The organism is Arthrobacter senegalensis, assembly GCF_059091765.1.
Genome location: NZ_JBNHGZ010000005.1, coordinates 1 through 56,798 on the forward strand (window position 1 = coordinate 1; position 56,798 = coordinate 56,798).

Annotated in this window: 53 protein-coding genes and 1 tRNA gene (1 of these 54 running past the window's edge); 17 read left to right on the forward strand and 37 right to left on the reverse strand. The window is 67.8% G+C overall.

Annotated features, from left to right (window positions below):
• Positions 1-144: 144 nt before the first annotated feature.
• The 20 genes from AC5RVG_RS14580 to AC5RVG_RS14675 all read right to left on the reverse strand — a co-directional run bounded on the left by AC5RVG_RS14580 (position 145) and on the right by AC5RVG_RS14675 (position 22,207).
• A complete protein-coding gene (locus AC5RVG_RS14580; protein WP_494001476.1) occupies positions 145-1,539 on the reverse strand; it encodes an ABC transporter substrate-binding protein in 1,395 nt (464 codons plus the stop codon).
• Between the two features lie 144 nt (positions 1,540-1,683).
• Positions 1,684-1,756 (reverse strand) — tRNA-Leu (locus AC5RVG_RS14585).
• Between the two features lie 18 nt (positions 1,757-1,774).
• Positions 1,775-2,077, reverse strand: a complete 303-nt coding sequence (locus tag AC5RVG_RS14590; protein ID WP_494014395.1) for a hypothetical protein — start codon at positions 2,075-2,077, stop codon at positions 1,775-1,777.
• A gap of 97 nt (positions 2,078-2,174) precedes the next feature.
• Positions 2,175-3,623 (reverse strand): NAD(P)/FAD-dependent oxidoreductase, encoded by a 1,449-nt coding sequence (locus tag AC5RVG_RS14595; RefSeq protein WP_494014396.1) that lies wholly within the window; start codon positions 3,621-3,623, stop codon positions 2,175-2,177.
• 77 nt (positions 3,624-3,700) lie between these two features.
• Complete coding sequence (locus AC5RVG_RS14600; protein ID WP_494014397.1) at positions 3,701-5,137, reverse strand: S8 family serine peptidase; 1,437 nt, start codon at positions 5,135-5,137, stop codon at positions 3,701-3,703.
• Between the two features lie 49 nt (positions 5,138-5,186).
• Complete coding sequence (locus AC5RVG_RS14605; RefSeq protein WP_494014398.1) at positions 5,187-6,137, reverse strand: Ppx/GppA phosphatase family protein; 951 nt, start codon at positions 6,135-6,137, stop codon at positions 5,187-5,189.
• On the reverse strand, positions 6,137-6,844 hold the full coding sequence (locus AC5RVG_RS14610; RefSeq protein ID WP_494014399.1) for a DUF501 domain-containing protein: 708 nt from the start codon (positions 6,842-6,844) through the stop codon (positions 6,137-6,139). The genes AC5RVG_RS14605 and AC5RVG_RS14610 overlap by 1 nt, the downstream gene beginning before the upstream one ends.
• Before the next feature lie 70 nt (positions 6,845-6,914).
• Positions 6,915-7,670: an FtsB family cell division protein gene (locus AC5RVG_RS14615; protein ID WP_494014400.1), complete on the reverse strand. Its 756-nt coding sequence runs from the start codon at positions 7,668-7,670 to the stop codon at positions 6,915-6,917.
• Between the two features lie 86 nt (positions 7,671-7,756).
• Positions 7,757-9,037: a phosphopyruvate hydratase gene (gene eno, locus AC5RVG_RS14620; RefSeq protein ID WP_494001483.1), complete on the reverse strand. Its 1,281-nt coding sequence runs from the start codon at positions 9,035-9,037 to the stop codon at positions 7,757-7,759.
• Between the two features lie 90 nt (positions 9,038-9,127).
• Entirely contained in the window at positions 9,128-9,817 is a 690-nt protein-coding gene (locus AC5RVG_RS14625) for a MazG nucleotide pyrophosphohydrolase domain-containing protein (RefSeq protein WP_494014401.1), read from the reverse strand.
• A gap of 139 nt (positions 9,818-9,956) precedes the next feature.
• Positions 9,957-11,102: an adenosine deaminase gene (locus tag AC5RVG_RS14630; protein WP_494014402.1), complete on the reverse strand. Its 1,146-nt coding sequence runs from the start codon at positions 11,100-11,102 to the stop codon at positions 9,957-9,959.
• A 60-nt stretch (positions 11,103-11,162) separates the two neighbouring features.
• Entirely contained in the window at positions 11,163-12,068 is a 906-nt protein-coding gene (locus tag AC5RVG_RS14635; RefSeq protein ID WP_494014403.1) for a DedA family protein, read from the reverse strand.
• A 245-nt stretch (positions 12,069-12,313) separates the two neighbouring features.
• Positions 12,314-13,600 carry a thymidine phosphorylase gene (locus AC5RVG_RS14640; protein ID WP_494014404.1) on the reverse strand — a complete coding sequence of 429 codons (1,287 nt, stop codon included), beginning with the start codon at positions 13,598-13,600 and terminating at the stop codon, positions 12,314-12,316.
• 31 nt (positions 13,601-13,631) lie between these two features.
• A complete protein-coding gene (locus AC5RVG_RS14645; RefSeq protein ID WP_494014405.1) occupies positions 13,632-14,036 on the reverse strand; it encodes a cytidine deaminase in 405 nt (134 codons plus the stop codon).
• Between the two features lie 2 nt (positions 14,037-14,038).
• Complete coding sequence (locus AC5RVG_RS14650) at positions 14,039-15,328, reverse strand: ABC transporter permease (RefSeq protein ID WP_494014406.1); 1,290 nt, start codon at positions 15,326-15,328, stop codon at positions 14,039-14,041.
• Positions 15,325-16,686: an ABC transporter permease gene (locus AC5RVG_RS14655; RefSeq protein WP_494014407.1), complete on the reverse strand. Its 1,362-nt coding sequence runs from the start codon at positions 16,684-16,686 to the stop codon at positions 15,325-15,327. Before AC5RVG_RS14655 ends, AC5RVG_RS14650 begins: the two co-directional genes overlap by 4 nt.
• Complete coding sequence (locus AC5RVG_RS14660) at positions 16,683-18,248, reverse strand: ABC transporter ATP-binding protein (protein ID WP_494014569.1); 1,566 nt, start codon at positions 18,246-18,248, stop codon at positions 16,683-16,685. The genes AC5RVG_RS14655 and AC5RVG_RS14660 overlap by 4 nt, the downstream gene beginning before the upstream one ends.
• Before the next feature lie 177 nt (positions 18,249-18,425).
• Positions 18,426-19,544 carry a BMP family lipoprotein gene (locus tag AC5RVG_RS14665; RefSeq protein ID WP_494014408.1) on the reverse strand — a complete coding sequence of 373 codons (1,119 nt, stop codon included), beginning with the start codon at positions 19,542-19,544 and terminating at the stop codon, positions 18,426-18,428.
• A gap of 192 nt (positions 19,545-19,736) precedes the next feature.
• On the reverse strand, positions 19,737-20,966 hold the full coding sequence (locus AC5RVG_RS14670; RefSeq protein ID WP_494014409.1) for an amidohydrolase: 1,230 nt from the start codon (positions 20,964-20,966) through the stop codon (positions 19,737-19,739).
• Between the two features lie 95 nt (positions 20,967-21,061).
• The gene (locus AC5RVG_RS14675) at positions 21,062-22,207 is read right to left on the reverse strand and encodes a mannose-1-phosphate guanylyltransferase (RefSeq protein ID WP_494014410.1); all 1,146 of its coding nucleotides are present in this window, start codon (positions 22,205-22,207) and stop codon (positions 21,062-21,064) included.
• Positions 22,208-22,545: 338 nt separating this feature from the next.
• On the opposite strand from AC5RVG_RS14675, the gene sdhC reads away from it, so the two are divergent.
• From sdhC to AC5RVG_RS14695, 4 genes are all read left to right on the forward strand, one after another.
• Positions 22,546-22,929, forward strand: a complete 384-nt coding sequence (sdhC, locus tag AC5RVG_RS14680) for a succinate dehydrogenase, cytochrome b556 subunit (protein ID WP_493987889.1) — start codon at positions 22,546-22,548, stop codon at positions 22,927-22,929.
• A gap of 3 nt (positions 22,930-22,932) precedes the next feature.
• Positions 22,933-23,403 carry a succinate dehydrogenase hydrophobic membrane anchor subunit gene (locus tag AC5RVG_RS14685; RefSeq protein ID WP_494001494.1) on the forward strand — a complete coding sequence of 157 codons (471 nt, stop codon included), beginning with the start codon at positions 22,933-22,935 and terminating at the stop codon, positions 23,401-23,403.
• A gap of 88 nt (positions 23,404-23,491) precedes the next feature.
• A complete protein-coding gene (gene sdhA, locus AC5RVG_RS14690) occupies positions 23,492-25,279 on the forward strand; it encodes a succinate dehydrogenase flavoprotein subunit (protein WP_493978599.1) in 1,788 nt (595 codons plus the stop codon).
• Positions 25,279-26,067, forward strand: a complete 789-nt coding sequence (locus AC5RVG_RS14695; protein ID WP_494014411.1) for a succinate dehydrogenase iron-sulfur subunit — start codon at positions 25,279-25,281, stop codon at positions 26,065-26,067. Before sdhA ends, AC5RVG_RS14695 begins: the two co-directional genes overlap by 1 nt.
• 77 nt (positions 26,068-26,144) lie before the next feature.
• Here AC5RVG_RS14695 and AC5RVG_RS14700 read toward each other — a convergent pair whose 3' ends face one another.
• From AC5RVG_RS14700 to AC5RVG_RS14745, 10 genes are all read right to left on the reverse strand, one after another.
• Positions 26,145-27,227 carry a YihY/virulence factor BrkB family protein gene (locus AC5RVG_RS14700; RefSeq protein WP_494001496.1) on the reverse strand — a complete coding sequence of 361 codons (1,083 nt, stop codon included), beginning with the start codon at positions 27,225-27,227 and terminating at the stop codon, positions 26,145-26,147.
• Complete coding sequence (locus tag AC5RVG_RS14705) at positions 27,199-27,798, reverse strand: 2'-5' RNA ligase family protein (RefSeq protein WP_494001497.1); 600 nt, start codon at positions 27,796-27,798, stop codon at positions 27,199-27,201. The genes AC5RVG_RS14700 and AC5RVG_RS14705 overlap by 29 nt, the downstream gene beginning before the upstream one ends.
• A gap of 2 nt (positions 27,799-27,800) precedes the next feature.
• Positions 27,801-28,883, reverse strand: coding sequence for a tryptophan--tRNA ligase (gene trpS / locus AC5RVG_RS14710; RefSeq protein WP_494014412.1), 1,083 nt, complete (start codon positions 28,881-28,883; stop codon positions 27,801-27,803).
• Between the two features lie 11 nt (positions 28,884-28,894).
• Positions 28,895-29,719: an exodeoxyribonuclease III gene (locus AC5RVG_RS14715; protein WP_494014570.1), complete on the reverse strand. Its 825-nt coding sequence runs from the start codon at positions 29,717-29,719 to the stop codon at positions 28,895-28,897.
• A gap of 83 nt (positions 29,720-29,802) precedes the next feature.
• Positions 29,803-30,330: a hypothetical protein gene (locus AC5RVG_RS14720; RefSeq protein ID WP_493978594.1), complete on the reverse strand. Its 528-nt coding sequence runs from the start codon at positions 30,328-30,330 to the stop codon at positions 29,803-29,805.
• Between the two features lie 60 nt (positions 30,331-30,390).
• Positions 30,391-30,750, reverse strand: coding sequence for a VOC family protein (locus tag AC5RVG_RS14725; RefSeq protein WP_494014413.1), 360 nt, complete (start codon positions 30,748-30,750; stop codon positions 30,391-30,393).
• A gap of 184 nt (positions 30,751-30,934) precedes the next feature.
• On the reverse strand, positions 30,935-31,768 hold the full coding sequence (locus tag AC5RVG_RS14730; RefSeq protein ID WP_494001500.1) for an ABC transporter permease: 834 nt from the start codon (positions 31,766-31,768) through the stop codon (positions 30,935-30,937).
• Entirely contained in the window at positions 31,765-32,898 is a 1,134-nt protein-coding gene (locus AC5RVG_RS14735; RefSeq protein WP_494014414.1) for an ABC transporter permease, read from the reverse strand. Before AC5RVG_RS14735 ends, AC5RVG_RS14730 begins: the two co-directional genes overlap by 4 nt.
• Complete coding sequence (locus AC5RVG_RS14740) at positions 32,891-33,829, reverse strand: ABC transporter ATP-binding protein (RefSeq protein ID WP_494014571.1); 939 nt, start codon at positions 33,827-33,829, stop codon at positions 32,891-32,893. Before AC5RVG_RS14740 ends, AC5RVG_RS14735 begins: the two co-directional genes overlap by 8 nt.
• Before the next feature lie 218 nt (positions 33,830-34,047).
• A complete protein-coding gene (locus AC5RVG_RS14745; RefSeq protein WP_494014415.1) occupies positions 34,048-34,971 on the reverse strand; it encodes a LysR substrate-binding domain-containing protein in 924 nt (307 codons plus the stop codon).
• A 189-nt stretch (positions 34,972-35,160) separates the two neighbouring features.
• Here AC5RVG_RS14745 and AC5RVG_RS14750 point away from each other — a divergent pair, with 189 nt between their 5' ends.
• Genes AC5RVG_RS14750 through AC5RVG_RS14760 form a run of 3 tightly spaced genes read left to right on the forward strand, consistent with a single transcriptional unit; the run spans position 35,161 to position 38,001 of the window.
• Positions 35,161-36,351 carry a cytochrome P450 gene (locus tag AC5RVG_RS14750; protein WP_494014416.1) on the forward strand — a complete coding sequence of 397 codons (1,191 nt, stop codon included), beginning with the start codon at positions 35,161-35,163 and terminating at the stop codon, positions 36,349-36,351.
• A 60-nt stretch (positions 36,352-36,411) separates the two neighbouring features.
• A complete protein-coding gene (locus AC5RVG_RS14755; protein WP_494014417.1) occupies positions 36,412-36,738 on the forward strand; it encodes a 2Fe-2S iron-sulfur cluster-binding protein in 327 nt (108 codons plus the stop codon).
• A 9-nt stretch (positions 36,739-36,747) separates the two neighbouring features.
• Complete coding sequence (locus AC5RVG_RS14760; RefSeq protein WP_494014418.1) at positions 36,748-38,001, forward strand: NAD(P)/FAD-dependent oxidoreductase; 1,254 nt, start codon at positions 36,748-36,750, stop codon at positions 37,999-38,001.
• Between the two features lie 232 nt (positions 38,002-38,233).
• Here the strand turns inward: AC5RVG_RS14760 and AC5RVG_RS14765 are convergent, their stop codons facing one another.
• A complete protein-coding gene (locus tag AC5RVG_RS14765; protein ID WP_494014419.1) occupies positions 38,234-39,154 on the reverse strand; it encodes a LysR family transcriptional regulator in 921 nt (306 codons plus the stop codon).
• Positions 39,155-39,420: 266 nt separating this feature from the next.
• Here AC5RVG_RS14765 and AC5RVG_RS14770 point away from each other — a divergent pair, with 266 nt between their 5' ends.
• A complete protein-coding gene (locus AC5RVG_RS14770; protein WP_494001507.1) occupies positions 39,421-40,815 on the forward strand; it encodes an MFS transporter in 1,395 nt (464 codons plus the stop codon).
• Here AC5RVG_RS14770 and AC5RVG_RS14775 read toward each other — a convergent pair.
• The 4 genes from AC5RVG_RS14775 to AC5RVG_RS14790 all read right to left on the reverse strand — a co-directional run bounded on the left by AC5RVG_RS14775 (position 40,812) and on the right by AC5RVG_RS14790 (position 45,987).
• Positions 40,812-42,026: a hypothetical protein gene (locus tag AC5RVG_RS14775; protein ID WP_494014420.1), complete on the reverse strand. Its 1,215-nt coding sequence runs from the start codon at positions 42,024-42,026 to the stop codon at positions 40,812-40,814. The two genes, AC5RVG_RS14770 and AC5RVG_RS14775, sit on opposite strands and share 4 nt — an antisense overlap.
• A gap of 458 nt (positions 42,027-42,484) precedes the next feature.
• On the reverse strand, positions 42,485-43,384 hold the full coding sequence (locus tag AC5RVG_RS14780) for a bifunctional methylenetetrahydrofolate dehydrogenase/methenyltetrahydrofolate cyclohydrolase (protein ID WP_494001509.1): 900 nt from the start codon (positions 43,382-43,384) through the stop codon (positions 42,485-42,487).
• 1 nt (position 43,385) lies between these two features.
• The gene (gene glyA / locus AC5RVG_RS14785; protein WP_494001510.1) at positions 43,386-44,666 is read right to left on the reverse strand and encodes a serine hydroxymethyltransferase; all 1,281 of its coding nucleotides are present in this window, start codon (positions 44,664-44,666) and stop codon (positions 43,386-43,388) included.
• A gap of 247 nt (positions 44,667-44,913) precedes the next feature.
• On the reverse strand, positions 44,914-45,987 hold the full coding sequence (locus tag AC5RVG_RS14790; RefSeq protein WP_494014421.1) for a S1C family serine protease: 1,074 nt from the start codon (positions 45,985-45,987) through the stop codon (positions 44,914-44,916).
• Between the two features lie 330 nt (positions 45,988-46,317).
• Between AC5RVG_RS14790 and AC5RVG_RS14795 the strand changes: the two genes are divergently transcribed.
• From AC5RVG_RS14795 to AC5RVG_RS14810, 4 genes are all read left to right on the forward strand, one after another.
• Positions 46,318-47,427 carry an FAD-dependent oxidoreductase gene (locus tag AC5RVG_RS14795; RefSeq protein WP_494001512.1) on the forward strand — a complete coding sequence of 370 codons (1,110 nt, stop codon included), beginning with the start codon at positions 46,318-46,320 and terminating at the stop codon, positions 47,425-47,427.
• 5 nt (positions 47,428-47,432) lie between these two features.
• Positions 47,433-48,293, forward strand: coding sequence for a formyltetrahydrofolate deformylase (gene purU, locus AC5RVG_RS14800; RefSeq protein WP_494001513.1), 861 nt, complete (start codon positions 47,433-47,435; stop codon positions 48,291-48,293).
• Positions 48,294-48,408: 115 nt separating this feature from the next.
• Entirely contained in the window at positions 48,409-49,020 is a 612-nt protein-coding gene (locus AC5RVG_RS14805; RefSeq protein WP_494001514.1) for a class I SAM-dependent methyltransferase, read from the forward strand.
• Positions 49,021-49,093: 73 nt separating this feature from the next.
• The gene (locus AC5RVG_RS14810; protein WP_494014422.1) at positions 49,094-49,627 is read left to right on the forward strand and encodes a gamma carbonic anhydrase family protein; all 534 of its coding nucleotides are present in this window, start codon (positions 49,094-49,096) and stop codon (positions 49,625-49,627) included.
• 15 nt (positions 49,628-49,642) lie between these two features.
• Here the strand turns inward: AC5RVG_RS14810 and AC5RVG_RS14815 are convergent, their stop codons facing one another.
• On the reverse strand, positions 49,643-50,368 hold the full coding sequence (locus AC5RVG_RS14815) for a hypothetical protein (RefSeq protein WP_494014423.1): 726 nt from the start codon (positions 50,366-50,368) through the stop codon (positions 49,643-49,645).
• A gap of 147 nt (positions 50,369-50,515) precedes the next feature.
• On the opposite strand from AC5RVG_RS14815, the gene AC5RVG_RS14820 reads away from it, so the two are divergent.
• The 4 genes from AC5RVG_RS14820 (at position 50,516) to AC5RVG_RS14835 (ending at position 55,045) form a co-directional block, all read left to right on the forward strand.
• Positions 50,516-51,736 (forward strand): ROK family transcriptional regulator, encoded by a 1,221-nt coding sequence (locus tag AC5RVG_RS14820; RefSeq protein ID WP_494014424.1) that lies wholly within the window; start codon positions 50,516-50,518, stop codon positions 51,734-51,736.
• Positions 51,737-51,883: 147 nt separating this feature from the next.
• The gene (locus tag AC5RVG_RS14825) at positions 51,884-53,164 is read left to right on the forward strand and encodes an ABC transporter substrate-binding protein (protein WP_494014425.1); all 1,281 of its coding nucleotides are present in this window, start codon (positions 51,884-51,886) and stop codon (positions 53,162-53,164) included.
• Between the two features lie 91 nt (positions 53,165-53,255).
• Positions 53,256-54,161: a carbohydrate ABC transporter permease gene (locus AC5RVG_RS14830; protein ID WP_494014426.1), complete on the forward strand. Its 906-nt coding sequence runs from the start codon at positions 53,256-53,258 to the stop codon at positions 54,159-54,161.
• Positions 54,161-55,045: a carbohydrate ABC transporter permease gene (locus AC5RVG_RS14835; RefSeq protein WP_494014427.1), complete on the forward strand. Its 885-nt coding sequence runs from the start codon at positions 54,161-54,163 to the stop codon at positions 55,043-55,045. The genes AC5RVG_RS14830 and AC5RVG_RS14835 overlap by 1 nt, the downstream gene beginning before the upstream one ends.
• A gap of 72 nt (positions 55,046-55,117) precedes the next feature.
• On the opposite strand, the gene AC5RVG_RS14840 is transcribed toward AC5RVG_RS14835, so the two are convergent.
• Positions 55,118-55,687, reverse strand: coding sequence for a hypothetical protein (locus AC5RVG_RS14840; RefSeq protein WP_494014428.1), 570 nt, complete (start codon positions 55,685-55,687; stop codon positions 55,118-55,120).
• 154 nt (positions 55,688-55,841) lie between these two features.
• On the opposite strand from AC5RVG_RS14840, the gene AC5RVG_RS14845 reads away from it, so the two are divergent.
• Positions 55,842-56,798, forward strand: the 5' portion of a protein-coding gene (locus tag AC5RVG_RS14845) for a Gfo/Idh/MocA family protein (RefSeq protein WP_494014429.1). 135 nt of this gene lie beyond the right edge of the window; only the first 957 of its 1,092 coding nucleotides appear in the window; it begins with the start codon at positions 55,842-55,844; its stop codon lies off the right edge, out of view.

The window sequence follows — 56,798 nt, forward strand, 5'->3', positions numbered from 1 at the left end:
ACAAAGCTCGAGGGCCTAAGCCCGGTGCAGTACCGTGCTCAGGCCCTCGCGGCCTAGTCTCTTATTTAGCCAGTCCAACTTTCGGGGCCCAGTTCACCGGCGGCCGGGACCCTCTGCAGTGCTACCCGTGGTGCTGGATCAGCCTTACAGCTGGCCGAACTCCTCACGCTTCGGCTGCGGTACGTTGGTGTCGTCGTACTCGTAGATGCCGATGTAGGCCTCGGTCGGATCACCGTTCTCGTCGAACGAGATCGGGCCGGAGATGCCGTCGTAATCGATGTCCTTGCCGTCGCGCAGCAGCGTGACACAGCCGGCGAAGTCGAAGCACTTTTCGCCGTCCGCGGACACGCCCTGCATTTCCTTGGCGATGTCCTCGCCCTTGGTGCTTCCGGCAGCCTCGGCTGCCAGGGCCACCAGGTTCACCGCATCGTAGGACTCACCTGCGTAGGAGTAGGAATTGAGCTTATCGTCCATTTTCGCCAGCGCCGCCTGGAAATCTTCCTTGGCGAACGTTCCGGGGATCGTGCCCTGGGCTCCGGCCATGGCACCCGGATCGAGGTCCGCGCTCAGGTCCGAGGTGTTGCCGTCCACCAGGAACATCTGGTCGGGGGTGACTCCCTTGGACAGCAGCAGCGGTGCGATCGACTTGATCTGGTCAAAGGTGATCAGCGCGATCGCGTCGGGCTTGGCGTTGACCACGGCGTCCACCTGCGAGCTGAACTGGGAGTCGCCCTCGTTGAACATCTCGGTGGCCACTACCTGGCCGCCGGCGCCCTCAAACGCCTGCTTGACGTTCTCCGCGAGGCCGGTGCCGTAGGCGTCGTTCAGCACGATCATGCCCAGCGTCTGGGCGCCGCAGGACACCATGTAGCTGCCCAGCGTGCGGCCCTGCAGCACATCGGACGGGGCGGTGCGCCAGTACAGGTTGTTGTCGTCCCAGGTGGTGAAGTCCGGCGACGTGTTCGCAGGGGAAATCTGCACCACGCCCGCGCCGGTAATTTGGTTGATCACCGTCTTGGAGACGCCCGAGGACGCTGCGCCTACGACGGCGCTGACGTCCTCGCTCAGCAGTTCGGTCACGGACTGGGTTGCAATGTCGGTGGTGGTATCGCCGGAGTCTCGCTGGATGGTTTCCACGTCCTTGCCCAGGACGCCGCCGGCCTCGTTGATCCGTTCGACGGCCAGCTCGACGCCCGCGACTTCCGGCGGGCCCAGGAAGGCCAGCGAGCCGGTGGCAGGCAGCAGCGTGCCGATCTTCAGCGGGGTATCGGTGGAGCCCTTCGTCTCCGGAACGGCGGAGGGATCACCCGTCGCGCCTGAGGTGGGGCCAGCGCCCTCTCCCCCCTCGGGACAGACCAAACCGGATGCGCCCGCCGGTGCCGATGTGCCGGCTCCCCCGCCGGTCTCCGAGGGCGTTGACGTGCCCCCGCCGCAAGCCGAGGCAAACAAAGCGATCCCCAATCCGAGCGCGGCCACCCTTCCCGCGCGTGCGGAGTTGGCGCCGGTGCCGAAAAGCACTGCGTTGCGTGTTGCAGTCATGTATGTTTTCTCCTCGATCGAAAGGTCCGCGAACCTTTGATGCGATCACCAGGTATTCCTGATTACAGAGAAAACTAGTCCAATTCGTTGTTGAAAATAAGCGTTTTGGGTTACATCCTTGTAACGCTCGTCACACTTAATCCGTACCCCCGGTGGGACTCGAACCCACACTGGACCGATTTTAAGTCGGTTGTCTCTGCCATTGGACTACGGGGGCCAGCACTCCGGCACCTACCTAGGGTACTTGATGGGCCCGCGCCGGTTCACAATCGCCCGAAGGGTTCGGCGTAGCGGAAAACACCCGCCGGCACCGGCCGGCCGGCCAGCGGGAGGGCCATGAAGTTGGCGTCCCACGACGGATCCGGGGCACCGATGCCCAGTTCGCTGGCTGGCCGATACGCAGGAAGCCGTCGCAGCCGTACAACTCGGCCAGCAGCCGGGCTTCCACCGGTTCATCGCCGTCGTCGGTGGCGAAGGCGCGTGCCACCAGCCGGAGCACGGCCGACCGGTCGTCCCGCTGTTCCGTCCTGATCCTCACCGCAGCATTCTATGCGGCCCCGCCCCGCCGGGAGCTCCTTGAATGCAGTGAGGCCCGGGCACCGCCACAGCGGTACCCGGGCCTGATGCTGGTGCGCCTAGCGGCCGGTGGAGGCGAGTTCCTTGTCCGCCCCGGTGCCCTTGGCAGCCCCTGCCGGCTTGGGGGCGTCGGCGGCCTGCGGGCGCGGCTTGGGGGAAGCCGCCTCGCGGAACTGGCGGTACGGAGTCTGCAGGTCGGCAAGGCGAGTGGTGTCGCGGCCCAGGAAGATCGTCCAGAACCAGTTCGAGATCACGCGGATCTTGCGCTCCACCGTCGGCATGGCCATCCCGTGGTAGCCGCGGTGGGCCATCCATGCCGGCCAGCCCTTGAGCTTGATGCCCATAATCTTGGCGACGCCCTTGTTCAGGCCGAAGCCGGCGACGGCGCCCAGATTCTTGTGCTTGTACTCGGTGACGGTGCCCACGCCCCAGCGGGCGGCGTAGATGTTCTTGGCGAGACGCTTCGCCTGGCGGATGGCGTGCTGGGCGTTGGGAACGCAGAACCCTCCCACGCCGCCGCCGGTCAGGTCCGGCACGGCGGCGACGTCGCCGGCGGTCCAGGCTCCCTCGATCGGGCCGTTCTCGTCGATGATCTGGAGCGTGGCGTCGGCCTTGATCCGGCCGCGCTCGTCCTGCGGGAAGCCGAAGTTGCGCGCCACCGGGTTCGCCTGCACTCCGGCGGTCCACAGCAGGGTATCGGCCTCGAAGGTTTCGGCGGGAGTCTTGTCCGGCATGTTGATCAGCTCCAGCACGCCGCCTTCTGCCTTGGCCAGCGAGGTGTTGAGCATGACCTCGATGCCGCGCGAGCGCATGTGCTCCACGACCCATTCGGCCTGGTCTTCGGTGACCTCGGGCATGATCCGGCCCATCGCCTCGACCAGGACGAAGCGCAGGTCTTCCTGGCGCAGCCGCCCGTTCTTCTTGACGGCGGCGCGGGCCAGGTCCTCGATCTCGGTCATGGCTTCAATGCCGGCGAAGCCTCCGCCGACGCCGACGAAGGTCAGCGCGCGGGTCCGCTCCGGCCCCTCCGGGAGCAACGAACCGGTTTCGATCCGCTCGAGGACCTTGTTGCGCAGCTCCACGGCCTCTTCGACCGTCTTCAGGCCGATGCCGGCTTCGGCCAGTCCCGGGATCGGGAAGGTGCGGGTAATGGCACCGGCGGCAACGACGACGTCGCGGTAGTCCAGCTCGAAGGCCTCGCCGACGGCGGGGGTGATCACGGCCTTCTTCGCGGCATGGTCGATCGACGTCACCTTGCCGGTGATGAGTTCGGTGTCCCGCAGGTGCTGCCGGTGGTTGACCACCACATGGCGGGCTTCGATGCTGCCGGAGGCGACCTCGGGCAGGAACGGCTGGTAGGTCATGTACGGCAGCGGGTCCACCAGGGTAACGATGCCGCCGTGCCGCTTGACCTTCTTCTGGAGGTTCAGCGCGACGTAAAGACCAACGTAACCGCCGCCGACCACCAGGACGCGCGGACGATCGGACAGAGCAGGAGTGAGTGCCATGCCCTCAGTATAGCCGCTTTTGTGAAACTTTTCACGAAGTACGGACGGCGGGCATAACAGCCCTGCGCCCGGCAGAATCAGCGCTTGGCCGGCTTCCGGATCTCTTCCCGGATCGGCGGGATGAAGTCCGTGTTTGCTTCCTCGACCGCCGACGTGCCCTGCCGCACGGCCTTGCGCGTGCGCAGGGTCTGGACGGCGCCCAATACCAGGACGGCGGCGATCAGTCCGCCGAACGAAAACACGAGGACGGCCGGCAGCACCGAGTCTTCGCTGTTCGGGGGAACCGCCACGGGCGTAGTCGGTTCCGGAATATCCGGCGCCTCGGCCTTGGACTGCACCGGAGCCTCCGACTGGGGGGCGGCGGCTTCGCCGCGGCGGTGCACCGTAATCCAATGTGCGATGGAGCCGAGCGGGTTGCCGGCGACCTCCGGCACGTCCGCGTTCAGGGCTGCCTCCGCGTCGAGTACGCCGTAGCCGTAGATCGGATCATGGCCCGGAACACCTGCGTCCTTGGCCGTGCTGACGATGCGGTTGATCACCTGGGCCGCGCTCATGTCCGGGTATTTGGAGCGGATCAGTGCGGCCACACCCGAGACCAGCGGCGTGGCACCGGAGGTGCCGGACCAGTCGGCATAGAGGCCGCCGGGCAGTCCGCCGACCAGGTTTTCGGCCGGTGCCGCAACACCGATGACGATGCTCTGGGCCGAGGCCTCCTGGCTCGCCTCGCCGTCGCGGTTCAATCCCGCCACGGTCAGCACGCCGGGGATGGTAGCCGGGGCGCCGGACTGTTCCGTGCCGCCCGCGCGGTTGCCCGCGGCGGCGACGACCACCACGTCATGCTGTTCGGCGTAGAGGAACGCCGCGTCCCAGCTCTCCGGCCAGGAGGTGCTGGAGCTGGTCAGTGACATGTTGATGACCTGCGCGCCATTGTCCACGGCCCAGCGGACGGCCGCCGGAATTTGCTCGTCGACGCCGATGCCCGAGGGGTTGGGCGTGCCGAGCCAGGTAGACGCCGTCAGGATCTGTGCCTTCGGTGCCACCCCGATCACGCCGTCCGTGCCGGCGCCGATCCCCTCGTCCTTGTGCTTGGACTTGGACTCTTTGTCGTTCTTCTTTTTGGCGTCCTTTTTGTCTTTCTCCGGTGCATGGCCGCGTCCGGCCAGCAGGGTGGCAACCAAGGTGCCGTGCTCCGGCGTTTGCCCGATGCCCCGCTGGCCATCGGGATCACCGGAGCCGGATACGTCGGTACCGCCCACCACGGCACCCTTGAGGTCCGGGTGCGTCGCGTCAACGCCGCTGTCGATCACCGCTACCTTGACGCCTTCGCCCTGCGATTCGTCCCAGGCGGCGCGAATCCCATAGGCGTCCAGCCAGTATTCCTTGTCGCGGGTGTCGTCCGCCTGGGCCGGGCCGGCAAGCACCAACGAGGCGAGCACCGCGATCGCCGTTCCCAGCGAGAAGGCCTTCGACGCGGCTGCGCGTCTGGCCGGCCGTTCACTGTCGCGCTGGCGCATGGATGTCCCTTCGTTGGCAAAGCGGTTTGGTCCCCGGAACCCGGGAAGCTCAGTGCGGCAGCCGGGTGGCCGCACTCAGGGCGATTCCGTCAAGAATATCGTGTTCGCTGGCGGTCGCACCGTCCACGCGGCCGCCGGTCAGTGCGGCCAGCCGTCGGGAAACGGTCCGCCAGATGAGCGCGCCGGCGCCGATGACATCGACCCGTCCAGGATGCATGTAGGGCAACGCGGCCCGCTGTTGCCGCGTCATCTTCAGGAGGGAGGTGCACGCAGCATCCAGCCGGGCACCGTCCAGATGCGCCCCGTGGATGCTTTCCGGACGATAATCGGCCAGCTGCAAGGCGTGGGCGGTGACCGTGGTGACGGACCCCGCCACTCCGACCAAGCGGTCGACGTCGGCCAGCGGCACCTCGTCGAGCACGTGCGCCAGGTGTTCTTCGGCGCCCGCCACGGCGTGGGCGATCTCGGCGGCGGTTGGCGGATCCGAGAGCAGGTGCCGCTCGGTAAAGCGGACGCACCCCATGTCGGTGCTGAGCGCGGCCAGCACCCCGTCGGCGGTTCCCAGCACGAACTCGGTGCTGCCGCCGCCCAGGTCCACCACCAGCACCTTCTCCCCCGGTTGCGGTGCCAGGACGTTGGCGGCGCCCGTGAAGGACAGCTCAGCCTCTTCCCGGCCACTGATCACTTCTGGTTCCACGCCGAGGCGCTGGCGGATGCCGTCGACGAAGACCTGGCGGTTGGCGGCGTCGCGGGTGGCGGAGGTGGCGACAAAGCGCAGGGTTTCGGCACCGTGGCTGCGCAGCTGGCCGGCATAGTCCTCCGCCGCCGCGAAGGTCCGCTCCAACGCTTCCGGCGCGAGCGCCCCGGTGGCGTCGACGCCCTGCCCCAGCCGCACGACTCTCATCTCGCGGACCACGTCGGTGAGCCCGCCGTCCTGGACATCGGCGATCAGCAGGCGGATCGAGTTGGTTCCGCAATCGATCGCTCCGACGCGTGCCACTAGGACTCGCCTCCGTCTGCCTGGCCGGACGTGGGGCCATCGACGGTGCCGCCGTCGTCGTCCGCCGCCTCCCTGCCGCCGGCTCGCCGGGCCTTCTTCGCGGCCAGCTCTTCGGCCGTCAGTCCCTGCGTCCGGGTGTGCCGGCTTAGATCCCGGGCCGGAGCGATGCCGTCCACATCCCAGGCTCCGGGGCAGTAGCAGCGGTCCGCGGTCCACCATTCCGCGATACGTTCGATCGCTTCGTCGCCCAGCGGATTTACGCCGGGACCTGCGGCCAGCGAATGACCCACCAGGACGTGCAGGCATTTGACCCGCGTGGGCATGCCGCCGGCGGAGACACCCGCGATTTCGGGCACGTCGCCGATGCCGGCCCGGCTGCCGACCTCGTCGCGGGCCGCCAGGTACTCCTCGTGCGCGCGGCGGTAGGCCGCGGCCAATTCCGGATCCTGCTCCAGTCGTTCGGTCATCTCCGTCATGACCCCTGCGGCCTCCAGCCGGGATACCGCCGACGTGATGACCGGGTGGGTCAGGTAGTACGTGGTCGGGAAAGGGATTCCGTTCCCTAGCCGCGGCGCCGTCGTGGCGACCAGCGGGTTTCCGCAGACGCATCGTGCGCCGATCTCCACGACGTCGCGCACGGGCCTGCCGAGCTGGCGGCTCAGGGTGTCGAGATCGTCGGGGGTGGGGGTGCGCTGAGCGTCGTTCATGGCTCAGTCCTTTCCTGGCGCTGCGGCCCGTGGGGCAGGGCCGTGTGATTCGGCAGGCTCTGCCGGGAGGTCAGTCTGCTGCGGGCGAGTCTGTGGCCGCGCGGGTCACCGAGTTCCACAGGGCGTCGACCCACGGCAGGTCCTCGGGTGCGGTGGCGGAGGCATGTTTGTTGGACTCGCGCAGTCCCTCCGCGCCGGTGACCATGTACCGCTTCTCCCCCGGCATTACATAGAATATGCGATCCCGGGCCTGCTGCTTGATGTAGGCGGGATCGTCCCAGCGGGCCAGTTCCTTGGTCAACTGTTCATTGGAGTCTTTCTTGGCGGCGATGTCCGCCTGCAGCGCGGAGAGTTCCGCCCGCTGTTCAATGAAGATCCGCACCGACGGGGCCAGCAGCACGGTGATTGATACCAGCACCAGGGCCAGCGCCAGCAGGCGCCCGGAGAACGCTTTCGCCGGGACCGGCACGGCGTCGGCCGGGGTTTCCCTGGCCGGTAGCCGCGGCTTTTGGCCGGCAGCCGGTGCGGCCGGCTGCCGGATGGCCTCGGACAGCTGCCGGCGTTCGGCCGCGCGGGCTTCCGACGGCGAGGGCTTGGGTTTCGCCGGCGGCTTCGGCTTTCGCTGCTGGCCGGCGTCCGGCGCGCGGGGGGTGCGGGCATCCGGCTGCGGAGCGGAGCTGGTCGGGGGCCGGCCGAAGTCGGCCCGGATCACCTGTCCGGTCTCCGGTTCCCGCGCGTCGGTGTCCTTCCCGTCGACGCCGCCCGAGGCAGGCCCGCTGCCGGCCGGGCGGCCGGCCCGCGGCATGTTGGGGCGTCGGGTGGACATTCGCGGCTCCTCACCGTGGTCGTCGTGCGGGGCCCCGGCTTTGCCGCCGGGCCCCCGCTTAAGACATTACCGAGGGTCGGGCCGAACTACGCCGTGAAACGCGGGAAGGCGCCGCGACCGGCGTAGCGGGCTGCGTCGTCGAGCTCCTCTTCGATGCGCAGCAGCTGGTTGTACTTGGCCACGCGCTCGGAACGGGCCGGGGCTCCGGTCTTGATCTGGCCGGCGTTGGTGGCCACGGCGATGTCCGCGATCGTGGTGTCCTCGGTCTCGCCGGAGCGGTGCGAGGTGATCGTGGTGTAGCCGTTGCGCTGGGCCAGGGCCACGGCCTCCAGGGTTTCGGTCAGCGAACCGATCTGGTTGACCTTGACCAACAGGGAGTTGGCGGTCTTGGCATCGATGCCCTGCTGCAGTCGCTCGGGATTGGTGACGAACAGGTCGTCGCCGACCAGCTGCACCTTGTCGCCCAACTCGGCCGTCAGGGCGGCCCAGCCCTCCCAGTCGGATTCGTCCAGCGGATCCTCGATGGAGACCAGCGGGAAGTCGGCCACCAGCTGGGCGTAGTAGGCGCTCATTTCCGCCGCCGTCAGGGACTTGCCCTCGAACTGGTAGGCGCCGTCCTGGTAAAACTCGGAGGACGCCACGTCCAGGGCCAGGGCGATGTCCTTGCCCGGGGCGTAGCCGGCACGGGTGATCGCCTCGGTGATCAGGTCCAGCGCGGCCCGGTTGCTGGGCAGGTTCGGGGCGAAGCCGCCCTCGTCGCCCAGCCCCGTGGACAGGCCCTTCTCCTTCAGCACGGTCTTGAGGCTGTGGTAGACCTCCACGCCCCAGCGCAGCCCCTCGGAGAACGTGGCGGCGCCCAGCGGCACCACCATGAATTCCTGGATGTCCACGTCGGAGTCGGCGTGCGATCCGCCGTTGAGGATATTCATCAGCGGGACCGGCAGCACGTGCGCGTTGGGGCCGCCCAGGTACTTGTACAGCGGGAGGTTGGCGGATTCGGCGGCGGCCGAGGCCACGGCCAGCGACACACCGAGGATGGCGTTGGCGCCAAGATCGGATTTGTTGGAGGTGCCGTCCAGATCCAGCATGGTCTGGTCGATCAGCCGCTGGTCGGTGGCGTCGAGGCCCGCCAGCGCCGGCTGGATGGTGTCCACCACGGCGGCCACGGCCTGGCCGACGCCCTTGCCCAGGTAGCGGTCCTTCTCGCCGTCGCGGCGTTCCACCGCCTCGAACGCCCCGGTGGAGGCGCCGGACGGAACCGCGGCCCGGCCCATCGAGCCGTCGGAGAGCAGCACCTCAACTTCTACGGTGGGGTTGCCGCGGGAATCAAGGATTTCGCGCGCGTGGATGGCATCGATCAGCGCCATGGAGTAGCTCCTGTTCGTTGGAACGAAAGATGGAATGTCTGCAGGCGAGGCCGGGGCCGGCTGCAAGGTCCGGCTTAAGACTAATCGAGATCACCCGCCGCGGTTTTCTTCCGTTACGCGCTGCTGGAATCTGCGGACGGCGCCCCGCAGGGCCTGCTCGGGATCCACGCCCGCCTCGACTGCGCGCCGGACGACGGCGAACAGCTCCTCGCCGACGTCGCGTTCTGCCCGGGCAGCACCGGCCGCGCCGGTGCCCCCGGCCGCGCTGGCCCGCTCCGGCCCGGCCGCCGACGCGCTGGCTTGCTCCGGCTCCGCCGCCGCGCTGCCCGCCCGGGCCGCGCGGTCCAGCGATTTCGCTGCCAACGCCAGCGCCGGCAGCGAGTGCGGAAGCCCGTCGAACGGCGTGGTCCGCTCCGGCTTTTCCGCCGCCTTGACCGCGTCGTAGCCGGCCACGATCTCGGCGATGGTCTCCGGAAACTTGTCCTGCAGGGACCCGTCCGGCCGGAAGACATGCCGGTTCCGCCGGATGAGTTTGGCTGTCAGTTCCGCGGCCACGGCGTCGAAATCAAAGTGTCCCCGCTCTTCTTGCAGACGGGCATGCAGCACTACCTGGTAGAGCACATCGGCCAGTTCGCCCTTGAGCTCGGCAACGTCGGCCCGGCCGGTGTGGCCGGTTTCGATGGCTTCGGCCAGTTCGTGGGCTTCCTCCACAAGGTACTCGAGCAGCGACTCGTGGGTCAGCGCCGCGGTCCACAGGCAGTGGTCGCGCAGTTGTGCCACGACGTCCAGCAGCCTGGCGAGCGCCTCCCCCCGGCCGGGCTCAGCGGGGGCGTCCGGGAGCTCCCCCCGGCCGGACTCGGCGGGGGCGTCCCGGAGCGGCCCCCGCTCACACGAGTGTCCGGCGTGCGGCATCGCGGCGTCAGCCCAACTGGCTGTTGAAGCCCTCGCCGATGAACTCGATGAGCGCCTCACGCTCTTCCAGCGGCAGGAAAGCGGCCTCGGCCGCGTTGAGGGTGATCTCCAGCAGGTCGTCCAGGTCGTAGTCGAAGGTTTCCACCAGCAACTCGTATTCGTCGGAGAGCGTGACTCCGCTCATCAGCCGGTTGTCGGTGTTGATCGTGACCTTGAACCCGGTCTGGTAGAGCAGGTCGAACGGGTGGGACTGGATACCCTCGCCGAAGACGGCGATCGCGCCCGTCTGCAGGTTCGATGACGGGCTGCACTCGAGCGGGATGCCGCGGTCGCGGACCCACGAGGCGACCCGGCCCAGCGTGACCATGCCAACCTCTTCACCGTCCTCGTCGTCGGGCCCGAAGTCCACCTGGATGTCCTCTGCGATCCGGACGCCGTGGCCCAGCCGCAGCGCGCGGCCGCTGACCAGTGCGTCCACGATGCTGTCCACTCCGGCCGCCTCGCCGGCGTGGATCGTCACCGGGAACTGTTGTTCGGCCAGGTAGGTGAAGGCGTCCTTAAAGCGCGAGGGCGGGAAGCCGTCTTCGGCTCCGGCGATGTCGAATCCGACGACTCCCCGGTCACGGTGGCGAACGGCGAGTTCTGCGATCTCCTGCGAGCGTTCGGCATGCCGCATGGCGGTGACCAGCTGGCCCACCTGGATCGGGCGGCCGCTGGCTTCCACGGCGTCCACGCCGGCTTCCAGGCCTGCCTGTACGGACTCTACCGCCTCGTCCAGGGTCAGGCCCTTGGTTAGGTGCTGTTCGGGCGCCCAGCGGACCTCGCCGTAGACCACGCCGTCGTCGGCCAGGTCTTCCACAAATTCGCGGGCCACGCGGAACAGGCCTTCCTTGGTCTGCATCACGGCGATGGTGTGGTCAAAGGTCTCCAAGTAGCGGACCAGCGAGCCGGAATCCGCCGATGCGCGGAACCACTCCCCGAGCGCCACCGGGTCGGTGGAGGGCAACTCGTGGCCCTCGGCGGCGGCAAGTTCAATGATGGTGGCCGGGCGCAGTCCGCCGTCCAGGTGGTCGTGCAGCGAAACCTTCGGCAGGCTGCGGATGTCGACGTCGAGGTCGGCTGCGGTGTCTTCGGAGTATTCAGGCTCAGTCACAGGCACCACCTTACGCGAGCACCGGGCACGCCTGAACCGGCGCGGATCCCCTCGCCGGGTTCAGTCGTCGAGTCCGGCGGCGGAACGGTTGCGGGAGGGCACGGCCAGGGGAACGTACGGTTCGAAGCGGACGGTCCGCGAACCCGTTGCCGGCAGCTGGTCGGCGGGATCGCGCCGTGCCGCCACTGCTGCGTCCCGGCGCTCGGCGGCCGGGCCGGCATCGCCTGCCGCCACCGAGAGGCCGGCTTCTGCCGTCGGCCCGGCTTCCGCCGTCGACCCGGCATCCGCTGCCGTCCCCGCTTCGGCTGCCGGCTCCGCTCCGCGGTATCCGGCCGGGGCAGCCGCGCGCAGCCGCGCGGCACGGCGCCGGTTGGCCAATTTCATGCCGTGGTCCAGTGCCAGGCCCAGCAGCAGCGCCAGGATGATCGCCAGGCCCGCGGCCAGGAGGCTGTTGTCGTGGAACCATCGCCCGGCCAGCGCCCCGATGGCTACCGAGTACAAGGACCAGGAGATGCCGGCGGCCACGGAAAACAGGACGAACTTGCGGTGGTTGTATCCGGTGGCGCCGGCGGTCATGTTGACGGCCACCCGGCCCACCGGGATGTAGCGTGCGCTCAGGATCAGCAGCGCGCCGCGCCGGTCCAGTTCCCTGCGGGCCCAGGCGAAGGCCGCAGCAACCCGGGGACGCTGCATCCAGCGGAAACGGTCTGCGCCGATCCGGCGCCCGATCAGGTAGGCGATGTTGTCCCCCGCTATCGCGCCGACGGCAGCAACGGCGGCCACCAGCCAGATATTCGGGGCTCCGGCGGATACCGCGATCGCAGCCAGTGCCACGACCACCGATTCGCTGGGTACCGGCGGGAAGATCCCGTCGATCAGGCAGAGAGCCAGAAGCAGTGGGTAAATCCACCATTGCGCTGCCGCGTCGATGATGAAGACGCTGAGCGCGTCCATGAAAGTCTGCACGAAGTGTTCCTGTCCGCTGGATACCTAGTCCAACGATGCCATGCCGCATCTTGTGCCGCTATCGGGTAGATCCCTGACCGGGCCCCCATCGCTCAACGCCGCAGACCCCGCGGTGCGCCGGGGCATCCCCCCGCTCCGGCCGCACGATTCATCGTAGCGGGGCCGGGGGAACGCCGGGAAGAGCTTGCCCCGGTGGATATATATCCGTGCTGCCCCAGTTGTTTTCAGCTGGGGTCCTGGGCGCGTCAGGCCACCCGGTCGATGATCAGCCGCCGGGCCGGCCGGCTCCCCTCCGGGGCAATAACGACGGCGCCGCGCAGCGCCTCCTTGGCGCGGTCGAACCTTTCGGGGGTATCGGTCAGCAGCGTCATCAGCGGTTCGCCGGCGCGGACCACCGCCCCGGGCTTGGCGTGCATCCGCACGCCGGCCCCGGCCTGCACGGCGTCTTCCTTGCGGGCGCGTCCGGCACCGAGCCGCCAGGCGGCGACGCCGACGGCCAGGGCGTCCAGTTGCATCAGCACGCCGTCGGCCTCGGCGTAGACGACTTCCGACTCCCTGGCCACCGGCAGCCTGGCGTCGGGATCCCCGCCCTGGGCGCGGATCATGGATTTCCAGACGTCCATGGCGCGGCCGTCCCGCAGCGCGGCAGCAGGGTCGGCATCCGTCACGCCGGCGGCGTGCAGCATCTCCTCGGCCAGCCTCACGGTCAGCTCCACGACGTCCTCGGGGCCGCCGCCCGCCAGCACCTCCACGGATTCCTCGACCTCGATGGCGTTGCCGGCGGTCAGCCCGAGCGGCGTGCTCATATCGGTCAGCAGTGCCACGGTGTTCACGCCCGCGTCCTGGCCCAGGGCGACCATGGTTTCGGCCAGTTCCCGGGCGTTGCGCTCGTCCTTCATGAAGGCCCCGCTGCCGACCTTCACGTCGAGCACCAGCGAGCCGGTGCCTTCGGCAATCTTCTTGCTCATGATCGAGGAGGCGATCAGGGGGATCGCCTCGACCGTGCCGGTCACGTCGCGCAGCGCGTAGAGCTTCTTGTCCGCGGGAGCCAGACCGGCCCCCGCCGCGCAGATCACGGCGCCGATCTCGGCCAGTTGGCTCATCATCTCGTCATTGCTGAGCAGGGCCCGCCAGCCCGGAATCGACTCGAGCTTGTCCAGGGTGCCGCCGGTGTGGCCGAGGCCGCGGCCGGACAACTGGGGCACCGCCACGCCGAAGACTGCCACCAGCGGGGCCAGCGGGAGGGTGATCTTGTCCCCCACGCCGCCGGTGGAATGTTTGTCGGCGGTCGGCTTGCCGAGCGAGGAGAAGTCCATCCGCTCGCCGGAGGCGATCATCGCCGTCGTCCAGTGCGCGATCTCTTCCCGGTCCATGCCGTTGAGCAGGATGGCCATGTTCAGCGCGGACATCTGCTCGTCAGCGATGGTCCCGCGGGTGTAGGCGTCGATGGTCCAGGCGATCTGCTCCGGGCTGAGCGTTCCCTTGTCCCGCTTGGTCCGGATGATGTCCACGGCGTCGAATGTTTCGGTCATGTCCTGCTCCTTAGGTGATGCGTTCCGCCCGTCAGGCCAGGTGCTGCGGTCCGAAGGCGTCGGGCAGCACCTGGTCCATGGTCCTGATGCCGGCCGGCGTCATCAGCAGCATGCCGGGCGCGCGGAACTCGTACAGCAGCTGACGGCACCGGCCGCACGGCATCAGGGCGTTGCCCTCCCCGTCCACGCAGCTGAAGGCGGCCAGTTTCCCGCCGCCCGTCATGTTCAGCTGGCTCACCAGCGAACATTCCGCGCACAGGGTCAAGCCGTAGGAGGCGTTTTCCACGTTGCAGCCGGAGACGATCCGGCCGTCGTCGGTGAGCGCGGCGGCGCCGACCGGGAAGCCCGAGTACGGCACGTAGGCCAGCCGCATGGCGGCCTCCGCGGCCTGCTGGAGGGCGTGCCAGTCCACCTGGGTCGTCGTTGGTGCTTCCACGGTCATCCCTTGATGTACGGCACGCCGCTGGCGGCCGGGGGTCGGGCGCGGCCCACCAGGCCGGCGACGGCGAAGATGGTCACCACGTAAGGCAGCATGGCCAGGAACTGGTTCGGCACCGTGGAGCCCAGGGCGCTGAGCACGTACTGGAGGTTGGTCGCGAAGCCAAACAGCAGCGCCGCGAAGAACGCGTACAGCGGGTTCCAGCGGCCGAAGATCAGCGCCGCCAGGGCGATGTAGCCCTGCCCGGCGGTCATGTCGCGGCCGAAGCTGGAAACAAGGACCAGGGTGAAGAAGGCGCCGCCGAAACCGGCGACGACGCCGGCCAGCAGCACGTTCATGAACCGCATCCGGTTGACCTTCACGCCCAGGGTGTCCGCCGCCTTGGGGTGTTCCCCGACGGCACGGGTGCGCAGGCCCCACTTGGTGTGGAACAGGCCGAAGTAGATCACGGCCACCGCGACGTACATCAGGTAGCCGACTACCGACTGTTCGAACAGGATGGGGCCGATGATCGGGATGTCGGAGAGCACCGGAATGCTGATGATCGGCAGCCGCGGCGGAGAGTTCCAAGTGGCCGAGTCGGCCGAGAGGACGGTGGAGAACAGGAAACCGGTCAGGCCGGAAACCAGCACGTTGAGCACCACCCCGACGATCACCTGGTTGACGATGTACTTGATGCTGAACACCGCCAGTACCGCCGAGACGAGCACGCCGCCGACGGCCGCTGCGGCCAGGCCGATGAACGCGTTGCCGGAGAGCGATCCGGCGACCGCGGCGGAGAAGGCACCGAACAGCAGCTGTCCTTCGATGGCGATGTTGACGACGCCGGAGCGCTCGCACAGCACGCCGGAGAGGGAGCCGAAAATCAGCGGCACGGCCAGCGTGACCGAACCGGCCAGCAGCCCGTAGAGGGCCACGTTGGGGGTCCGGGCGCTGCCGACCACCCAGGTGAGGAATCCGACCACGAACAGCACGGCAAAGACGGCCACCAGCCAGCCGGGGACCTTTCGTCCGGACCGGACCAGCATGAACGACCAGACGGCGGCGGCGAGCATCAAGACGGCCGTGACCCAGCCGGTGACGACGGCCGAGAGCACCACCGACGGCAGCACCACAGGGTCATTGGGGTCCGACAGCCGGAAGGTCACCGAGTTGTCCGGTGCCCCGACCGCGAAAACCAGGACGGCCGCGAAAGCCAGGACGGCCAGGATGACCGGCGTCTTCCAGTTCCGCACGGTGTCCGCGGCGGCTGGGCTTTGCTGCGGGGCGGTGGCGGTAACCGTGCTCATGCTGCACCTCCGGTGCTTGCGGTCTTACGGGGTCTTGCCGTCAGCTTGCCCGGCTCGGGGAGCCGGAAGATCGCGCGCACGAGCGGCGGCGCCGCGATGAACAGCACGATCATGGACTGGACCACCAGCACGATGTCGATGCCGGTGCCGGTGTTGGTCTGCATGGTCACCCCGCCGGCGCGGAAGGCGCCGAACAGCAGGCCGGCCGCAAAGGTGCCCCACGGCGTCGAACGTCCCAGCAGTGCCACGGTGATGGCGTCGAACCCGAAACTGGCAGCGACGCCCGAGGTCAGCACGCGTTCGGTGCCGGCCACCTGCGCGACGCCTGCCAGGCCGGCCAGGGCGCCCGCCAGCACCATCACCACGACGTAGCCCTTGGTGACGCTGATGCCGGCGGTGCGCGCGGCGTGCGGATTGGAGCCGACCGCGCGCAGCTCGAAGCCGATGGTGGAGCGGTTGAGCAGCCACCAGCAGAAAACGGTGGCCAGAATGGCTACCACGAAGCCCCAGTGCAGCCGGAAGGTGTCGCCGAAGAGCGGCGGATACATGGCCGTGGCATCCAGCTGCGGGCTGATCGGGTTGGTGGAGCCCGGTCGCTGGAACGCGGGCATGGTCAGCAGGTACAGCACCAGGTTGATGGCCACGTAGTTGAGCATGATCGACAGGATGACTTCGTGGGCACCGGTCTTGGCCTTCAGCAGGCCGACGAGGCCGCCCCACAACGCGCCGCCGATGATGCCGGCGATGATGACCAGGAGCAGGTGCAGGCCCACCGGAAGGTGCCAGCTGAAACCGACCCAGGCGGCCAGGGTGGCGCCGATGATGATTTGGCCCTGCGCGCCGATGTTGAACAGTCCCGCGCGGAACGCCAGCGCCACGCCCAGGCCTGCGCAGATGAGCGGCGTGGCCACGGTCAGCGTCTGGGTCAACGGGTAGATCATCCGGGCGAACGAAGCGCCCTCAAAGTTGAAGATCGAGCCCTGGAACAGAGCGGCGTAGGCGTTGGCGGCAGCCGTCCAGCCGGCAGCCAGCATGTCCTGCGGGCGGGCGAAGAAGTAGCTGGAGGTCCGGGCAACTTCCTCGTTCGTCAACGCGATCAGGATGCCGCCGGCGATCAGGGACAGCACAATGGCGAGGACAGCCACCAGCGCGTTGCCGGAGACGATCCGCTGCATGATGGTCTGATGCGCGCGCAACTCGGGGTGCAGGCTCTCCCCCGTGGGCAACACGGCCGGCGGTGCCTGGGTGCCGTCGCCGAGGGCGGCAGCCGCCTCGAGCCGCTGCTCGTCGCCCTCCGCCGCGGGCGTTCCCGCGTGTTTCGACCGCTTCCCGTGCTTGCCGGACTCGTCCGCGCTCATTCCTCGCCTCCTTCGGCGTCTGTCTGCTGTACTTCGGCGTCCGTCCGGTGTGCCTGTGCTTCCTCGGCGCTCATGCCGGCCATCATCAGGCCCAGCTCGCCGCGGGAGGTGCCGGCGGGGACGATGCCCATCAGCCGGCCCTGGTAGAGCACGGCGATCCGGTCGGCAAGTTCCAGCACCTCGTCCAGTTCGGTGGAAACGATCATCACCGGAGTGCCGACGTCGCGCTCGGCGACGATCCGCTTGTGCAGGAATTCGATGGAGCCAACGTCCACGCCGCGGGTGGGCTGGGAAGCGATAAAGAGCTTCAACGGCCTGGACAGTTCCCGGGCCATGACCACCTTTTGCTGGTTTCCGCCGGAGAGGGTACCGGCCGCCGCCGCCGCAGACTGGGTGCGGACGTCGAACTCCGAAATGTATTGCTCGGCGTTCCGGGCGACCAGGGCCGGCTTCATGGCCAGGCCGCGGGCAAAGGGCGGCTGGTCGTAGCGGTTGAGGATGAGGTTTTCGGCCACCGAGAACGTACCGACCAGGCCCTCGACGCTGCGGTCCTCCGGCACGAAACCGACGCCAGCCTCGATGATGTCCTTGACCTTGCGCCCCACCAGTTCGCGGCCTTCGAGCCTGATGGAGCCGGACACGTGGTCCTGCAGCCCCAGGATCGCCTCGGTCAGTTCGGTCTGCCCGTTGCCTTGGACGCCGGCCACCGCGAGGATTTCGCCGCGCGCTATGCCGAAACTGATGCCGTCCACCACGCGCTGGCCCGTGGCCGAACGCACGGTGAGGTTCTCGACGGTGAACGTTTCTTCGCCCGGCCGGGCCGGTTCCTTGTTGAGGGTCAGGCTGACGGCGCGGCCCACCATCATTTCCGCCAACTCGGTCGTGGAGGCCGAGGGCGGCGCGTCGCCGATGACCTTGCCACGGCGAATGACCGTGATGATGTCCGAAACCGCCTTGACTTCACGCAGCTTGTGGGAGATGAAGACGATGGCCTTGCCGTCGGCCTTGAGCTGGCCCATGATGCCCAGCAGCTCATCCGTTTCCTTGGGCGTCAGGACGGCGGTCGGCTCGTCCAGGATCAGCACTTCGGCGTCCCGGACCAGGGCCTTGATGATCTCGACCCGCTGTTGCACCCCGACCGGCAGGTCCTCGACCACCGCGTCGGGATCCACCTCGAAACCGTATTGGTCGGAGATCTCCCTGATCCGGGCCCGGGTCTCCTCCAGGTTGAGTTGGCCGCCGGCCTTGGTCGCCTCATTGCCGAGCGCCACGTTCTCGGCCACGGTGAACACCGGGACCAGCATGAAGTGCTGGTGCACCATGCCGATGCCGGCCGCCATGGCGTCCCCGGGGCCGTCGAAGGTCACGGGCTTGTCGTCGACCAGGATCTGGCCTTCGCTGGGCTCGTAAAGCCCGTAGAGGACGTTCATCAGCGTCGATTTCCCGGCGCCGTTTTCACCCAGCAGGCTGTGCACCTGTCCCGGCTGCACCACCAGGTCAATGTGGTCGTTGGCAACCAGGGAGCCGAATCGCTTGGTGATTCCCTTGAGCTCGAGTTTCAAACCCCAACCCACCTGTTCTTTGTCCGTAGGTACGACGGTCGTCATCCAGCGGCGCGGTGCCGGACGGTGCTGCTGCCCGGACGCTGTGCCTAGCCTAAACCGGTTCGGCCGATTACAGCGCGAACCGCCGCCCTCGGCACCGGTGTCCGGCACGGAGGGCGGCGGTCCGCTGCGTGCTTACTGCTGCGGGCTGGCCTTGGATTCGACCTTGATCTCGCCCGAGATGATCGACTCCTTGATGGTTTCCAGTTCCGCCTTGGTCTCGTCGGAAACCGCTGCGCCGAGGTCATGGAACGGGGCCAGTGCCACGCCGCCGTTCTCCAGGGTTCCGACATACGGGGTGCTGTCGAAGTTGCCCTCGGCGTCGGTCTTGACGACTTCCTCGACCGCGTTGCCCATCAGCTTCATCACCGAGGTGAGGATGAATTCCTCGGCCTTGCCGGCGGTCTCGTAGCCGTCGGAGTCGACCCATACGACCTTGGCATCCTTGCCGTCGGCATTGGCTTCGAGCACGGCGTCCAGCGTGCCCAGGCCCACCGGGCCGGCCACCGGCATGATGATGTCGGCGCCCTCGTTGATGAAGTTCAGGGTGTTGGTCTTGCCCTTGCCCTGATCCTCGAAGTTGCCGACGAAGGTGCCGTTCTGGGCTTCCTTGTTCCAGCCGAGCAGTTCGACGTTGGCGTCCTTCTGCTCGTTGTAGTAGTCGACGCCGTCGGCGAAGCCGTCCATGAAGATGGTGACGGTGGGGATGTTCATGCCGCCGTAGGTGGCCACCTTGCCGGTCTCGCTGGTTGCGGCCGCCACGTAGCCGGCCAGGAACGCCGCCTGCGCCGTGTCATAGATGATCGGCTTGACGTTGTCGCTGAACTCCGGGTCGTTGTAGTCGACGATCGCGAAGTTGGTCTCGGGGTTGGCCGCCGCCGCCTCCTTGGTCACGTCGCCCAGCAGGAAGCCGACCGTCAGGACCATGTTGCAGTTGGCCTGCACCATGGCATCCACGTTGGGACCGAAATCGGTCTCGGCCTGGGACTCGGCCTCGCGGATCTTGATGCCCAGCTCTTCCTCGGCCATCTTCAGGCCTTCGTAGCTCGACTGGTTGAACGAGCGGTCGTCGAATCCACCGGAGTCGGAGACGATGCAGCCGAGGTAGTCGGTGCCTTCCGCTGCCGGGCTGCCGCTGGCGCCGCCCTCTTGGGCCGGCGGTGCGCCGCAAGCGGTCAGAACCAGTGCGGACGCGCCCAGCACCGCGGCGGAGAGGCCGGTGCCGCGCTTAATCTTGCGCAGTGAAGTCTTCAATGTTCCTCCATAAAAGAATGTCTGCCCCGCCACAGTTCAATGGTCGCTTCACAAGAAGTGCGGCGTTTGACTTGTACTCCGCGTGGCACAGCACCTGTCCTGCAGGTGCACAGTTGATGACCCTACAGTAGTTCCCACGCGCCCCACCGGCGAAGCAATCGCTACCGGCGCGCGCAGATTGTTCAAAAGTTGTTACTTTTGGGTAGCACCGGCTGCAGTGTCCCGGTGGCGCCGGGCGGCCAGCACGGCGGCCTTGGCCATGACGCGCACGCCCACGCCGATGGCGTGCTCGTCGGGAACGTAGTCGCCGCGGTGCAGGTCGAAGGTTTCGCCGCCCGGGCTCCGGGTGCCCAGCCGCATCATGGCGCCGGGCACTTCCTGGGTCATCCAGGCGAAGTCCTCCCCGCCCATCGACTGCGGCGTGAGGGTCACCGCGTCCTCCCCCAGTTCGCTCCGGGCCGCCGCCTCGAGCAGCGTGGTTTCCCGCTCGGTGTTGATCACGGGAGGCACGCCGCGGATGTGTTCGAGCTTGACGTCCACGCCGAACGGTGCGGCCACCTGGTTGACCACCTCGTCCACCAGCTCACCGGCGGCCTGCCAGGCTTCCCCGTCCAGGCAGCGCATGGTGCCGGCCATGTAGCCGACTGCCGGGATCGCGTTGGGGGCGGCGCCCGCCTGGATTTGCCCCCACACGAGCGAGACGGCGCTGCGGACATCGATCCGCCGGTTGATGACGGCCGGGACGCTGACGGCGATCTCGGCCAGCGCGAACACCAGGTCCTCCGTCAGGTGCGGGCGGGACGTGTGGCCGCCGCGCCCGCGCAGTTCAATCCGTATGGTGTCCGAGGCGGAGGTGATGGCTCCGATCCGCGTGCCGACCAAGCCGACGTCGATGCGCGGGTCGCAGTGCAGTGCCAGGATCCGCGGCAGCCCTTCCAGCACGCCCTGCTCGATGACGGCCAACGCGCCGCCGGGCATGGTCTCCTCGGCCGGCTGGAAGATGACCCGCACGCGGGCGGACAGTTCGCCTTCCAGATCCAGTTTGCGCAGGACCAGCGCGACGCCGAGCATCACCGTGGTGTGGATGTCGTGTCCGCAGGCATGGCTGATGCCGGTGTTAACCGAGGCGTAGTCGAGGCCGGTTTCTTCCATGATCGGCAGGGCGTCGATGTCCGCGCGCAGCCCGATGGCCAGCGGGCCCTCCCCGATGTCGACGAACAGCCCGGTGCCGTCCAGCAGTTGCGGCTCGAGTCCTGCGGCCGTCAGCCGCTCGGCCAGCTTCCGGGTGGTGAGGAATTCCTTGTGCGACAGCTCGGGATGCTGGTGCAGGTCCCGCCGGAACCGCCGGAGTTCATCCAGCAGTGGCGATGCCCAGACGCCGATATTGAGATTGGCCAGCGGAGTTTCTGAAATCTTCTGCACACCTGCACTCTATCGATTTGAGCGACGTTCCGAGGACGGTCGCCGGCCTTGCACAGGATCAGGCTTTCGCCGCCGGTCCCGGGTGCCTTGCGGCTTTAGAGGACGTCGGTGTCGCCGCTGGCCCTGAGGTGTTCGACGGCGGACTTCACCTTCTGCGCGTGTTCCTTGGTGGTCACCAGCAGCGCGTCCGGGGTGTCGACCACGACGACGTCGTCGATGCCGATCAGCGCGATCACGCGTTTGGTATCGGAGACCACGACGCCGGTGGCCGACTCCGCGAACACCCTCGCCCCTTCGCCGAGCACCGTAAGCCCGGAGGTTTCGCTGGCGGTATTCAACCGCCCGATCGCGGCGAAGTCGCCCACGTCGTCCCAGGAGAAGGAACCGGGGATCATCGCCACGTCCCCGGCGGCCGCCGCGGGTTCAGCCACCGCGTAATCGATCGCCGTCTTGGGCAGGTCCGGCCAGATCCTGCGCATCACCGCGCCGCGGGCCGGGGTGTCCCAGGCCTCGGCGATCTCGGTCAGGCCGGCAAAGAGTTCGGGTTCGTTGGTTTCCAGGTGCTTCAGCAGCAGGTCAACCGGCGCCACGAACATGCCGGCGTTCCAGGAATATTCCCCCGACGCCAGGTAGCCGCGGGCCACCTGCTCGTCGGGTTTCTCCACGAACTCGGCCACCGCCTGCGCGGAGGGCGCGCCGGGGACCTGCAGCGCCCCGGCGGAACGGATGTACCCGAAGCCGGTGGCCGGATGCGTCGGGGTGATCCCGATCGTGACGATGTAGCCCTCGGCCGCGGTGTACACCGCCTCGCGAACAGCCTGCTGGAACTCCTCCACCGGTGTGATCACCTGGTCCGCGGCGAAGGAGCCCATGATGATCCGCGGGTCCCGCCGGTACAGGATCGCCGCGGCGAGACCGATCGCCGCCGCCGAGTCCTTCGGTTCCGGCTCCAGCACCAGGTTCGCATCCTGAAGTTCGGGCAGCTGCGCGCACACCGCATGTCGGTGCACCTTGCCGGTCACCACCAGGGTCCGCCCCTGGCACAGCGGCTCAAGACGGGAATAGGTGGCGCGGATCAGTGTGGACCCGGAACCGGTCAGGTCGTGCAGGAACTTCGGGGCCGCCGCGCGGGACAGCGGCCACAACCGCGTCCCGGTCCCGCCGGCCGGTATAACGGCATGAAAACGGTCCAGCACGGCGTCGTCGTCGGCCGCACCCCGGCCTGCTGCTTGAGTGTTCACGCTCTCCACGGTAATCCAGCCTCGTGGGTACCGCCTTCATCCTGGACGCCGATTTCTCCCATCGGGGTGGTTTGCCGGTGCCGTATCGGCGCCAACCGGCGCCGCGTCAAAATCCAGGTCCTGCGGGGGCGCGGACCGGCCTCATCCGCCCCGTGGAAGCCGGTACAGCACGGGCGGTTAAGCCCCTGCTGTTAAAAAGGTCACACCCTGCCGTACGTAAATTGAATAAGCCCTCAGCGAAGCCTAGATTAGTCTTGAGCTATAGAGCGCTCTCGCACCGGCGTCAACTCTTGCGTGGAAGCCACGCTGCGCCTCTGCGATGCAGGGAGGGTAATTCAGTGTCGAAGACACCAGCAGGGACCTTATACCGCGGCCGTGAAGGCATGTGGTCTTGGGTAGGACACCGCATCACGGGCGTCGCAATCTTTTTCTTTCTCTTGGTTCACGTGCTCGATACCGCGCTGGTCCGGGTATCCCCGGGCGCCTACGACGCCGTCATGGCCACGTACAAGAACCCGATCATGGCCATTCTGGAAGCCGGCCTGGTAGCGGCCATCGTCTACCACGCCTTTAACGGGCTTCGCGTCATCCTCATCGACTTCTGGAAGAAGGGGCCCAAGTACCAGGCCAAGCTTCTGTGGGGGGTTGTCGGCCTCTGGGTCGTCGTCATGGTTCCGTTCCTCATCCGCCACCTCACGCTCGCTTTCACCGGGGGTCACTAACTCATGTCGGTCAACTCTGAAATCCAGGCTCCCCGCAGCGCCCGCATCGCTCCCGAGTACATGCGCAACAAGGGGCGCAAGGGCAACTTCGAACTGTACGCATGGCTGTTCATGCGGCTCTCCGGCCTCATCCTGGTGGTGCTGGTCTTTGGGCACCTGTTCGTCAACCTGATGGTGGGCGAAGGCGTCCACGCCATCGACTTCGGCTTTGTGGCCGGCAAGTGGGCCGACCCGTTCTGGCAGATCTGGGACCTGGCCATGCTGTGGCTGGCCATGCTGCACGGCACCAACGGCGTGCGGACCATCATCGAGGACTATGCGGAAAAGGACATCACCCGCTTCTGGTTCAAGATGGTCCTCTACGTAGCCTCTGCCGTCATCATCGTGCTCGGCACCCTGGTGATCTTCACCTTCGATCCGTGCCCGGCGAACGCCACCGCCGATCTGCTGCCGTCGTTCTGCCCGGCACCCTAACCGTCCCCGCGACAGACCGCGGCGCCGTTGCCCGTCGTGAACCCCACACGGCGAAGAAAACCCAGTTTCAACAGAAAGAGCATCCAGTATGCAGGTCCATAAGTACGACGTCGTCATTGTCGGTGCCGGTGGCGCCGGTATGCGCGCCGCGATCGAATCAGGCCAGCGCGCGCACACCGCAGTACTGACCAAGCTGTACCCCACCCGTTCCCACACCGGCGCGGCCCAGGGCGGCATGTGCGCCGCACTGGCGAACGTCGAAGAAGACAACTGGGAATGGCACACCTTTGACACGATCAAGGGCGGCGACTACCTGGTTGACCAGGATGCCGCCGAAGTGATGGCCAAGGAAGCCATCGACGCGGTGCTGGACCTGGAAAAGATGGGCCTGCCGTTCAACCGGACGCCAGAGGGCAAGATCGACCAGCGCCGCTTCGGCGGACACACCCGCGACCACGGCAAGGCCCCGGTGCGCCGCGCCTGCTACGCCGCCGACCGCACCGGACACATGATCCTGCAGACCCTGTACCAAAACTGCGTCAAGCACAACGTTGAGTTCTACAACGAGTACTACGTGCTGGACCTGCTGTTGGTCGAGGAAGACGCCACCCGCGCAGACGGCACCCCCTACAAGCAGAAGCGCGTCGCCGGCGTCGTCAGCTATGACCTGGCCTCCGGCGAGCTCCACGTCTTCCAGGCCAAGTCCGTCATCTTCGCTTCGGGCGGGGTGGGCAAGGTCTTCAAGACCACCTCCAACGCGCACACCCTCACCGGCGACGGCATGGGCATCGCGTTCCGCCGCGGCCTCCCGTTGGAGGACATGGAGTTCGTCCAGTTCCACCCGACCGGCCTGGCCGGCCTGGGCATCCTGCTCTCCGAGGCCGCCCGCGGCGAAGGCGGCATCCTCCGCAACGCCGACGGTGAGCGCTTCATGGAGCGCTACGCCCCCACCATCAAGGACCTGGCGCCGCGTGACATCGTGGCCCGCTCCATGGCCCTCGAGGTCCGGGAAGGCCGCGGCTGCGGCCCGAACAAGGACTACGTGCTGCTGGACCTGACCCACCTGGAGCCGGCGCACATTGACGCGAAGCTGCCGGACATCACGGAGTTCGCGCGCACCTACCTCGGCGTCGAGCCCTACACCGAGCCGGTGCCGGTGTTCCCCACCGCCCACTACGCCATGGGTGGCATTCCCACCAACATCAAGGCCGAGGTGCTGCAGGACAACGACACCGTGGTGCCGGGCCTGTACGCCGCCGGCGAGGTGGCCTGCGTCTCCGTCCACGGCTCGAACCGGCTGGGAACCAACTCCCTGCTGGACATCAACGTCTTCGGCAAGCGCTCCGGCATCAACGCCGCCGAGTACGCCAAGACCGCTGACTTCGTCGAGCTGCCGGAGAACCCGGAACTGTACACGATGGAGCTGCTCGAGACGGTGCGCGGCGGTACCGGTACCGAGCGGGTCGCCCAGATCCGCAAGGAACTGCAGGACATCATGGATGCCAACGTGCAGGTGTTCCGCGACGAGAAGTCCCTGACCGAGGCGCTGAACGTGATTGCTTCGCTGCGCGAGCGCTACAAGAACATCAGCGTCCAGGACAAGGGCAAGCGCTTCAACCTGGACCTGCTGGAGGCCGTGGAACTCGGCTTCCTGCTGGACATGGCCCAGGTGATGACCGTGGCGGCGCTGCACCGCACGGAGTCCCGCGGCGGACACTTCCGCGAGGACTACCCGGACCGCGACGACGAGAACTTCATGAAGCACTCGATGTGCTACCTGGACGTCGACGCCGTGACCGATCAGACGGCCGGCATCCGCATGGATACCAAACCCGTGGTATTCACGCGCTACGAACCGATGGTGAGGAAATACTGATGAGCACCGCGACCGAAATTCCCGAAGGACCGTCCAAGGTCGAGCTGGCTCCCGGGGTCGGCGGCGGCGGCGAAATCCCCAGCTTTGACATTACGCTGAAGGTCCGCCGCTACGATCCGGAGATTTCCGAGGAAGCCCGCTGGGACGAGTTCAAGCTCACCATGTACGGCACCGACCGCGTGCTGGATGCCCTGCACAAGGTCAAGTGGGAGCATGACGGTTCCGTTTCCTTCCGCCGGTCCTGCGCCCACGGCGTCTGTGGCTCGGATGCGATGCGCATCAACGGCCGCAACCGTCTGGCCTGCAAGACGCTGCTGAAGGACCTGGACACGGCCAAGCCCATCACGGTGGAGCCGATCAAGGGCCTGCCGGTGGAGAAGGACCTGATCGTGGACATGGAGCCGTTCTTCCAGTCCTACCGCGAGATCATGCCGTTCCTGATCAACAACGGCCACGCGCCGACCCGCGAGCGGCTGCAGTCGCAGGAGGACCGCGAGCGGTTCGACGACACCACCAAGTGCATCCTCTGCGCCGCCTGCACCTCCTCCTGCCCGGTGTTCTGGACCGACGGCCAGTACTTCGGGCCGGCGGCGATCGTGAACGCGCACCGCTTCATCTTCGATTCCCGCGACGATGCCGGCGACATGCGCCTGGAGGTCCTCAACGACAAGGAAGGCGTGTGGCGTTGCCGCACCACCTTCAACTGCAGCGAGGCCTGCCCCCGCGGCATCCAGGTGACCAAGGCGATCACCGAGGTGCGCCAGGCCATCCTGCACCGCTCCGTCTAGCCCATCGCGGCGGTCCCCTTCGGGACTGCGCGGTCCTGGTGGCGCCGATTCCTTCCGGGAGTCGGCGCCACCGGTGTTTAAGGTTCCGGCAGGGGCCTCCGCCGGCGCAGGCTCCACGCCCGCTGCCGCAGCGAACGGCCTCCCCCGGCCGCCTGCCGGGCCAGCGCGTCCGCCGTGCCGACCGCTCCCCAGGCGGTGGCGATCAGGTAGACCTGGCTCAGCAGGTAGAACCACACGAACAGACCCAGGATGACGGCGTAAGAAGCCAGCAACGGGTTGCTGCCCGCGTTGCCCAGGAGCGTCGAGGAGAAGTACCTGAGGACGGTACTGCCGACGCCGGCTAGCAAGGCGGACTGGAGCATCACCGGGCGTGGCATCCGGATCCCTGACGCCACGCGGAAAAGGACCACGGCAACCGCCGTATCCAGCAACAGCATGACCACGATGCCGGCAATCCGGGTCAGCGGAACCACGGCATCGCCTTCGATACGGAGCAATTCCACGATCAGGTCCAGCGCGGTATTGGCTATGGCTGCGACGAGCGACGTCACGATCAAGGCCACGCCCACGATCAGCAGCGTGCCGGTGTCCTTGAGCTTGACCAGGACGACGTTCGTATCCAGCGGGGGCAGGTCAAAGATGCCCCGCATCCCCGTCCGCAGCCCGGCGATCCAGCCCAACGAGGTCCAGATCATGACTACGGTAGAGATGATCAGGCTGACCCCGAATGCCTCGCTGCGGGAGAAGAGCTCTTGGGGTGTGGCCAGGCCCCCGTCTCCGGTGTCGATGAGTCCCGGGATGAAGTCGTTCACCACCCGGATGATGGCCATCTGCAGGTCGCGGTTGCCGGAAACCACCAGGCCCAGGATGGAGAAACCGGCCACCAGCATCGCGGCCACGGAGAAGAACATCTTGTAGGCACACCCGGCCGCCAGCAGCGACCCGTGCCTCAGGGCGTAGAGATTCATGACCCGCATCAGGCGCCGGGAGTTGAGCGTTGCCAGCCTGTACCTGGCCGCGGCCAGGACGCTTTGCAGGGTGCCTTCTTCGCGCTTGGCGCGGCCTGCTTCCCGCCGCTGCCTTACGGCGGCGAGCAGCAGTTGCTGCCGTTCCAGCGGATCCGGCGTTGCCTCAGCCTGCTCCTGCTGGTCCGGCGCCAAAGGTCAACTCTTCCCGTAGTATCCACACACCAGTCTCGTCGTGCTCGTAGAGCCCCATGCTACTGACCCGGAATGCGGCGTCATAATCAGCGAGCTTGCTTTCGGCCGAGTCCATGCTGGCTTCGCTGACGTCGTGCGCCACGGTCACGTGCGGGTGGAAGCCGAACTCGAGGTCGCGTTCCAGCGGCCCGGACTGGAGTTTTTGGTGCAGCGCGACGCACTCGTCGAAGCCCTCGTCGATGCTCAGGTAGACCACGGGCGAAACCGGGCGGAAACTGCCCGTGCCGCGCAGGGAGAGGGTGAACGGGGACTGCGAACTGGCCACGGCCCGGACGTGCTGGACGGCCTCGTCCCAGTCGAGCACCGGAGTGGTGGTGACCAGGGTGATGTGCGGCGGTATGACTGAGGCCAGCGGGTCTCCGAACGAGGCCCGCCAGCCCTGCAGCTCACTGGCCATCGGCTCCGGGACCCCGATGACCACGCCGACGCAACCGACCGCCGTCCGGGCACCGCGGCCAGCATCGCCGTCGTGTTCCACACGGGCGATGCTGTCCTGGTCCTGCTGGCGCATGGCTAGCGCCCGCCTCCGGCGGGCAGGAAACCTACCTTGGAGTACACATCAGCGAGTGTAGCCGATGCGATTGAACGGGCCCTGTGGGCCCCCCGCGCCAGCAGCCGGTCCAGTTCGGCCGGATCGTCCAGCAGCTCCTGGGCCCGCGCCTGCACCGGGGCGAGCGTTTCGACGACCACCTCGGCCAGATCGACCTTCAGGTGACCGTACATCTTGCCCTGGTACTCCTGCTCAAGCTGCCCGACGGTCTTGCCCGACAGCGTGGAGTAGATGGTGAGCAGATTGGAGATGCCCGGCTTGGCCTCGCGGTCGAAGCGGATTTCCGTACCGTCGTCGGTGACGGCCGACTTGATCTTCTTGGCGGCCTGCTTCGGGTTGTCGAGTATGTTGATCAGGCCGGCGGTCGACTCGGCCGACTTGGACATTTTCGCGGTGGGGTGCTGGAGATCGTAGATCTTCGCCCCCTCCTTGGGGATCACCGCTTCGGGCACCACGAAAGTTTCCCCGAACCGGTGGTTGAACCGCTGGGCGAGGTTCCGCGCCAGTTCCAGGTGCTGGCGCTGGTCCTCGCCGACGGGCACGCCGTAGGGGCGGTACAGCAGGATGTCCGCGGCCATCAGCACCGGGTAGGCGAACAGCCCCACGGTCGCGGCGTCGGTACCGTTCTTCTGCGTCTTGTCCTTGAACTGGGTCATCCGGGAGGCCTCGCCGAAGCCTGTCACGCAGTTCAGGACCCAAGCCAGCTCGGCGTGCTCCGGCACGTGGGACTGGACGAAGAGCGCGGTGCGGTCGACGTCGATGCCGCCGGCGATGTACTGCGCGCAGGTGACCCTGGTGCGGTGGGCGAGATCCTTCGGATCGTAGTCAACGGTGATGGCGTGCAGGTCGGGGATGAAGTAGAAGGTTTCGTACTCGTCCTGCAGCTTGACCCAATTGACGAGTGCGCCCAGGTAGTTGCCCAGGTGCAGGGAGTCGGCGGAGGGCTGCATGCCGGAGAGCAGCCGCGGACGCTCGGCCTGCGGTTGGCCTGCTTGCCCGGCGGCCCGCACGGCGGTTTCTGTCGGTTCTGTGGTTCCTGTGCTCATCGGGATGCTTCCTAGAACTGGTAGTCGACGACCAGCGGTGCGTGGTCGGAGAATCGGGCGTCGTAGGTGGCGGCACGGTCGACGGCGGCGGTCGTCGCGAGATCGGCCAGCGACGGGGTGGCCACCTGGTAATCGATGCGCCAGCCGGAGTCGTTGTCAAAGGCCTGGCCGCGCCAGGACCACCAGGTGTAGGGACCGCTGACATCCCCGGCCAGCGACCGGTGCACATCGCGCCAACCGATCTCCTCGCCGAAGAAGCGGTCGAAGTAGGCCCGTTCCTCGGGCAGGAAGCCGGCACGCTTGACGTTGCCCTTCCAGTTCTTGATGTCCAACTCGGTGTGGCCCACGTTCAGGTCGCCGACAACCAGCGCGTAGTCCCGCTCGGCCTTCAGCTGCGGCAGGCGGTGGCACATGGCGTCCAGGAAACGGTACTTGTCCACCTGCTTGGGGGTGTCCACCTCGCCGGAATGGACGTAGGCGCTCACCACCGTCAGGGTCTTTTCGCCGTCGACGCCGTCCACCGCAAAGTCGGCCTCCACCCAGCGGCCGGCGGAGAGAAAGTACTCATCGCCGATGTGGCTGCGGGTGGCAGTGGGCTCCACGCGGGAGGCGATGGCGACACCGGCGCGGCCCTTGGCCTCGGCTTCGGCATGCAGAATGTGCCAGTCGCTGCCCAGCAGCTCACGTACTACCGCGTCCGGTGCGCGCACCTCTTGCAGGCAGAGGATGTCCACGTCCCGGACGGCCAGCCAGTCGGCCATCCCGCGCTTGTAGGCGGCGCGGATGCCATTGACGTTGACGCTGGCAATCCGCAGTGTCTTGCCTGCCTGGATCAGTCCGCCGGCGGCGTCGCGGGAGGTGGTCGGTGCGGTGGAAACGGTTGCCAAAGTCACCCGACTACCTTACCCAACCCTTCAGTTCAGCCAACAACTGTGCCGCTGACCGTTCCGCCGCCGTCTTCCTTGCGGATCATGCCGCGGCCGTTGTGGGCCGTGATCTCTACCGTTTCCAGCGCCCGGTCCACCATGCCCTCGTCTTTGCCGCGGTAGTCGCGGATCACCTTGGCCTGCACCTGGATGATCTTGAAGCTGTGGTCCAGCTTTTCGTCCCGCACGGCATTCGCCCTGGAGATTTCTTCCTCGACGAGGGCGGTGCCGCCGCCGGGAGCGGGGTTGACCCGCCCGGCGTAATCCGCCTGCACGTTGGCCAGCTTCTCCTTCGCCTTGCGCGTGGCACCGCGGACGCTGAACACCACGAAGGCGGCCAGGGCCAGCCATGCCAGCGACACCGCAACGACGATCCAGCCGATGACGTCGTTCTCATTGGCGGCAAAGATCACCGCGACCAGGAAGACAAGCACCAGCACTGCCAGACTGATGTTGCCGGCCTTGAACGGCAGCTGGCGGGCGGTGGACGAAACGGAAGACTCGGGACCAATTGATCGCATGGGCCTATTCTCTCAAATCCGTGCGCCTGCGTGCGCCGTGTCCGCCCACGGCTCAGCGCGCTACCACTGCACCAGGCAGAACGGGTGCCCGGCCGGGTCCAGGTACACCCTGAAGGTCTCGCTGCCCGAGTCCATGCTCGTGGCTCCCAGCTGGAGTACCAGTCCTTCGGCGATGTCCAGGTCCCGGACCCTGACGTCAACATGCATCTGCTGGGGATGCTCCTGTCCCGGCCACTGGGGCGGTTCGTAATCCCGGACCTGCTGGAAGGCGATGGCCGGCCGGTCCGGGGCATCCCCGATGCTGATCCAGCCGTCGTCGTCCTGTTGGACCCGGATCATGCCCAGCAGCTCCTCGTAAAAGGTGGCCAGTACATCGCTGTCCGGACAATCGATGACCAGTGCCTGCCACGTGCCGATCATGTGCCAGCTCCTTAGTTGGTTCGGGCCTTTGGACGGTGTCTCCATCATTGATGCGCCGCAAGGGTGTGGCAAGGACAAGGCGGCAGCCGCCGCACCTCGCGGTCCGCGCCCGCCGGACGTCGGACGTCGGACGTCGGTCCCGCCCGCCGACGTCAGGCCTTGCCCGCCGCACGTCGGTCCGCGGTCAGTTCAGGAAGAGCTTGCGCAGCCTGCCAGTGGTCAGGATCAGCCCGAGCACGATCATGACCAGGAAGTACGCCACGTGGATCCAGGTGGCGGCGGTGAAGGCGCCGACGCTGAGCTGGCGCAGCAGTTCCACGCCGTGCCAGAGCGGGAATGCCTGGATCAACCACTGGATCGGCTCCGGGTAGACACTGAGCGGGTAGAAAGTCGCGGAGAACAGGAACATCGGGAGCATGATGAAGTTGATCCAGTCCATCTGCTGGAACGTTTTCATGTAGCTGGTGATCGCCATTCCGAAGGAAGCGAAGCCGAAGGCCACCACCACGGCTGCGGGGATCATCAACAGCGCCCAGGGCGAGGTGATCAGCCCCATCGCCCCCATCACCGCGGTGAAGCCGGTGGCGTAGAGCGCTCCGCGCATCAGCGCCAGCAGGATTTCGCCGAGCGCCACGTCGAGCGGTCCCAGGGAGGTGTACAACATGCCTTCGTAGAGCTTGGCGAAGTTCAGTTTGAAGAAGACGTTCCAGGTGGAGTCGTACACCGCGCCGTTCATCGCCGAGACGGCCAGCAGCGCCGGCGCAATGTAGTTCGCGTAACCGATCTCGGTTCCGCCGGGGCCGCTTATCGTGCCGATCAGCGAGCCCAGTCCGATCCCCATCGCCACCAGGTAGAGGACCGGCTCGACGAAGCCGCTGACCATGATCGCCCAGTTGGTTCCCCAGGTCGCCTTGACGCCGCGGGCGAAGACCGCCCGCACATTGCCGGCATAGAGCGAGCCAAACGGGCGGCGCGCCGGCTCGAGCCGCGGCGGCTGCGGGAGAACGTGCTGGCTCATTTGCCCAGCCTCCTGATATAGATGCGGCGCGCGAAGACCCAGCCGGCCGCGCAGAGGACGGCAAGGTAGGCGACGTGCAGCACGGTCAGCCAGGCCGGTTCAACATAGCCGTAGCTGAGCACCCGGCCCAGCTCCGTCGAATGCCACAGCGGCGAGATCCATCCGATCCAGCGCACCACCAGCGGCATGGCCTCCAGCGGAAAGAACGTGCCGGAGAAGAGGAACAGCGGCATCACGATGAACCGCTGCACCAGCGCGAACTGGCCGCGGTCTTCTTCGATGCTGGCCGAGTACGCCATCAGCGGCAGCCCGAAGGCCATCCCGCCCAGGGCCGCCGTGATGACCATCAGCCAGGCGGTGGCCTCGGTTACCGCGCCGAAGATGACCAGGCAGAGGAAATACAAGCCGGTGGTCAGCAGCAGGCGGGCCAGCACGCCCAACGAGTGCCCGTTGACCAGTTGGTGGCTCTGCAGCGGCGAGGCGTTGGGACCGTAGTAGGTCTTGCGCCATCGGAACCCCGACATCACCGAGTACGTGTTCTCTTCGCTGGCCACCATGATCGCGGCGGTCGCCAGGAGGGCAGGCGCCACGAAGACCAGATACGGCACGGACTGGCCGTTTCCGGCGTCGAGCGAGGCGTTGGTGTTGGCGTCCACCAACGTGGCGAGCCCCACGCCCATGGCAAACAGGTATACCAGCGGCGTGCCGACCGCCGTCATCAAGACGGTCCAGCCGTAGCCGCGCAACTGCCGCAGCCAATGCTCCAGGAAGTAGACGGAACCGAAGTTCCGGGCGCGCTCGGCCGACTGCAGCGGGGTCAGCGGCGAGCGCAGGCCGGTGACTGGCCGCGTCAGCGCGTCGATTTCCCGCAGTGACAGCTGCTCCGGGGCCCGCGCATCGACCGAGCCCGCGGCGGCCGCGGCGTCCGGCACGGAGGCTGCAGCGGTCGCGGTTCGCCCGGACTCTTGGGCCGCGGGCGCCGGTGATTCTTCGGCCGCGCGGACCGGAGTTTCTTGGGACGCGCGCGCCGTGGTGTCTTCGCCCGCGCGCGCGGTGGTTTTCTCGGCCGGGCGCGCCGTGGTCTCCATGTCCTGCCCGCCCGGCACCTGCGTGGGCTGTTGCTCAGTCAATGAGGCTCCTGCCGGTCAGCCGGAGGAAGACGTCCTCCAGGCTGGAGCGCCGTACCAGGGACGTGATCGGGTGCAGGCCGCGGTTGGACACCTGCTCGAGCGCCGCCTCGCCGTCGTCGGCATAGACCAGCACACGGTCCGGCAGCGTTTCAAGCCGCTCCCCGATGCCGGCGAGCTCCGGGGCCACGGTGGTATTCCGCTCGGAACCGAACCGAAGCTCGAGGACCTCTCGGGTGGAATGTTCGCGGATCAGGGCTGCCGGCGACCCTTCCGCCATGATCTTTCCCTTGTCCACCACGATGAGTCGGTCGCAGAGCTGCTCGGCCTCGTCCATGTAGTGCGTGGTCAGGATCAGGGTCACGCCCGCTTCCTTGAGCCGGAAGAGCCGGTCCCAGAGGATGTGGCGCGCCTGCGGATCGAGTCCGGTGGTCGGCTCGTCGAGCAGCAGCACCTTCGGATCGTTCATCAGCGAACGGGCGATGGTCAGCCGCCGTTTCATGCCGCCGGAGAGAGCATCGACCTTCGCCTTGGCCTTGTCCGTCAGCTGCGCGAACTCCAGCAGTTCGTCCGCCTTGGGCCGCAGGTAGGAGTACGGCAGCCCGAAGTAGCGGCCGTAAACAATCAGGTTGTCGCGGACCTTCAGTTCCTCGTCCAGGTTGTCCTGCTGCGGCACCACGCCCAGATGCGCCCGCACCTCCGGCCCGTGTCGGTCCGGGTCCAGGCCCATGATGCTCAGTTCGCCGGACGTCCGCTGCGACACGCCGCCGATCATCCGCATCGTCGTGGACTTGCCCGCACCGTTGGGGCCGAGCAGCCCGAACGACTCCCCCGCCGGGACTTCGAAGGAGATACCGTCGACGGCGTTGAAATTGCCGTAGGTCTTCACGACGTCCCGGGCGGAAATGACGGCCGCGGAGGTTCGCTGAGGCAACCGGTGTGAGAGAGATGTTTGAGGCACTGCTATAGCCTAGATCACACTAGCGATTGAGGAAAGCCAATCGGGATTCAGCCTCCGGCGTGTCCGATTGGCAGCGGTGCCTGACCAAGCTGAGGCGCCGCGGCCGCCGGCGGTAGCTCCCCGGCGCGGCCGCCGGTGGTTGCGCCCGGCGGCGCCGCCGGCGGTGAGGCCCCGCGGCCGGCGGGGACGACTCATCGGCCAGAGCCGCCACTCTGGCGGGGCGCATGGGCCTCGACCGCATACCTGACCACCTCCGCGGCCCGGTCGGTCAGCCTGACCCCTTCGGGCCAGACGATCTTCACGCCAACCGGGCGGACCGCCGGCTCGATTGGCAACGCGGTGAAAGTCCGGCCTTCATAGGTGGCATCGCCGGACGGCCGCTGCACCAGGACCGAGTAGCCGATACCCCGCCCGACCAGCGAGCGGGTCAGCTCGAAGTCAGTGGTGCGGTACTTGATTTTCGGCACGACGGAAGCGTCACGAAACACCGACATCGTGTGATGGCTGCTCGGCGGTGCATCGAGCAGGATCATTGGCTCCTCGGCCAGGTCGGCCAAGCTCACCGCCTCCCGGCCGGCCAGCCGGTGGTCGGCCGGCAATAGCGCGTAGGCATGCATGGCGCCCAGCTGCACCGACTCCAGTCCCGGCCGCAGGTCCATGTCGTAGACGATGGCCAGGTCCAGCTCTCCCGTGAACAGCTTGTCCTGCACGGCATCCTGGGTGCCTTCGACGAAGTCCAACTGCACCTTGGGATGCTCGGCGGCGAAACGCTCCAGCAGCCCGGGCAGAACAGTCGGCGCCAACGTCAGATAGCAGCCCACCACCAGCGGGCCGGCCAGCTCTCCCCCGCCGCTGCTGGTGCTCAGCTCCAGCTCCTCCGCCTCCCGCAGGAAGGTTGCGGCGCGGGTGTGCAGTTGCCGGCCTGCAGGTGTCAGGCTGACGCCGTGTGCCTTGCGGCGGACCGTGAGCTGCGTGCCGAAAATACGCTCCAGTTCCTTCACTGCCGCGGCCACTGCCGTCTGTGAGACATGGAGTTCGTCGGCGGCGGCGGCAATCGTGCCGGCCTCTGCCACTGCGACAAAGTACGCCAGCTGCCGCAGCGTATACAGGACCAACGCGCCTCCTGCGCCGCAGGGATATAACCAAAGTATTTCGGGGGATATTTCCCCTCTTTATGCACTTTACCGGCGGATATGCCTGCTGTCACACTCGTGGGAGACAAACCTCACGCCGGGCACGGTGCGAGGCCCGCCGGCAAGGATCCGGCAACCCGTTTCCGGACCAACACGACGAGGAGAGCGAGAATGACCGCCGCCACCGAAGCCCGCCCGGTTCCCACCGCGGATTGGGTCACCATCCCGGATCTCTACCGGAACCCGTATCCGATCTATCAGAAGCTGCGGGCCGAAGCGCCCGTGCACTGGGTGCCCGCCGTCAACCGGTACATGGTTACCAGCTACCAGGCCTGCCACGTGATCGAGCAGGACCAGGAGCGTTTTTCGGCCAACGAGACCAATTCGCTCATGAAGCGGGCCATGGGCCACTCGATGCTGCGCAAGGACGACCCGGAGCATGAGGTGGACCGGAAATCCTACGGGAACGTGCTGCGGCCCAAAGCCATCAAGGAGCACTGGAACGCCATCTTCCAAGCCAACAGCGACAAATACCTGGCGCAGTTAAAGGCGGCCGGCCCGGGCGCCGACTTTGTCTGGGAGTATGCCGCTCCCTACGCCGCGGAAAACCTGCGGCTGATCATGGGCTTCCACAATGCCACTCAGGAAGACATGCAGCGTTGGTCGCAGACCATGATCGACGGCACCGGCAACTACGCGGACGACCCGGACGTCTGGAGCAAGTCGGAGCAGTCGTACAACGAAGTCGACGACGCGATCGATGAAATCCTGCCCTACCTGCGCAAGAATCCGGATGCCAGCCTGCTGTCCGGGCTCACCTCCATGCCGATCCCGCTCGAGGCCATCCGGGCGAACATGAAGATGACCATCGGCGGCGGCCTCAACGAACCGCGCGACGTCCTTGGCACCACCGTGTGGGCGCTGCTGGCCAACCCGGAGCAGTTGGCCCAGGTGCTCGCTGACGAATCCCTCTACGCGCGCGCCTTCGAGGAGTCCGTGCGCTGGGTCGCACCCATCGGCATGTACCCGCGGGAGGTCACGCGCGACACCGTCGTGGAAGGCATGCAACTGCCGGCCGGTGCGCGGCTGGGCATCGTCGTCGGCGCAGCCAACCGCGACCCGGCGGTGTTCGAGGACCCCGAATCCTTCAACATCAACCGGGAAAAGAAGCCGCACCTGGCATTCGGCGGCGGCAACCACTTCTGCGCAGGCGCCTGGGTGGCACGCGCTTCGGTGGCACACATTGCCATGCCGCAGGTTTTCCGCGAACTGCCGAACCTCCGCCTGGATCCGGAGAACGCTCCGGTCGACGCCGGCTGGGTCTTCCGCGGCATGACCAAATTCCCGGTGCTCTGGGGCTAAGACCGGCCCGCGCACCCTTCCGTCCACCCAAACCAGCGCCCACAGCAAGGACAATTTCCCATGGCAAAGATCAGCTTCCACCACTCTGACGGCAACGTTGACGTGCTCGACGTCGACCCCGGCACCTCCCTGATGCGCGCCGCCGTGACCAACGGCGTCGACGGCATCGTCGGCGAATGCGGCGGCCAGGCCATGTGCGCCACCTGCCACGTCTACGTCCGCCCCGAATACCTCGACGGCCTGCCCGAAATCGGCGACGACGAAGACGAAATGCTCGACTGCACCGCCGGCCCCCGCGACGAAACCCGCAGCCGGCTCGGCTGCCAGATCACGGTCGGCAACGGCCTCGAACAGATCGAAGTCGACGTCCCCGACGACCAGATCTGAGGGCGGACCATGAGGCAAACGTCAGGCAACATCGTCATTGTTGGCAACGGCCAGGCCGGCATCCAGCTGGTGGATTCGCTGCGCAAGGAAGGCCACGCCGGGGCCATCACCCTGCTCGGCGACGAGCCGCACCACCCCTACCACCGGCCCCCGCTGTCCAAGGATTACCTCGCCGCCGGGAAGACCCCGGCCCCGCTGCCGCTGCGCCCGGAAAAGTTCTTCACCACCAACGACGTCGATGCCCGCCTCGGCGTGCGCGCCACCTCCATCGACCGGGCCGCCAGGACCGTCACCCTCGACGACGGCACCACCCTGTCCTACACGAAGCTGGTGCTCGCCACCGGGGCCGCCAACCGCGAACTAAGCGTCCCCGGCGCCGGCTTGGCAGGCATCCACGGCCTGCGCACCCTCACCGACGCCCAGACCCTGCACGCCCGCCTCGACACGGTGGGCTCCGTCGTCGTCATCGGCGCCGGCTTCATCGGCCTGGAGTTCGCCGCCGCCGCCCGCGCCCGCGGCCTGGACGTCACCGTCCTCGAATACGCCGACCGGCCCATGGGCCGGGCCCTGACCCCCACCATGAGCGCGTTCTTCGCCGCCGCCCACCGGCGCCTAAGCGTGAACCTGCGCCTGGGCGAAGGCATCGCCTCCTTCGACGCCGACGAGACCGGGCACGTCACCGCCGCCATCAGCACCACCGGCGAACGCTACCGCGCCGACCTGGTCCTTGTCGGTGTCGGCGTCATCCCGCGCACCGAACTCGCGTCTGCCGCCGGCCTCGAGGTGGACAATGGCATCACCGTGGACGCCACCCTGCGCACCTCCGACCCGGACATCTACGCCATCGGCGACTGCTCGTCCTTCCCCAACGCCCACGCCGGCACCCGCACCCGGCTCGAATCCGTGCAGAACGCCACCGACCAGGCCCGGCATGCCGCCCGCGTCATCCTCGGCACCGGGACCGGCGGCTACGCGGATCTGCCCTGGTTCTGGTCCAACCAGGGGCCGCTGCGCCTGCAGATCGCCGGACTGGTTGCTCCCGGCGACGACGTTGTGCTCCGCGGAGACCCCGCCGACGAAAAGTTTTCCGTCTTCTGCTTCCGCAACGGCACCCTCGCCGCCGTCGAATCCGTCAACCAGCCCGCGGACCACATGGCCGCCCGCCGCCTCCTCGCCGCCGGCGCCGCCCTCACCCCCGGCCAAGCCGCCGACCCCGCCTTCGACCTCAAGGCCCACTCCAAACTGCAGCCGGCAGCGCTCTAACAACACCGCCGGTGCGGCGGGCAGCGAGTCAGGTGGCGGGTGGCGGGTCAGGTGGCGGCCGGTCAGCTGGTGGCGGGCCAGGTGCCCGGCGGCAGGTCAGGTGGTGGCGGGCCAAGTGCCCGGCGGCAGGTCAGGTGGTGGCGGGCCAGGTGCCCAGCGGCAGGTCAGGTGGTGGCGGGCCAGGTGCCCGGCGGCAGGTCAGGTGGTGGCGGGTCAGGTGCCGGGCGGCGGGTCAGGTTGCGGTGCCTCCGCCGCTGCCCAGTGCCTGCACTGCATGGCCCAGCACCGCCTCGGCCCTGGGGCTGAGGACCATGGTGTCCGGCCAGATCGCACACATGGTCGTCTGCGATACGGGCGGCGATAGCGGCCGCACCGCGACCGGTCTGCCTTCGACCGTCACGGCCGGGGCGGCCGGCCGTGACATCAGCAGCGCGTACCCCAGCCCCCGCCCGACGAGTGCCTGCACCAGCACCGCCTGCGGCATGGACGTGGCGACGTACGGGCGCAGGCCGCGTTCCTCAAAGACGCGATACGTGTTCGCCGTGCTCGGACTCGACTCGTACATGATGAGGGGTTCGGCGGCGAGGTCCGCCAAATCCACCGTTGGCTGCCCGGCCAAGGGATGTTCCGGCGGCAGCACCGCCTGCAACTCGGTCTGATAGATGGTGCGCTGGCTGTACCCGGCCGGGAGCTCCATGTCGTAGACCATGGCCAGGTCCAGCAGCCCGGCGTCCAGGGCGGGCAGCAGGTCGTCGTGGGAGCCGACCGTGACGTCCACGCTGATGCCCGGATACTGTTCGGGCAGGCGATCGAGCACAGAGGGCAGGACGCTGCTGGCGAAGCTCGCGAAGCACCCCAACCGCACCGGTCCCTTCAGTTCGCCGGCTGCGCCTGAGAGGTCGCTGATCAGTGCTTCCGCATCGCGCAGCAGCAGTCGAGCCCGTTGCGCGAAGAACTGGCCCGACGGCGTCAGCTGGAGGCCGCGAGCCTTTCGCCGCACGCAGAGCTGCTCACCCGCGGCCCGTTCGAGGGCCGTGATGGCCTGCGACAGCGCGGACTCCGAGATGTTCAGGCTGGCGGCAGCCGAGCTCAGTGTCGGATGGTCCGGGAGGGCAGCGAAGAGTTGAAGCTGTCGCAAGGTGAAATCGACCACAGTATTTCAGTCCAATCAAAGAAGTTAGCCGCTTATCTGAAGTTTACCGAGGATTGCGAGGCGTGTCACAATGGTTGTCACGTTCAACGTTCTGCCCCGAATGGTGGCTGATCCCAACCGGCGGGCATCGCCGGGCTGCCAAGCAGACCCGGCGGCGGAACCATACGACCCGGGCCGAAACCCCGGCCTCGTTGTTCCCGCCCGCCTAAGCTCCACCCATCTGGTCGCGCCGGCCTCCTCGGTGTGACCGACCCAAGAGGACAACTATGAGCACTACAGTTTCCGGGCAATCGTCCGCCGCCAATCAGCGTCGCGTCGCGTTTGCCACCATCATCGGCACCACCATCGAGTGGTACGACTTTTTCATCTACGCCACGGCAGCGGGCCTGGTCTTCGCGCACCTCTTCTTCGAGCCGGCCGGCGAATCCATCGGGCTGCTCCTTGCCTTCGCCTCCGTTGGCATCAGCTTCCTGTTCCGGCCGCTGGGCGCCTTCCTGGCGGGCCACTACGGCGACAAGCTCGGACGCCGCGCCATGCTGGTCATCACGCTGATGATGATGGGTGCAGCGACGACGCTGATCGGCATCCTGCCAACCTACGAGACGGCCGGAATCCTGGCCCCGGTGCTGCTGCTCTCGCTGCGCATCCTGCAGGGCATCTCCGCCGGCGGCGAATGGGGCGGCGCCGTCCTGATGGCCGTAGAGCACGCCCCGCGTGACCGCCGCGGCCGGGCAGGTTCCTTCCCCCAGCTGGGTGTTCCACTCGGCATGCTGCTCGCTTCGGGCGTCATGACTTTGATGACCGGCGTGATCTCCCCCGGCGAGGCGTTCCTTGAGTGGGGCTGGCGCATCCCGTTCCTGCTCAGCGTCGTGTTGATCGCCATCGGCTACATGGTTCGCCGCTCGGTGGACGAGTCCCCGGTGTTCAAGGAGATTGCCGACAAGAAGCAGCAGCAGAAGGTCCCCATCGTGGAACTGTTCCGCAAGCACTGGCTGCTGGTCATCCTGGCCGCGTTGATCTTCGCCGGCAACAACTCTGCCGGGTACATGGCCACCGGCGGGTTCATCCCCAGCTACGCCACCAGCGAGGCAGTGGGCATGGAGCGCACCGACGTGCTGCTGGCCATCACGTTCGCCTCGGCCATGTGGTTCATCTTCACCGCCCTGGCCGGCATTATGGCCGACAAGATCGGTCGCAAGCGCACGTACCTGATTGGTTTCGGCGCCCAGCTGCTGACGGTGTTCCCGCTGTTCTGGCTGATCGACACCGGTTCGCTGGGGATGCTGTACCTGGCGCTGGCGCTGTTCAGTTTCGGCCTGGGCTTGAGCTACGGCCCGCAGGCGGCCTGGTACAGCGAGATCTTCCCGGCCTCCGTGCGGTACTCGGGTGTCTCGATCGCCTACGCACTGGGCGCAATTCTCGGCGGTGCGTTCGCCCCGACCATCGCCCAGGCACTGATCAATTCCACCGGGACCAGCAGCTCCGTCTCGGCGTACCTGTTCGGCATGACGATCATCTCCATCATCGCCGTGCTGATCCTGCGCGACCGCCCTGGCATCGATCTGTCGATCAACAACCAGGCCGAGCAGGAAGTCGGGGCCACCGTCTTCGACAAGCGCCGCGGAGTTTCCACCGACGACGCCGTCAAGGCCGGCGTCTAAGCCACCAGGTTGTGCTGGAGTAACCCCAGCTGACTCAACACCGAGGCGGGTGTCCTGCCGGAGCTATTCCGGCCGGACGCCCGCCTCGGTCGTGTCTGGCCGGTCCGTCGACCTCTTCGGCGCCCGATGGGACGTCGCGCCTCGGTCGTGTCGGTCCGGTGCGTCGAGCTCTTCGGCGCCCCGACCGGCGTCGTACTTTCTCCACCAGAACATGCTGCGGGGCCGGTTGTGAGCTCAGGCAGCCTGCTTCGCGGACCAACCACGCCGCTGCAGTGCCGCGGTAATTTTTTCGATCGCACGCTCTGCGCCGTTGGCCATGTGTCGTCTGGAGATCCGGACTTCGTCCCAGTCTGCTGCTCGGGCCCGTTCCGCTCGTTCGATGTCAGCGCTATTTGGTCGGCCTGGCCGTGGCCTTCGCCCTCGTATTCGATGGCGATCCGGTAATCCGGCAGCGACAGGTCGGGGCTGTGCAGAATAGCGCCGTCGTCGTCCCTGATCGGCTTGTTCACTTCGGGTTCCGGCAATCCCGCGCTGAGCATGGCCAGCCGAAGCCTGGTCTCGGGCGGAGAGTCCGCTCCGACCCGGGCCAACGCCAAGGCTGCACGAGCCTTGCGCAGGCCCCGCTTTCCGGGGTGGCGGCTCAGCAGGGCCTGAAGATCTTCCCGGGTGGCGAATGGAGCCACGCGCCCTTCGAAGTCCGGCCGCGGAATGCGCAGGAGGTAGTCGGCTATCACCACCAAGTCAGCCAGATCGAGGGTTTCCGCCAGGTCCAGCCATGTCCGCGTGCGCGTCGTGAGGCACAGTCCATCCACCCAAGCCACTTCATCCGGGACGAGCCGGGAGCGGTGACCCGCCACGCCGGGGCGTTGCATCCGTGCGCGGTCGCTTGGACGCGAGATATGGACCCGCCGATCGAAGCCGGCGGCAGGTTCGGGAAAGCCCCAAAGGCGTGCCGCGGTGTCATGTGAGGCAGCGCTCGAATCGCTGATCCGCGTGAACGGGCGCACGCGGGCTGCGAGGTCGAGGCCGGCCGGCTGGAGGGTGCAGATGCCCCGGCTTATACGGATGAGGCGTGGGTGGCGCAACTGGCTCTTGCTCAGCCCCGATTTCAGACCGTCCTCAATCGTGAACGCGGCGGCCTGCAGGTGCGGCGGGAGCGGCCTCAGCCGTGGCAGGCGCTGTTCCGGTCCCGGTCGGTGTGCTGGGCTCATCCGGACATTATCTAGAGCCGGCGCTATGGCGTGCGGAAGTTATTCACAGGTCATCGAGTGGCGAGTAGCTGCAGCGAACGTCGGCGTGTCGCTGCAACTTTCCGCCAGTCCATTGTCGCCAAAGTTGCCGCCGCCCCGGGGGCTGCTGACGATTGGCTGCCGGAACAGTTTCGGCCGCCGCTCATGATTGGCCGCCTGCTCAGTCCGGCCGCCGCTGGCTGTCCGCCGCGCGCGGAGGCCAAGCGCCGGCCGGTGAGCCCAAGAGCCCGGCCGCCGCTGATTCTCCGGCCGCGCACGAGGTAACCCCCGCCCGCCGCTGACTGTCCGCCGCGCGCGAGGCCAAACCCCGGCCGCCGGCTTTACCGGACAAGGCCAGCTGTACCAAGCAGCGTGGCCGGAAACGTCAGAGGGCGGCGTCCGGAGTCCGGACACCGCCCTCTTGACGTTCAGCGCAAGGTTCAGCCGGCCTGGCGCTCGGCGGCTCCCACGACGTTGGCCAGCAGCATGGCGCGCGTCATCGGACCGACGCCGCCCGGATTGGGCGAAAGCCAACTGGCCACGTTGCGGGCCTCGGGCTCCACGTCGCCGGTCACCCGGGCCTTGCCGTCCTCGTCCTCGACGCGGCTGACCCCAACGTCCAGCACGACGGCGCCGGGCTTGAGGTCGGATGCCTTGATCATGTGCGGCATCCCGGCGGCGGCAATCACGACGTCGGCCTCGCGCAGTTCCGCCGCCAGGTCGATCGTTCCGGTATGGGCAAGGATCACCGTCGCGTTGATCTCCTTGCGGGTCAGCAACAGGCCCAGGGGGCGCCCCACGGTGACGCCACGGCCGACGACCAGCACGCGTTTGCCCGCCAACTCGACGTCGTGGCGCAGCAGCAGCTCGACACAGCCGTGCGGGGTGCAGGGCAGCGGCGAGTCCAGCGGCTCGCCCACGTTGAGCACCAGCCGGCCCAGGTTCATCGGGTGCAGGCCGTCGGCGTCCTTGGCCGGGTCGATTTTCTCCAGGATGCGGTTGGTGTCGATGTGCTTGGGCAGCGGCAGCTGCACGATGTAACCGGTGCAGGCCGGGTCGGCGTTGAGCTCGTCGAGGACCGCTTCGAGTTCCTCCTGCGAGACGGAGTCAGGCAGGTCGCGGCGGATCGACTCGATGCCCACTTCGGCGCAGTCTTTGTGCTTGCCGCCGACGTACCATTTGCTGCCCGGGTCCTCACCGACGAGCACGGTACCCAGACCGGGCACGATGCCCCTGGCCTTGAGCGCCGCTACCCGTTCCGTGAGCTCGGTCTTGATTTGCGCCGCGGTGGCCTTGCCGTCCAGCACGCGGGCGGTCGGCGGGGTCGTGTAGAGGTTCATGTCACCACTCCTCGTGGCCGGGGTAGAGCGGGAAGTCGTCGGCGAGCTTCTTCACGCGGGCCCGCAAGGCGGCGGTATCGGCGCCGCCCTTGAGCGCGGTGGCAATGATGTCTGCGACCTCGGTGAATTCGGCCGCCCCAAAACCGCGGGTGGCCAGCGCCGGCGTACCGATGCGCAGCCCCGAGGTAACCATCGGCGGGCGCGGATCGAACGGCACGGCGTTGCGGTTGACCGTAATGCCTGCCTCGTGGAGCAGGTCTTCGGCCTGCTTGCCGTCCAGCTGGGAATTGCGCAGGTCCACCAAGACCAGGTGGACGTCGGTGCCGCCGGTCAGCACGGACACGCCGGCCTCGGCCACGTCGGCGGCGGCCAGTCGCTCGGCCAGGATCCGGGCGCCTTCGAGCACGCGTTCCTGGCGCTGCTTGAATTCCTCGCCGGCGGCGATCTTGAAGGCCACCGCCTTGGCAGCAACCACATGCATCAGCGGGCCGCCCTGCTGGCCCGGGAACACGGCCGAGTTGACCTTCTTGGCGAAGGCTTCCTTGCCCAGGATCACGCCGGAGCGCGGGCCGGACAGGGTCTTGTGGACCGTGGAGGTGACGATGTCCGAGTGCGGCACCGGGTTCGGATGCAGGCCGGCGGCGACCAGCCCGGCGAAGTGCGCCATGTCGGTCCAGAGGTAGGCTCCGACCTCGTCGGCGATGGAACGGAAGGCCTCGAAGTCCAGCTGGCGGGGGTACGCGGACCAGCCGGCCACAAGCACGTTCGGGCGTTCGGCCAGCGCCTGTTCGCGGACCTTATCCATGTCCACCCGGAAGGTCTTCGGGTCAACCTCGTAGGCGGCGACCTGGTAGAGCTTGCCGGAGAAGTTCAGCCTCATCCCGTGCGTGAGGTGGCCACCGTGCGCCAGGGACAGGCCCATCATCTTGTCGCCCGGCTGGATCAGGGCGGAGAGGGCGGCCGCGTTGGCCTGGGCGCCGGCGTGCGGCTGGACGTTGGCGAATTCCGCGCCGAAGAGCGACTTGGCCCGCTCGATGGCCAGGTTCTCGGCGACGTCTACGTGCTCGCAGCCACCGTAGTAGCGCCGTCCCGGGTATCCCTCGGCGTATTTGTTGGTCAGGACCGAGCCTTGGACTTCGAGCACCGAACGCGGCGCGAAGTTTTCGGAGGCGATCATTTCGAGAGTGTCGCGCTGGCGACCGAGTTCGGCGTCGATCACGGCGGCGATTTCAGGATCCACCTGGGACAGCGGCAGATCGGTCACAGAGGGCGTAGAAGTCAAGGGAGAATCTCCTGGGTGGTGGGGCTTATCTCACTGCTACAGGCCAGATTACCGGCTGCAGGCACCCGCACGCATGACGCATGACCTGCCCCGGACACACTCCGGCCCGAAGGTGACCTTGCGTCCCAGGCGTGCGATCCGAGGTCGGTATATGCAGGAGCGGCAACCAACGGTCTCCGGCCCTGCTGCCGCTTCCTGGTGGTGTCCCACCTAACGCCAGTCGCGGCGAGCCAATCCTAGCAGCCGGTCACGGCACCGGGCGGTCCGAGAGCGCAACCTGCACGCTCCGGGTCTCGTCGTCGCGGCGCACTTCCACGCTGACTGTGTCGCCCGGGTTGTGCTGGCGGATGGCGGCCAGCAGGTCTTCGGCGCTCGCCAGCGCCTCGCCGTCCACGCTCAGCAGCACATCGCCGGCGCGGATTCCCGCCTCGTCGGCCGGGCCGCCGTTGCCTACGGACAGGGCCAGGACGCCCTCCGCCTGCGGCACGCCAAGCTGCTCGGCGATCGCCGCCGTGATGCTGGCGGGAGTCAGGCCCATGAAAGCGTGGTCGGCGGTCCCGTCTTCGAGCAGTTCCTCGGCGACTTCCCGGGCGGTGGCGGCGGGGATGGCGAAACCGAGCGACACCGCGCCGGCCTCCGGCGGGATGTAGGCCTCGCTGATGCCCACCACCTGGCTCCGCGCATTGACGACGGCGCCGCCCGAGTTGCCGGGGCTGATCGGCGCGTCGGTCTGGATCAGGTCCACCAGCGCCAGGCTCGACGAGGCGGAGCCCGGGATGGAACGGTGCAGGCCGGAGATAATGCCTGCCGTGGCAGTATTCTCGAAGCCCAGCGGCGAACCGATCACCACGGCAAGTTCGCCAATCGTCGGCAGCGACGTGTTGAACTCGGCGGCCGGGAGCCCGTCTCGCTCGGTCCGCACCAAGGCCAGATCGGACACCGCATCCGTCGCCAGCACCTTGCCCGCGCTGCGTTGCCCGTCGGCGAAGCCAACCTCCACGGTGGTGCTGTCGCCGACCACATGTTCATTGGTCAGGATCAGCCCGTCTCCGGAATAGACCACGCCGCTGCCCAGGCCGTTGTCGGTAAAGACCGTCACCACCGACGGCTGCACGTTCTCCACGATCTCCGGAATGCCGCCGGCAGGCTGCGCCCCCGCGGGCTGTCCTCCTGCATCACCCGGCGCCTGCGTGGTCCCGCCGGTCGCGGCCGGCTCCCCGCCGGTCTCGCCGGTACACCCGGCCAGGCCAGCCAGGAGCGCGGCGACCAGCAGCACGCGCCCTGCACTACGGAGCGTTTTCTCCCGTTCCAAATGCGTCATGGCCCGGACCTTCCGTCGTCGCTGCTGCCACCCTAGACCCATCGGGATGGGCAGAAAACGCCTTACGGCCATCGGATGGATCCGGCACGCGATACTCTTCCCGCCGGCCCGCCACACTCTCGGGCCGGTCTGCCATGGGATCCCGGGCCACCGGCCCGCTGCGCTCTCGGGCCCGCCCTCCACGCTCCCCCGCCGCCCGCCTCAGCGTCCCGCCGGCCCGCCACGCTCCCCGCCCGCCTCAGCGTCCCGGCCGCCGCCCACGGAATACCCGGCCGGCGGCCATCGTTGCACCGGACAGATGTTGAAGTGTCAACAAATCGGAGGGGCATCGTGACGGACCAGGCAATCGGCACCGGGCAACAGCCGCTGCAGGCGGTGGTGATCGGCGCGGGCCAGGCCGGGCTGAGCGCCGCCTACCAACTGGCCCGCCGCGGCCTGGTCCCGGACCAGGACTTCGTGGTCCTCGACGCCAACGACGGCCCCGGCGGCGCCTGGCGCCACCGCTGGCCCTCGCTGACCTTCGACGCGGCGCACGGCCTGCACGACCTCCCCGGCCTGCCCCTCGGGGTTCCGGACCCGCAGGAGCCGTCCTCCGCCGTCGTGCGCCGTTATTACGGCACCTACGAGCGGCGGTTCAATCTCCCCGTGCACCGGCCCGTGCGCGTGACCTCGGTGGACGACGACGGTACCTTCCTGCGCGTGCGCAGCGCCACCGGCGGCGAGTGGCTGGCGCGGACCGTCATCAGCGGCACCGGCACCTGGGACAAGCCGCACTGGCCGCACTACCCGGGCCGGGAGACGTTCCGCGGCCGCCAGTTGCACACCCGGAACTTCTGGTTGGCGGACGAGTTCCGCGGGCAGCGGGTGCTGGTGGTCGGCGGCGGGACGTCCGCGCTGCAGTTCCTGCTCCAACTGGACGCGGCCGGCGCGGACACGCTCTGGTCCACCCGCCGCGACCCCGACTTTACCGCCGCCCCGTTCGACATGGAATGGGGTGTCGACGTGGAACGCCGCGTCAGCGAGCGCACGCGCGCGGGCCTGCCCACCCTGAGCGTGGTTGCCGCCACCGGGCTGCCGCTGACCGAGACGTACCGGAAGGGCATCGACGACGGCGTGCTCGTCTCGCGCGGAAAGCTGGCCCGCATCACGGAGCACGGCGTCGAATTCGCCGACGGCTCGGCCGAAGACGTGGACGTCATCCTCTGGGCCACCGGATTCCGGCCGTCACTGGACCACCTGGCGCCGCTGCGGCTGCGTGAACCGGGCGGCGGGATCAGGATGGGCGACGACGGCGTCTCGGTGGCGAAGGAGCCGCGGCTGTTCCTGGTGGGATACGGCGCATCCGCGTCCACGGTCGGGGCCACCCGCGCCGGCCGGGCGGCCGCCGTGGCCGCCGGCAGGTACCTTGCCGCAGAAGCCGAAGCGCAGCCGGTACCCTAGGATGCGTGACTGAAGCCCCCGCCGCCACCGCCTACACCCTGATCCTCTCCTGCCCGGACCGCCCCGGCATCGTACATGCCGTCGCCGGCGCCCTGGCCGGGGCCGGCGGAAACATCACCGACTCGCAGCAGTACGGCAGCCCGCAGTCGGGCCGGTTCTTCATGCGGGTGGCTGTGGCCACGGACCTCTCCTACACCGAACTCCATGACCGGTTGCAGCCGGTCGCGCAGGAGTTCGGCATGGACTGGAAGCTGCGCCGCGACGGCGTGAAGATGCGCACGCTGCTGATGGCGTCCAAGTCGGCCCACTGCCTGAACCACCTGCTGTTCCTGCAGCGCTCCGGCACATTGCCGATCGAGATCCCCGCCATCGTCTCCAACCACCAGGACCTGGCCGAGCTCGCCGCGTTCTACGGCATCCCCTTCCACCACATTCCGGTCACCCCGGACACCAAGCCGCAGGCCGAGCAGGCCCTGCGGGACCTGGCCGCGCAACACGACGTGGAACTGGTGGTGCTCGCCCGCTACATGCAGGTGCTCAGCAACGAGCTCTGCACCGAACTGGCCGGCAAGGCCATCAACATCCACCACTCCTTCCTGCCCAGCTTCAAGGGCGCCAGGCCGTACCACCAGGCGCACGCCCGCGGCGTGAAGCTGATCGGCGCCACGGCGCACTACGTCACCGGCGACCTGGACGAGGGCCCGATCATCGACCAGGAAGTCATTCCGGTCCGCCACGCCCACACCGCCGAGCAGTTCGTGGCCCTGGGCCGGGACGGCGAGGCGCGCACCCTGGCCCGCGCCGTGCAGTGGCACGCCGAACACCGCGTGCTCCTCGACGGCACCCGCACCGTCGTCTTCAACTAGTTCGACGCCGGCGTCCACGCGCCGGGCTCCCCTCGTCGGGGCCCGCTCCGTGGTCCATTCACGACGGCGGTGTCCGACCCTGTGCCCGGCCCGGCGCAGGGCGTACTCTCATCGGATGGGCAACCATGAGCCTGAACTGAGGGCGTTCTACGACCGGCAGGCGCCCGAGCGCGACCGGCGCTGGAGGGATCCCCGCAGGGACGCAGCCCGGCAGGAATTCATTGCCTCCCTGGTCGCAGCCCGGCGGCACAGCGTGTTGGAGATCGGCTGCGGCACCGGCACGGACGGGCTCGCGTTCAAGGCCGCGGGAATCCATTACACCGGCGTGGATCTGTCCGAGCAGAACGTCCGGCTGGCCCGGACGAAGCACCTGGAGGCGGTGGTCGGCTCGGCCCGGGAGTTGCCGTTCGCCGGGGGAACGTTCTCCGCCGGTTGGACCATGAGCACGCTGCTGCACATCCCCGACCAGGACCTGCCGGATGTTCTCGCCGAAACCATGCGGGTCCTGGCCTCGGGCGCTCCGCTGGCGGTCGGGCTCTGGTCCGGCGACGACGAGGAGGGCATCGTTGCCGACGACGACTTCGAACCGCGCCGCTTCTACAGCCGCCGCAGCGACGCAACCGTCCGGCGGCTCTTCGGGGAGCACGGCCTGATCTCCGGTTTCACCACCTGGGAGCGGCCGGAGTCCGACCGGCACTATCAGTTCTTTATCCTGACCAAGCCGTGAGCGGCAGGCTCCGCGGCACGGAAGGTCCGTCACGAAGCTCCTGCGGCGGGTCCGGTGTCGCTAGGCTGATGGGATGGCCCACATCATCACCATCTCCGGCATGCTGCCGGCCGTCGATCCGTCCGCCTTCGTCGCCCCCACGGCGACGCTCAGCGGCGACGTGGCGCTGGCAGCCGACTCCAGCGCCTTCTACGGCGTCAGCGTCCGCGGCGACACCGCTCCCATCCGCGTCGGCGAGCGCAGCAACCTGCAGGACAACGTGGTCCTGCACGCGGACCCCGGTTTCCCCTGCACCGTCGGCGCCGGCGTCAGCGTCGGCCACGCCGCCGTGATTCACGGCTGCACGGTCGAGGACAACTGCCTGATCGGCATGAGCGCCACGGTCATGAACGGCGCGGTGGTCGGTGAGGGTTCGCTGGTGGCAGCCGGCGCCGTCGTGCTGGAGGGCACACAGATCCCCCCGCGTTCGCTCGTCGCGGGTGTCCCGGCCAAGGTCCGCCGCGAACTCAGCGAGGACGAGCACCAGTCGGTGCTGGACAACGCCGCCCGCTACGTGGAAATCGCCGCCTTGCACCGCGACGCGATCGACGACGCCGCGGAGGCATAGCCGCTGAGAGCCCGGTCAGGCCGTGGATTGCTGCAGGTGCCTGGCCGGATCGAGGGTCTCAAAGGCGGCCGTGCCGATCATGAACGTACCGCGCTGCGGGACCCAGAAGCCGCCCAGCCTGGCCTGCTCGGGAAGCGGTCCCGGCGGCCCGAAGTCCGTTGCCCCCAGCCGTGCACTGCTGTTGTCAATGAACCACAGCCGGCGCGGGGCGGCGCGGAACCGCTGCCGGTTCGGGGCCGTCCCCGCCAGCCGCATCCGCCCCAGCCGCAGTGCCGGGCCTGACATGACGCCCATGGCGGCCAGAAAGGGGCCACTCCGCCACAGCCGTTCCGGCGTCTTGGCCGTCATTCCGGACATGAGCCGGGTGACCGGGGTGTCCGAGACGGTTGCGTCCCAAGAGAAGTCGATGTCCGGGATGGACACGGTGAAACCGCGCGGCCCGGTCCAATCAACCGCGATGGCGTGCACCGAGGTGTGCCGCAGTCCGCTGCCGAAATACCGGGGACAGGATTTTTCCGCCGGCACCGTGGTGAAGATGCTCCAGTTTTCGGCAGGGTCACGCAGCCACACGGAGGTGTAGCCGGGGCCGACCGAGGTGACCGGAAACCGCCGCAGCCCCAGCACATGGCCGGAGGAGAAGGTCAGCCCCGACACGACGTAACCGAAGAACCGTTCGTCATCGCCGGCGGGAAGCCGTGCGTTGCGTTCCAGATCGTTGACAGTGAGCCTGAGGTCTTCCATGTCATTCGCCTCCGCGCGTTGCGGCCAGTCTACGCTCGGGAAAGGGCGGCCGGATCGGTGGCCAGGCCGGCCGCCAAAGGGGCCGCACCAAGAGGCAGTTGCGTTAACTTCTTGACTACAAGGCGGCGCTGCCGCACGCTTTTCTGTATGCGAGCCGATCAGCCGTCCACCCTCGAGGCCCCGCAGCCTCCGGTGCCGCGCACACCCCAGCTCCGGCCGGGGTCCCAAAGCGCCCTGCGGCGGCGGAACAGCCAACGGGTCCTGCAGGCGCTGATGTTACGCGGCCCGCTTACCCAGGCCGAACTGTCCCGGCAAACGGGGCTGTCCACCGCCACGGTCTCCAACATCGTCAAGGCGATGGCCGACGACGGACTGGTCAGCACCGCGCCCACCACGAGTTCCGGCCGCCGCGCCCTGTCGGTCCTGCTCGATGGCCGTGGCGCGGTTGCCGTCGGAGTGGATTTCGGCCGCCGGCACGTGCACGTGGTGCTGGTCAGCCTCGACCACCGGGTGCTCGCCGAAGGCGCCGTCGAATTGCCGCTCGGCCACGGGGCCGAGCAGGGCATCGACACCGCCGCCCGGCTGGCGCAGCGGCTGTTGGATGAAAACTCCGTTTCCCCCCGGGCCGTGATCGGGGTGGGCGCAGGCATACCGGGCCCGATCGACCGGAGGACCGGCACCGTGATCCACGGTGCCATCCTGCCCGAATGGGTGGGCATCAACCTGCTGGCCCGCCTGCGGGAGAGGTTCGGCACCGACGTCTTCGTGGACAACGACGCAAATCTGGGCGCCCTCGCCCAAGTCAGCTGGGGCCCCTACCAGCACGCGCAGAACCTGGTCTTCCTGAAGATCGGATCCGGGATCGGGGCCGGCCTGGTCCTCAACGGCAAGCTCTATTACGGCCATGTGGGCGTCACGGGCGAGGTAGGCCATGCCACGGTCGCCGAACACGGCATCATCTGCCGGTGCGGCAACCGCGGGTGCCTGGAGACGGTGGCCTCCACCTCCACCATGATCGATCTGCTCAGCCGCGGCCGCGGCGAGCCCATCGGCACCGAGGACATCGTCCGGATCGCACTGGAGGGCGACCCGGCCGTCCTGCGCGTGATCGATGATGCGGGCCTGGCCGTGGGACGCGCCCTCGCCAACGTCTGCAACCTGCTCAATCCCGAGGTCATCGTGGTCGGCGGTTCGCTGACGGGCCTCGGCAGCATCCTGCTGGACCCGATACGGCGCGGGCTGCTGCGCCACGCGGTTCCGGTCGTCGGAGAATCCACGGAGTTGGCGATGTCCACCTTGGGCAGCCGGGCCGAGGCGTTGGGCGCTGCGACGCTGGTGCTTCAACAGGCCGAACTCCCCGTCGCCTAAGCACGGACGGGACCCTCCCGGGATCGTGTTTGCGTTCAACTCTTGACGACAAGGTGTGTGACGGAGTTAACTTCGGTACTAAGCCACACATCCGTGTGCGGGTCTTGCCGACCCCGTGGCCATGACTGCTGATTGATGGAGGCGTTTATGCGACGCAAATCTTTGCTCGCCGGCGTTGCGGCCGCGGGTTTGCTCCTGTCCGCGTGCGGCGGCGGAAGCGCGGTGGACGAAGCCAACCCTGAGGAAGCGTCGGGGTCGGTAGGAGTCTTCACTTGGTGGGCGGACGGTTCCGAGAAGGTCGGGCTGGATGCGCTGGTGGAAATCTTCACCGAACAGTATCCGGAGCTGAAGTTCGACAACCTTGCCGTCGCCGGCGGCGCCGGCAGCCAGGCCAAGAGCGTGCTGGCGGCCAACCTGAAGTCGGGCAATCCGCCGGACTCGTTCCAGGCGCATGCCGGCGCCGAGCTGCAGGACTACATCGCCGCCGACCAGCTGGAGGACCTGACTTCCTTCTACGAGGACGCCCAGCTCAACGAGGCGTTCCCCCAGGACCTGCTGGACCGGCTGACCGTTGAGGGCAAGATCTACTCCGTGCCGTCGAATATCCACCGGGCCAACGTGGTGTGGGCCAACGTGGACGTGTTGGAGGACGCCGGCCTGGATCCGAACAGCCCGCCGGCCGATCTCGACGCCTGGTTCGCGGACATGGACAAGATCAAGGAGGCGGGGAAGACCCCGCTGGCCGTGGCCGGCACCTGGACCCAGGTCCAGCTGTTCGAGAACATCCTGCTCGCCACCCTTGGCGCCGAGGGCTACAACGGGCTCTGGGACGGCACCACCGACTGGTCCGGCCCCGACGTGACCGAGGCGATCGAGAACTACAAGAAGACCCTCAGCTACACCAACTCCGACCGTGACACCCTCAGCGACTGGGGTCCTGCCACCCAGCTGGTGGAGGACGGCGCCGCCGCCTACAACGTGATGGGCGACTGGGCCGAAGCCAAGTTCGCGCAGGACGGCAAGAAGCCCGGTGAGGACTACGTCTACTTCCCCACCCCGGGCACCGACGGCATCTTCGACTTCCTGGCCGATTCATTCACGCTGCCCAAGGGTGCTCCCAACCCGGCCGGTGCCGAGGCCTGGCTGACCACCATCTCCAGCGTTGAGGGCCAGCAGGCATTCAACGCGGCAAAGGGCTCCATCCCGGCCCGCACCGACGTGCCGTCCGACGAGTTCGGCGAATACCAGCAGAGCGCCATCGAGGACTTCTCGTCCGACACCATCGTGTCCTCGCTGGCCCACGGCGCCGCCGTGCCGGTGGCCTGGCTGAACGAGCTGAGCACCGCCGTCAGCAAGTTCGGCGGCCCGCAGGACGTGGCTGCCCTGCAGGAATCCTTGGCGTCCATCGCCGAGAAGTTCATGCAGTAGCCAGGACGCCCCGGAAGGGCGGGCGCGGCACCACCACCGCGCCCGCCCTTCCATGTCACACCGGCGTGTACGGCGGCACTAGGAGAAGTCCATGTTCAAGAAAGTGAAGACCTGGGGACCGGGGCTGGCCCTGATCGCCCCTACCCTCATCCTGCTGGCGGTCTTCGTCTACGCGTTGATCGCGGAAAACGTCCGCATCTCGATGACCAACCAGCACACGGCCCGGCCGTCGTCGGAATTCGTCGGCCTGGAGAACTACCTCCGGCTGTTCGGGGACGCAGATTTCCAGCACGCACTGCGCAACCTGCTCCTGCTGACGGTGGTGTTCCTGGCCGGCACGCTGATCTTCGGCTTCCTCTGGGCCTGGATCCTGGAGCGGCCCGGCGCCGGCGAGGGGCTGTTCCGCTCGGTCTACCTCTTCCCGATGGCGGTGTCCTTCATCGCCTCGGGCGTGGTCTGGCGCTGGCTGCTGTCAAGCCTGCAGACCAGCGAGCCCGGCGGTGAGCGTGCCACAGGGTTGAACCGGCTGCTGGACAGCACGGGGCTCGGCTTCCTGCAGAACAGCTGGTGGTCCGATCCCAACTGGGGCATTGCCGCCATCGCCGTGCCGGCCATCTGGCAGCTCTCCGGCTACGTGATGGCCCTGTTCCTGGCCGGATTCCGCGGCATCCCGGAAGAACTGCGCGAGGCGGCGCGGATCGACGGCTGCAGCGAGTGGAAGCTCTACCGTCACGTGATCTTTCCGCAGCTGAGCCCGGTGATGCTCTCGGCTGTCATCATCATCGGCCATATGTCGTTGAAGCTGTTCGACCTGATCCGGGCGATCGTTCCCGACGCCAATACCTACGACATCCAGGTCCCGGCCACCATGATGTGGGTCAAGTACATCGGCAGCGACTACGCCGACTCGGCCGCCATCGGCACCATCATGCTGGTGCTGGTCGCGCTGGTGGTCGTCCCGTACCTCGTCTACACCTCACGGCAGGAGAAGCGCTGATGGCCACTGCAACTGTCCCGCCACCCGTCGAGGTTGCCCGGCCCCGGCCGGCGGCTCCCCGCACCGGCCGGCAGAGGATGAACCGGACGCTCAAATACTCCATCCTGCTGCTCTTCGTGTTTGTGGTGCTGATTCCGGCCTACGTCCTGTTCATTACCAGTTTCAAGGGCCCGTCCGACGCCGATCCCTCCACCGCGTGGCTCTTCCCGACGACGTGGGAAACCGCGGGCTGGGCCAAGGCCTGGGACACCCTGGGCCCGGCGTTGGGCCGCACCTTCGCCATGGTCATCCCCGCCTCGATCATCTCGGCCCTGCTCGGATCGATGAACGGGTTCGTGCTCTCCCGCTGGCGCTTCCCCTACGCCAACGTGGTCTTCACCCTCATCCTGTTCGGCATGTTCATCCCGTACCAGGCCGTGATGATCCCGCTGACCCAGCTGATGCAGGGTCTCGGGGTGCCCAACGGCATCCCCTCGCTGCTGGTGCTGCACATCGTTTACGGCCTGCCGATCTGCACCCTGATCTTCCGCAACTACTACGAATCCGTGCCGGCCGAGCTGATCGAAGCGGCGCGCATGGACGGAGCCGGGCTGCTGCGCACCTACGCCTCGGTGATCCTGCCGGTCTCCGCCCCGGGCTTCGTGGTGGTGCTCATCTGGCAGTTCACCTCCGCCTGGAACGACTACCTGTTCGCGGCGTTCTTCTCCTCCGGCTCCAACGGCCCGGTCACCATCGCGCTGAGCTTCCTGGCCGGCGGACAGCTGACCGACTACGCCGCGTCGATGGCCGGCGCGCTGATCGCCTCGCTGCCCACGCTGCTGGTCTACATCATCCTGGGCAAGTACTTCGTCGGCGGCCTGATGAGCGGTTCCGTCAAGGGCTGAGCGGCTCCCCCAACAACACCTGGCGCCTGCCTCCCCGGGGGAAGCAGGCGCCAGGTGTTGTTGTGATCGGGCCTAGATGTTGTGGCTGCCGCCCTCGCCGCGGCGGGTGTCGTCGGCAGCCCGGGCGCCGTCGTTGCGCGCGTCATCGACATGCCGGCCGCCGTCGTCGCCGTACCCCGCGGCCGCGTCTACACCGCGGTCGGGGTCGGCGTCGCCGCGGTGGGCGCCGCCGTCGTGCTTGCGGTCTTTCCGGGCGTCCCGGTCCTTGGTGTTGACGTCGGGGTCCAGGTCATCGGCGCGGCGCAACTGCTCTTCGCTCTCCTGCCGGATTCCCTGGGCGTCGGCCTGCCGCTGCTCGGCAGCCTGGCGCAGGCGGTCGGCTTCAATCTTGGCACGCTCGGCCTCGACGTCCGCCCGCTGGGCCTCGGCCTGCGCCTGGGTGGCGTCCGCCTGGCGTTCCCGCGCCTCCACCGAGGACACCTGCGCGTTCTGCCGCAACTCCGCTGCCTCCCTGCGGTTCTCCTCCTGCTTCTCGAACTTCCGCTTGGTGTTCCGCTTTTGCGCAAAGAAGACAATGACTCCGATGATGATCAGGAGTACAACTATCGCGATGATGATTCCGACGATCATGCCTGTATCCATGGTGCGGGCTCCTCCTCGTTGTGAATTACTGAGCCTGCTTACTTTGTACCATCGATAGGTCCACATCGGTAGGGCAGCGAGGCGCGCGTCAGGACGGGACAAAGGGCAATCGGTGCCCATGGACGTCCCGGCCGCCGGCCGCCAAGATGGAGCCATGGGACAACCGCCCCGGATCGTCACCCCGCCCTGCGCCCGGCCCGGCGCCCCGGATCCGCGCGCAGCCACCGGCCGGACGCTGCGCTGGGGCGTGGTCGCCACCGGGACCATCGCCACCCGGGTTACCGAGGACATCGCCCGGCTGGAGGATGCCGTGCTGCAGGCGGTCAGTTCCCGCAACCAGGCCAACGCGGTGGCCTTCCAACGGCGTTTCGGCTTCGCGACCGCCTATTTCGACGGCGACGCCGGCAAGGGCTACGACCAGCTTTTCGCCGACCCGGACGTCGACGTGGTCTACGTGGCCACTCCGCACGGCCAGCATTACGAGATCGCGGGACGGGCGCTGCAGGCCGGCAAGCACGTGCTGTGCGAAAAGTCCCTGACCATCAACGCCCGGGAAGCCCTGGAGCTGACGGAACTGGCGGCCGCGCGGGGACTGTTCCTGATGGAGGCGGTCTGGACGCGCTTCCTGCCGATCATCAACCGCGTCTGGGACATCCTCGCGTCTGGCGAACTCGGCGAGGTCCGCTGGCTGCAGGCCGACCTCGGATTTCCGGCGGTCTACGACCCGGCCGCCCGGCTGTGGAATCCGGCAGCCGGCGGCGGAGCGCTGCTGGACCTGGCGGTCTATCCGCTGACCTGGGCGCTGGGGACCTTGGGTTTCCCGCAGACGGTGGCCGCCTCCGGCCATGTCAACGACGACGGCATCGACGCGCAGAACGCCATGACGCTCAGCTACCGTTCGGGTGCCCAGGCGCAGCTCGCGTGTTCGTTGCAGGCCGCCTCGCCGCGCACGGCCACCGTCGCCTGCACCGGCGGGTGGCTCCGCAGCAACGCGCCGCTGCATAACCCCACCGAGCTGGCGGTCCAACCGCATTTGGGCCAGCCCCGGGTGGAAACCTTCCCGAGCGTCGGCCGCGGCTACGTTTTCGAGCTGCGTGAAGTCACCCGCTGC

Bases quoted from the DNA above. Each gene is read 5' to 3' on its own strand.
- AC5RVG_RS14725 (WP_494014413.1), bottom strand. From the start codon at position 30,750: ATGATCGGCACGTGGCAGGCACTGGTCATCGATTGTCCGGACAGCGAT.
- trpS (WP_494014412.1), bottom strand. From the start codon at position 28,883: ATGAGCACAGGAACCACAGAACCGACAGAAACCGCCGTGCGGGCCGCC.
- AC5RVG_RS14840 (WP_494014428.1), bottom strand. From the start codon at position 55,687: ATGGATACAGGCATGATCGTCGGAATCATCATCGCGATAGTTGTACTC.
- AC5RVG_RS14720 (WP_493978594.1), bottom strand. From the start codon at position 30,330: ATGCGATCAATTGGTCCCGAGTCTTCCGTTTCGTCCACCGCCCGCCAG.
- AC5RVG_RS14595 (WP_494014396.1), bottom strand. From the start codon at position 3,623: ATGGCACTCACTCCTGCTCTGTCCGATCGTCCGCGCGTCCTGGTGGTC.
- AC5RVG_RS14825 (WP_494014425.1), top strand. From the start codon at position 51,884: ATGCGACGCAAATCTTTGCTCGCCGGCGTTGCGGCCGCGGGTTTGCTC.
- AC5RVG_RS14610 (WP_494014399.1), bottom strand. From the start codon at position 6,844: ATGAACGACGCTCAGCGCACCCCCACCCCCGACGATCTCGACACCCTG.
- AC5RVG_RS14600 (WP_494014397.1), bottom strand. From the start codon at position 5,137: ATGCGCCAGCGCGACAGTGAACGGCCGGCCAGACGCGCAGCCGCGTCG.
- sdhA (WP_493978599.1), top strand. From the start codon at position 23,492: ATGCAGGTCCATAAGTACGACGTCGTCATTGTCGGTGCCGGTGGCGCC.
- AC5RVG_RS14815 (WP_494014423.1), bottom strand. From the start codon at position 50,368: ATGGAAGACCTCAGGCTCACTGTCAACGATCTGGAACGCAACGCACGG.
- AC5RVG_RS14730 (WP_494001500.1), bottom strand. From the start codon at position 31,768: ATGAGCCAGCACGTTCTCCCGCAGCCGCCGCGGCTCGAGCCGGCGCGC.
- AC5RVG_RS14790 (WP_494014421.1), bottom strand. From the start codon at position 45,987: ATGACGCATTTGGAACGGGAGAAAACGCTCCGTAGTGCAGGGCGCGTG.
- AC5RVG_RS14830 (WP_494014426.1), top strand. From the start codon at position 53,256: ATGTTCAAGAAAGTGAAGACCTGGGGACCGGGGCTGGCCCTGATCGCC.
- AC5RVG_RS14650 (WP_494014406.1), bottom strand. From the start codon at position 15,328: ATGAGCACGGTTACCGCCACCGCCCCGCAGCAAAGCCCAGCCGCCGCG.
- AC5RVG_RS14750 (WP_494014416.1), top strand. From the start codon at position 35,161: ATGACCGCCGCCACCGAAGCCCGCCCGGTTCCCACCGCGGATTGGGTC.
- AC5RVG_RS14615 (WP_494014400.1), bottom strand. From the start codon at position 7,670: ATGTCCACCCGACGCCCCAACATGCCGCGGGCCGGCCGCCCGGCCGGC.
- AC5RVG_RS14640 (WP_494014404.1), bottom strand. From the start codon at position 13,600: ATGACCGAAACATTCGACGCCGTGGACATCATCCGGACCAAGCGGGAC.
- AC5RVG_RS14810 (WP_494014422.1), top strand. From the start codon at position 49,094: ATGGCCCACATCATCACCATCTCCGGCATGCTGCCGGCCGTCGATCCG.
- AC5RVG_RS14805 (WP_494001514.1), top strand. From the start codon at position 48,409: ATGGGCAACCATGAGCCTGAACTGAGGGCGTTCTACGACCGGCAGGCG.
- eno (WP_494001483.1), bottom strand. From the start codon at position 9,037: ATGGCGCTGATCGATGCCATCCACGCGCGCGAAATCCTTGATTCCCGC.
- AC5RVG_RS14755 (WP_494014417.1), top strand. From the start codon at position 36,412: ATGGCAAAGATCAGCTTCCACCACTCTGACGGCAACGTTGACGTGCTC.
- AC5RVG_RS14835 (WP_494014427.1), top strand. From the start codon at position 54,161: ATGGCCACTGCAACTGTCCCGCCACCCGTCGAGGTTGCCCGGCCCCGG.
- AC5RVG_RS14780 (WP_494001509.1), bottom strand. From the start codon at position 43,384: ATGAACCTCTACACGACCCCGCCGACCGCCCGCGTGCTGGACGGCAAG.
- AC5RVG_RS14770 (WP_494001507.1), top strand. From the start codon at position 39,421: ATGAGCACTACAGTTTCCGGGCAATCGTCCGCCGCCAATCAGCGTCGC.
- AC5RVG_RS14820 (WP_494014424.1), top strand. From the start codon at position 50,516: ATGCGAGCCGATCAGCCGTCCACCCTCGAGGCCCCGCAGCCTCCGGTG.
- AC5RVG_RS14705 (WP_494001497.1), bottom strand. From the start codon at position 27,798: ATGCGCCAGCAGGACCAGGACAGCATCGCCCGTGTGGAACACGACGGC.
- AC5RVG_RS14580 (WP_494001476.1), bottom strand. From the start codon at position 1,539: ATGACTGCAACACGCAACGCAGTGCTTTTCGGCACCGGCGCCAACTCC.
- AC5RVG_RS14685 (WP_494001494.1), top strand. From the start codon at position 22,933: ATGTCGGTCAACTCTGAAATCCAGGCTCCCCGCAGCGCCCGCATCGCT.
- AC5RVG_RS14775 (WP_494014420.1), bottom strand. From the start codon at position 42,026: ATGAGCCCAGCACACCGACCGGGACCGGAACAGCGCCTGCCACGGCTG.
- AC5RVG_RS14695 (WP_494014411.1), top strand. From the start codon at position 25,279: ATGAGCACCGCGACCGAAATTCCCGAAGGACCGTCCAAGGTCGAGCTG.
- AC5RVG_RS14655 (WP_494014407.1), bottom strand. From the start codon at position 16,686: ATGAGCGCGGACGAGTCCGGCAAGCACGGGAAGCGGTCGAAACACGCG.
- AC5RVG_RS14760 (WP_494014418.1), top strand. From the start codon at position 36,748: ATGAGGCAAACGTCAGGCAACATCGTCATTGTTGGCAACGGCCAGGCC.